Below are 55,888 nucleotides of genomic sequence, written 5' to 3'. Positions count from 1 at the left end.
CCGGCAGTTCACGACGCTGGATTTCGCGGATCTGGAACTGTTCGCGCTGGTCGGGCCGACTGGCAGCGGGAAGTCCAGCCTGCTCGACGCGATGACCTTCGCGTTGTACGGGCAGACGGCGCGGCTGGGCGGAGCCGGACTGGACGCCCTGATCTCGCAGGGCGAGCGGGGCCTGTCGGCCTCCCTGACCTTCGAGGTGAGCGGCGCCACGTACCGCGCGTCGCGCACCAAGGGCCGCAAGCAGGCCGAGAACGAGGTGCGCTTCGAGCACCTGGACGAGCAGGGGCGCTGGACGAACCTCTCGGAGGGCAGCGGAGGCGTCAAGGGCATCTCCGAGCGCATCCGTAGAGCGGTGGGCCTGGATTTCGACACCTTCCGCCGCAGCGTCATGCTTCCGCAGGGCGAGTTCTCGCGCCTGCTGCTGGGCAAACCCGCCGACCGGCAGGCGCTGCTGGGGGAACTGACGGGCCTGGATCACGTGCAGGGCATGCAGAAGGTCGCGTCGGACCGCGCGAAGGAGCTCAAGCATGAGTCCGCCAGCCTGAACTCCGTGCTGGAGAGCGAGTACGCGGGCGTCACGCCGGACGCCCTGGCCACCCTGCGCCGGGAACGCGAGGTGCTGAGCGGAGAGGCTGAACGCCTGACCGACGAACGCGAGCGCCTCCAGACGGCCCTGACGCGCCTGCGTGACCTGGAGAAGGTCTGGCGGCAGCGGGAGGACACGGCCCGCCGCATGACCACGCTGCAAGCGCGGGCGCTCAGCATCCAGGATGGAGCCGAGCGGGCCGTCCGGGCCCGCCGCGTGGCCGGGGTGCTTCCCCTGCTGGACGCCGCCGAACGGGCCAGGATTGCGCAGGAACGCGAGGCCCGCGAGCTGGCCCGCGCGCAGGCCCAGGTCGAGGCGGCCGGCCGGGCCGCGCAGACGGCCACCGACGGCCTGACCCGCGCCCAGGCCCAGGAGGCCCGCATTCCCGAACTGGAAGCGAAGGCCGAAGCCCTGAAGGACGCCGAGGCCGACGCGGCCCGCCTGCGGCGCGGGGGTGGCACACCGCAGACCACGCACCCCCAGCCGCTGCCGTGGGACGAGGACGCCTTCCACACCGCCAGGGAAGCGGCCCTGAAGCTCGAGAAGATCAAGCAGGATCGCGTGAAACTCTCGGCCCGCCGCGTGGGCTTCACCGCCCTGAGGGAAACACAGACCACGGAACTGACCCGGCTGACCGAGCTGGAGCAGGCGCAGACGCGCGTCCAGCAAGAGGGAAAAACGGCGCGGGTTGCTTATCAGCAGGCTGAAGAAGCGCTGAGCGTGGCGCGGTCACATGCAGGCATCGCCGCCTACCGCACGCACCTGCATGCCGGGGAGCCCTGCCCCCTGTGCGAACAGATCGTGCAGGAGGTGCCGCCGGGCGACGACGTGAACATGGACAGTCTGGAACGCACTGTCCTGACTGCAAAGGCGGAACTGGAGGGCCGTCTGCTGCTGTACAAAGAAAATACCCTCCAGATCGACCACCTGAAGAAGGTGACCGCCGAGCGCGCCCTGACTCTGGCCGACACCGAGGGACAGCTCGTCGAGGAGGAGGAGGACAATCGATTGGCCGAGAGCCGCATCCACGGCGATCCCCAGACGGACGCGCTGCGCCTGCTGGCCTCGCTGGCCGAGCGCGTCCGCCGGGCGGGCAGCGATCCGGCCGGGCAGCGTCGGCAGCATCTGGCCGACATCCAGGCCATCCGGCGGGGCAGTCAGGAGGCGCAGGCACAGCTGTCCCGCGCGCAGGGCGACGTGGCCGCCGCGAACGCGACCCTCACCGCTGCCCGCGCGACCGCCGCCGCACGGACGGACGAGGCGCGTCAGGCGCAGACGGGCCTCGACACGGCCCTGTCCGCGCTGGCCCTGGACGCCGCACAGGCCCGTGCCGCCGCCCTGCCGGAAGCGGACATCGCCGCGCTGGAGGTGGCCGCCCGCACGCACGCCGCCCAGGTCGCGCAGCTCCGGGAAGCGCTGGCGGAAGTGGAACGGCACCTGGGCGTGACGCCCTTCGATCCGGCCCAGCTCGACCAGACGGGTCGAGACCTGACCGCCACGGACGCCGCCCTGAACGCCACCCGCGAGCGTTCCGGCGTGCTGGCCGAGCAGGAACGCACCATGCAGGGCCGCCTGGAACGCAAGGCAGACATCGAGGTGCGCGCCGCCACCGCTTCCCGTCACTTCGACACGTGGCAGACGCTGACCACCACCCTGAAAACCAACGAGTTCCAGCAGTTCCTGCTGGCCGAAGTCGAGGCGCAACTCCTGACCCGCGCGGGCATCCTGCTGCACGAGATCAGCGATGGCCGCTACCGCCTGGCCCTCCAGAGTGGCGACTACGTCGTGCAGGATTTGTGGAACGCCGGTGAGGTGCGCGGCGTGAAGACCCTCTCCGGCGGCGAGACCTTCCTGGCCTCGCTGTCGCTGGCCATCGCCCTGAGCGATTACCTCGCGGGGAACAAGGTGCTGGGCGCGCTGTTCCTCGACGAGGGGTTCGGCACGCTCGATCCGCAGGCGCTGGAGGCCGTGGCCGGCGCGCTGGAGAACCTCCGCACCCAGGGCCGCATGGTCGGCATCGTCACCCACGTCGAGAGCCTCTCAGAGAGGTTGCCCAGCCGCCTGCTCGTCACCAAGAGCATCGCCGGCAGTTCGGTTCACCGCATCGACGGGTAAGACCCTCAGCCACAGGAGACGGAACACCTACAGCGAGTGGCGTTGGCAACAGGGGTAAGCGCGCCTTGACCCAGCTTTCTGAGTTACCTGCGAGACGAGAGCAAAAGAACGGGAGCGTCCTACCCTGCCCATCTGAGGAGGAGAGCTGAGGCCTGAGAAGCCCTGCCCAACACCCCTTAGACGACCACTTCCTCCCGATCCAGCTTGGCGAAGATCATGCGCCCCACGCTGGTCTGCACGTTGTTCACGACCTGCACGCGCACGGCCTTGCCGCGGTGTTTGAGGGCATCCTCGACGACGACCATGGTGCCGTCGTCGAGGTAGCCGACGCCCTGTCCGGCCTGCTGGCCGCTCTTGGTGATGGTGATGGTGAGCGGATCGCCGGCCTGCACCTGGGGGCGCAGGGCAACGGCGATCTCATGGATGTTGATGGTCTGGACGTCGTGGAGGCGGGCAATCTTGCCGAGGTTGCTGTCGTTGGTGATGATGCGGGCGCCGGTTTCGCGGGCGAGGCGGATGAGTTTGTCGTCTGCGCCGGGGAGGGCCGGGTCGTCCCAGTCTTCGACGCGCAGGTGGTTGAGGTCGCGCAGGTCCTCGAGGATGCTCAGGCCGCGTTTGCCCCGGGTGCGTTTCTGCGGGTCGGCGCTGTCGGACAGGGCCTGGAGTTCGCGCAGGATGAAGGCCGGCGCGACGAGTTCCCCTTCGAGCAGGCCGGCGCGGGTGAGGTCGAGGATGCGGCCGTCGATGATGACGCTGGAGTCCAGCAGTTTGCTGCCGGGTTTGCGGCGCACCTGCGGAAAGGCGAGGAGGCCGAAGGCATCGGCGTGGCCGGTGGCGTAGGTGACGAAGAACACCGAGAGCAGAACCGTGACGGCGATGCTCCAGACCCAGGTGTAGAAGGGCAGGCCCTGCAGGAGGCTGCCGAGCAGGACGCTGAGGAGCAGGGCGACGACCATGCCGAAGGTGGCGGCGGCGACCTTACGCGGCGAGAGGGCGGCGTACCAGCGGCTCAGTCGGGTGGTGTACTGCAGGCCGACGCGTTCAGCGCGGGGCGCGAACAGCAGGGCGGTGAGCATCCCGGCGAGCATGAGGCTCAGGGTGTTGACGACGCCCAGTTCCTCGGGCTGGATGGCCGCCAGGGCCCGGCCCGCTCCGAGCCCGGCGAGCAGGCCGAGGAGCATGGTCAGGAGGCGGATGGCGAGCACGCCCCTTAGTGTACGCGCGGGCGGTGCAGGGGAACTAGGGACTTTTCGTGATGGTGCGTGTCAGGACGGGTTCAGCCGGGGCGCGGGACGGCGGGAATGGCCGGGTCGCCGAGCGGTCGCAGGCCGGGGTTCAGGAGTTGCAGGGCGGCCACGCCTGCGTACAGCACGCCGGCCGCCACCATGACCGCGCCGGGGGCGTAGTGCGCGGCGAGCAGACCGGCCAGGGCGGCGCTGGCAGGACTGGTGAACTGCGCGATCAGTCGCCGCACGCTGAACACGCGGCCCTGCATGTGGCCGGGAACCTGGGACTGCCAGATGCTCTGCGAGTGGGCATTCATAGCGGGCAGGGTCAGGCCGGAGATGAACAGGGCGGCGCTGGCAGCCAGCACGGTCGTGCTCAGCCCCAGGGCGATGAGGGCCAGGCCGGAGATGACCATGGGAATCAGGACGCCGAGCACCCGCACGCGTTTCAGGCCGCCCCACGCGCTGATGATTACGCCGCCGAGCACCCCGCCGACGCTCTGCACGACGCTGATGGTGGCAAGGGCCGCCTGAAAGGAGCTGCCGCGCGCGTGCCAGTCGCCGCCGAGGCTGAATTTCACGAGCAGGGGTTCGAGCACGCCCAGGCCGCTGCCGCACAGGTTCGCCACGGCGAAGGTGAGCAGCAGCGCCAGCAGGGGGCGACGCACACCGATGAAGCGCCAGCCGAAGGTCATGTCCTGCCGGAAGCTGCGGGCCTCGCCCACCTCGGGCCGGGCCGGTGACGGCACTCGCAGCCGCGAGAGCACCACGGCGGCCAGCAGGAAGCTCAGGGCGTCGATGCCGTACGCGAAGGGCACGCCATCGCGCAGGCTGGCGATCCACCCCGCACCGATCCAAACGGGGCCGCCGTGATCCCGCAGCAGGGCGGGAACGCCGATCAGCAGCGCGGCGGCGGCCGGGCCGACCAGACCCGACAGGCTCCAGATGGTCTGCATCAGGCCGTTGGCGCGGGGCAGGCGTTCCACGGGCACCAGACTCGTGTAGCTGGCATCGAAGGCCGACCCGTGAAAGGTGGAGACCAGGCCCATCAGGCCGGAGAGCAGCACCAGCGTCCACAGCGGCGTGGCCGCGCTGAGGAGCAGCAGCATGAGCGCCAGGGTAAGGGCGGCGCCCAGCACGTCGCAGGTGAGCACGATGCGCCGCCGGTCGTGCCGGTCGGTCCAGGTGCCGGCCAGCGGGGCGGTCAGGTCGCGGCGAGTGTCCACGCGAGAGCGGTGAGCGAGAGCGCGGCGGCCAGCTGCGGTTTCTGGCTGGCCAGCGGAAAGCGGGTCTGCGTGAGGTAGATGGTGAACGCGAAGCCCGCCACGGCCGACCCGATCACGCTGACCGCCTGGGAACTCCACAGCCACAGGAACGTGCGCCAGCCGCGCTCGGGTGGGCCGGATGAGGATGGGAGGACGCTCACAGCCTCCAGCGTAGGAGACGCGGGCCGACCCGAGCGATACGCCGAATGGCCCAGCCGGGTTCGCGTGACCGACCTCGCGTCCGAGGGCCAGCGATCCGGTGTCAGGGACGGGAACTGGGCGCGCTGGCTGACCCGCGACCGACCGTATCCGGTGGGCGTGACGGTTGAACAGGGCTACACTCGTGTGACTACGCCGGCCCACGGAACCGCCGTCAGCGTCGGGCGACGGCCCGGCACGGCAATGGGCCGGTTCGGAGGGTACGGTGGCCTATCTGGAGACGGTGCCGGTGGCACAGGCGCAGGGTGACGTGCGCGAGCAGTACGCGCGGGCGCAGGCAAACGCGGGCTACGTGCCGAATTACACGCAGCTGTTCAGCCTGCGACCGGAGGTGAATGCCGCGTGGGGCACGCTGCTCGGCACGATCCGGGGTACGCTCGACCCGCGCCGCTACGAGCTGGTGACGCTGGCAGCCGCCCGCGCACTCCGATCCTCGTACTGCTCGCTGGCGCACGGGAAGGTGCTGCGCGACGCGCATTACGCGCCGAGTGAGGTGCAGGCCATCGCCACTGCTCCGGACTCGGCCGGACTGGCCCCGGTGGACGTAGCGATCATGGCTTTCGCCGCGCAGGTGGCCCGCGATGCCCCCAGCGTGACCGCGGCAGACGTGCAGGGCCTGCGTGACCACGGCCTGAGTGACACCGAGATCTTCGACGTGGCCGCTGCCGCAAGCGCCCGCTGCTTTTTCAGCACCCTGCTGGACGCGCTGGGAGCCGAGCCGGACGCCGCGTACGGGGCACTGGAGCCCGGCCTGCGCGAGGCCCTGACGGTCGGCCGGCCCATCACTCAGCATCAGGACGTGCGCCTGCCGTGACTACGCGGGCGGTATGACGCCGAACGCGGCCCACGCGGCACGCAGCTCCGGGTGGGGGATGAGCAGGTTTGCCTGCGGGGAGGCCATCCACGTCAGCATCCACCGTGCCCCGGCCATCAGGCCGCCGTCGAGTGCGGCGCTCAGTTCGGCGTGGTACGGGGGAATGCCGCCCTGATCCCACTCCAGCTTGTCGGCCAGGAACACGACCAGATCGAGCGGCGTGGGCTCGGCGTGAAGGGTCGTGTGGACGCGGATGGCCTGGAGGGTCGCCGCGTCCGTCACGCCGTAGCGCCCTCGCGCCAGCGCCACGCTGATCCTCGCGTGTAGCAGCATGGGCACCTGCCGTTCCTCGGGCACCACGGCCACGCCGAGCGATTCGCACAGGGCGACCATGTCGGCCCGGCGCACGATGCCGCCCACATCGTGCAGCCACGCGGCGGTGCGGGCGGCTCCCGGATCGACGCCGAAGCGCCGGGCCAGGGCCACCGCCTCGCGGGCGACCCTGGGCACGTGCTCGCGCGTGATCTCGCAGCGGTGTGCGGCCAGCAGGACGTTCACGTCGGCGGCCAGATCACCGGCGTACGGAGGCATCCGGGTGAGCGGTTCCGGCCAGCCTCCGGCCACCGTGAAGGCCGTCACCTGACCGCGCGGAGTTTCTTGCGTTCCTGCACGGCCAGGACGTCCACCCGCTCGTTCTCGCCGTGCCCGGCGTGGCCCTTGACCCACAGGAAGGTCAGGGCGTGCGTGCGTGCCAGGGCGATCAGTTCCTCCCACAGATCCTGGTTCTTGACCGGGTCGCCCCCCGCCGTTTTCCAGCCGTTGCGCTGCCATTTCAGGATCCAGCCGTCGGTGAAGGCCTTGCGCAGGTACTGGCTGTCTGTCACCACGCGGATCTGACAGGGCCGTTTCAGGGTTTTCAGGCCCTCCAGCAGGCCGCGCAGTTCCATGCGGTTGTTGGTGGTGTTCTCCTCGTGACCGCTCAGTATGAGCTCCTTCTCGCCGTAGCTGAGGATCGTGGCCCAACCGCCGTGCCCCTTGGTGGTGTCGCACGCCCCGTCTGAGTACAGCGTCACAACCTGCCCGGTCACCGGCTGCTCGGGCTGGATCCCGGCCCGGATCGGCAGGCGGTCGCGCTCCGCGTCCTGCGCCTTGCGCGCGGCGCTCTTGCCATAGGAAGTGCCGGGACGGGTCATCCGGGAACTGTAGGCAGCGCCCGCCCGTAGTGTCAAGCATGGAGCCCGCCACCCACCTGCGCCCCCTGACCGCGCTCCCCGACGCCGACCGCACGCCGGGCATCGTCCTGCACCTCTCGCCGCTGGCCGACCTCCTGCTCCCCACGGTGGGCGGCGTGCTGGGGCCGCTGGTCGCGTGGCTGGTCTACCGCGACCGCAGCGCCGCCCTGAACGCCCAGGGCAGGGAGGTGCTGAACTTCCGTCTGAGCATGTGGCTGTACGGCCTGATCATCGGCGTGCTCGCGTTCCTCCTGTTCAGCGTGGGGCTGATCGGCGGCGCGGTCGGCTCGGCCGCCGGCAGCGAGGAACTCGGAGCCTTCGCGTTCCTGGGCACCTTCGCTTCGTTCTTCCTATTCCTGCTGCCGGTCATGGTGGTGCTCGGCATCATCCCGTTCATCTTCATGATCATCGGCGTGGTGCGCGCCAGCAGTGGCCAGCCGTACTCCTACCCGCTCACCATCCGCTTCGTGCGGTGAGGGTCAGCGGCCCAGACGGACGTAGACCACTTCCGGATCCCCCTCGTCGAGGTGCTGGAGCAGGCCGCTGACCTCCCAGCCCGTCCGGCGGAACAGGGCGTGCATGGGCGCGTTCGACAGGTTGGTCGAGGAGAACACCTTCGGGGTCGAGGCCACGCCGCACAGCTGCGCGAGCAGCGCCATCCCCGCGCCCTGCCGTCGCCAGGACGGAGTGACGTAGACCAGCGACACGAAGGCATGGCCGAAGAACGTGTTCTCCAGCACGCCGTATGCGCACGCTTCGGCCCCCACCGCACAGAGCATGACGACCTGCCGGTCGAGCGCCTCCTGAATCCAGCTGCGGCGCTCCGGAGTCACGGCCAGATGATCCAGCGAGACGAGCACCGTCAGATCCTGCGGGCTGGCGCGGCGGAACTGAAAGGGCATGCCGTCACGGTACCCGGACATGGACACGCCGTTCTGTGCGCTGGAGCCGATATGACCTGGCCATCTCCCCTATCCTGCTACGCATGCGAATCATGGCGGTGTTTGCCCATCCGGACGACGAGATCGGTTGTATTGGCACGCTGGCGAAACACGCGGCGCGCGGGGACGAGGTCATGCTGGTGTGGACGACGCTGGGCGAGCTGGCCAGCCAGTTCGGGGACGCCTCGCACGAGGAGGTCACCCGTGTGCGCCGTGAGCATGGGGCTTGGGTGGCCGAGAAGATCGGCGCGCAGTATCACTTCTTCGACATGGGCGATTCCCGCATGACCGGCGGCCGGGCCGAGGCTCTGCAACTCGCGCGGCTGTACGCCACGTTCCGCCCGAACGCGGTGATCACCTGGAGTGACGACCACCCGCACCCGGATCACCGCATGACGGCCAAGATCGCCTTCGATGCGATCACGCTGGCCCGCATTCCGAAGATCGTGAACGAGGCGGGGGGAGCGCCCATGCCGCCTGCGCCGGATCTGGGCAGCGCGGAGGGCGTGGAAAGCGGCGAGGACGTGCAGCGTCTGGAGGCCCTGCGCGACCCGGTGCGCTTCTACCAGTATTTCGCGCCCGCCAGCCCCTACCCGGAGGTGATCGTGGACATCTCGGACACCGTCGAGGCCGGGGCGGAGGTCATGGGCTTCTACCACGACTTCTACAAGTGGGCCTGGACGAAAGACCAGTACCGCGAGGGCCGCGCCGCGATCGGGCGGATGGCGGGGCCGGGCGTGAAGTACGCCGAGCACTTCACGCTGCGGGTGTCGCACCTGCCCGCGCGACCCTACCTGGACTGAGGACGGCCTGTACTGGTGCGCGCTCCGGCCGGGTCAGTTCCGCGCGCTAGATTGAGCGCAGGATGTCCGAGTCGATTCAGTTGAAGCAGAACATCGTGGTGCGCTCCCGCCCGGACGTGCTGTACCGCCTAGCGCTGGAACCCCGGCGCCGCGTGAAGTGGGACAAGAACTTCGTGTCTGCCGAGTACGAGGGTGAGGGCGGTCGCCTGGCGAACAATGCGCTGGTGCGCTTCAAGTTTCCCCGGCGGCTGCTGGGGCTGGCCTTCACCGCGAAGTACGGGCAGCTTCAGGCCCCGCAGCGCGGCGGCTGGGAAAGCGTACGCCATGTGGGGCCGCTGGAGAAACTGACGCAGGCATGGTCGTTCAAGCCCATGCCGGGCGGCACAGAAGTCACGCTGAGCATGAACGCCCGCGTGCGGTACAAGTGGATCAAGGCCCCAATCGAGCGCGTGCTGAACAACATGCTGGTCAGTACCCTGATCGAACTGCAGCGCACGGTGGACGCCCAGGGCGCGCAGCTCATGGAGGACATGGGCAAGGAAATGGCCGAAAAGCAGAAGGCGGACGAGAAGGCCGCCAAGGAAGCGGCGAGGGCCGCCAAGAAGAAACGCTGAGTCAGGACTGCAGCGCCTCCAGCGCCCGGCGCAGCACCTCCGGCAGTACCGTGGGCCGCCGCGTCCCCCGATCCACGTACACATGCACGAAATGCCCCTGCGCGCACGCGGTCTCCTCGCCAGCGCGGAACACGGCCAGCTCGTAGCGCACGGAACTGCTGCCCAGCCGTGCCACGCGCACGCCCACACTGAGCAGCTCCGGGAACTCGGCCGGCGCGAAGTACGCGCAGCCCGTCTCGACGACCAGCCCGATCACCTCGCCCGCGTGGAGATCCAGCGCGCCGTGTGCCACCAGGTACGCGTTCACGGCCGTGTCGAAGTACGCGTAGTACGTCACGTTGTTCACGTGGCCGTACACGTCGTTGTCTGCCCAGCGGGTCGGCGTGGGGTGGTGGTATGGGTAGGCCGTGCGGTGGTGCGGGGTAGGCCGGGTCATGACGGCACTGTAACGGGATGAGGAAATCCTTTCGTCTAAGACGGGAGCTTCAAAGGAAGGTCATTCCAACAGTGTCAGTGACGGTGGGGAAGAATGCACCTCAATCACTCCGAAGTCACCCTGTAGACGGTATATATCTCCGTCCATCTCCAACACGTCTACCGTGCCGAAATCCTCGCCATCTTCGTCCACCGTCACAGCGCCCGGAATATTCTGCTTTGACCACACCACTGACATCACGTCTTGAAACACCAGCTCAGCGCGGCGATAACACCACAACTGACCTTGAGGCAGTGCTTCATACCTTAGGTGCCAAGGCAGCAGCATTGCCAAAATACTGACGCTCATTTGGCGGTAGGGAATTAGCACCCCCAGCACAAACGAGTCGTCAAGGAAAATACCTTGGAGGCTTGCAATTGAGGGAGGTGGCACAGCCATCGCTTCAGGCTATGCGATATTCGTTCTTACTCCCCGTCCACCACCAGCAGGATCACGGTGCCCTCGCGCGTGTCGAAGGGCACCCAGGGTTCACTGGCGGTCACGCGGTGGCCCTCGCCGGGGCGCAGGCGCACGAAGTTGTTCAGGGGCAGGTCGATCACGGCCTCGCCACTGAGGCACACCACCCACCCGTCCAGACCGGCCTGAGGAGCCTTGCCGCTGAGGTTCAGCACCCGGACATTCCCACCGGGCAGCCGCACCCACTCGCCGGGCGTGCCCTGGGCGAGGCGGGTCAGGTGCAGGGCGTGGGGAACGTCGGGGCGCGGCCTGGGCAAGGGCTTATTCTCCGCGCGCCGCCTGGTTCAGTTTCTTGCTGGCCTGGAGTGCCATGCCCTTGGCCTTCTTGATGTCGAGGCCCAGGCCGGGGGCGACGTCCTCGACCTTGCGACCCTGTTCACGGGTGGCGGTCACCAGCTGGCGTTCCTCGCTGCTCAGCACGTTCAGGTGCGGTTTAAGCTGCGCCCAGGTGAGGGGGGTCTTGGCAAGGGCCTTCGCTTTCGCAGGAGCCTTACGAGCGGCGCTGGCCTTGGAGGCCGGAGGGCGGGTCGGGGTCTTGCGGGTGCTGGTCTTCGCGGTGGCCTTCCCCGCTCCGGCCTTCGCGGTCGTCTTCTTCGTGCTAGCGCTGGCGGCCTTGCGCGGGGTCTTGCCGGGCTTGGCCTTGGGTTCCTTGCCACGCTCTTCCAGGATCTCCAGGGCGCGGTCGGCGGTCAACGTGCCCTCGTCCTCGCCCTTGCGAAGGGTGGCGTTGCGCTCGCCGTCGGTGAGGTACGGACCGAAGCGGCCGGACTTCAGGACGATGCTGGCGCGGCCCGGATACTCGAAGCTGCGCAGGGGCGGCGCAGCAGCCGCGCGGCCCTTGCCGAACCGGGGCTGCATGAACAGTGCCTCGGCCTCGTGGATGCCGACCTCGAACAGCTGCTCGTGGGTGGTCAGGCTGCGGCTGTCGCTGCCGCGCTTGAGGTAGGGGCCGTACTTGCCGTTCAGCGCCCAAACCTCCTCGCCCTCGCTGGTGCCGACCAGCCGGGGCAGGCTCAGCAGTTTCAGGGCGCGTTCCAGGGTCAGGGTGGTCAGGTCGTCGGTGGGGAACAGGCTCGCGCTGCGGACGGGCGGGTTGTCTGCGCCGAGCGTCACGTACGGGCCGTAGCGTCCCGCCCGGGCGACGACCGGCTGCCCGGTGGCGTCGTCGGTGCCGATCACCCGGTCGCCGCTGGGGCGGCTCATCAGTTCCTCGGCGTTCTCGGCGGTCAGTTCGTCCGGGGCCATGCCCTCAGGGAGGTTGGCCTTCTCCCCGTCCCGCTCCATGTACGGCCCGTAGCGGCCGACGCGTACCTCGATGCCGCTGCCCTCCAGTTTCGGCACGGCGATCGTGGCGATCCCGCGCGCGTCGATCTCGCCCATCTTCGAGTCGATCAGGGGGCGCAGGGCCATGCCCTCGCCGCCCACGCCCAGGTAGAAACGCTGGAGGTACGGCACCCGCTGGGCACGGCCCCCGGCGATGTCGTCGAGGTCTTCTTCCATCTTCGCGGTGAAGTCGTAGTCCACCAGCGAACTGAAATGCCCCTCCAGCAGCGCGGAGGTCGCGAACGCCGTCCAGGAGGGCACCAGTGCCTGTCCTTTCTTGGTCGCGTACCCACGGTCCTGGATGGTGCCCAGGATGCTCGCATAGGTGCTGGGGCGGCCGATGCCCGCGCCCTCCAGCGACTGCACCAGCGACGCCTCGGTGTAGCGGGCGGGTGGCTGCGTCTCGTGGCCCTCGGGTTTCACGGCGTCGGCGGTGACGCGCTCGCCTTCCTTCAAGGGGGGCAGGGGAGTCTCGCGGTCTTCAAGGGCGGCGCTGGGATCGTCGCTGCCCTCCACGTAGGCGCGCAGGAAGCCGGGGAAATCGATGGTGCGGCCCGAGGCGCTCAGGGCCACGTCGTCTCCGGTCTTCGTTGTTCCGCCCAGGCGCACGCGCAGGCTGCGGCCGCGCGCGTCGGCCATCTGGCAGGCCACGGTGCGTTTCCAGATCAGGTCGTACAGCCGCCACTCGTCGCCCGACAGTTCATTCCGGAGCGAATCCGGCGTGCGGAAGCTGCTCCCGGCGGGGCGGATCGCCTCGTGGGCCTCCTGGGCGTTCTTGGCCTTCTTGGAGTACACGCGCGGCTGCGGCGACAGGTAATTCTGGCCGTACATCTGCGCGACCTGCGTGCGGGCGGCGGTCACGGCCTCGGTGCTCAGGTTGGTGCTGTCGGTGCGCATGTACGTGATGTAGCCCTGTTCGTACAGGCGCTGCGCGGCGCGCATGGTGCGCGTGGCGGCGAAGCCCAGCTTGCGGCTGCCCTCCTGCTGCAAGGTGGAGGTAATGAACGGTGGGTACGGACGCTGCGTGAAGGGTTTCTCCTCGGCACTCGTGACCGCCAACGTCTGCCCAGTCAGGCCGTCGGCCAGCGCGCGGGCCTCGGCTTCCGAGAGCAGGCGGGCGGTGACGCCGTCCTTCAACTTCCCGGTCAGCGGGTCGAAGTCGCGGCCCAGCGCGAGCTTCTGTCCGACCACGTCCGTCAGGCGGGCGGGGAAGGTCTGGGCATCGGCGGTCTTACCGGTGACCAGCAGATCCCACCACGTGGCGCTCACAAAGCGCATGCGCTCGCGTTCACGTTCCACCAGCATGCGGGTCGCCACGCTCTGCACGCGGCCTGCGCTCAGCTTCGGCGCGACCTTCTTCCACAGTACCGGGCTGACCTCGTAGCCGTACAGCCGATCCAGCGCGCGCCGGGCCTCCTGCGCCTCGACGAGGTTCGTATCGATCTGGCGCGGCGCGGCAATGGCGGCCTGGATGGCCTCCTTGGTGATCTCGTGGAAGACCATGCGCTTGACCGGCACCTTTGGCCGGAGTTCCTGGAACAGGTGCCACGCGATGCTCTCGCCCTCGCGGTCATCGTCCGTCGCGAGGATGATCTCGTCGGCCTCGGCCGCCATCTTCCGCAGCTTCGCCACGTGCGCTTTCTTTTCCGGGGCGACCACGTACAGCGGGCTGAAATCGTGTTCCACGTCCAGGCCGAGCCGGGACCAGGCCTGTCCCTTGTATTTCTCGGGGATATCGGCCGCGCTCTTGGGGAGGTCGCGGATGTGCCCGATGGACGACTCCACCGTGTACCCCTTGCCGAGGTACTTTTCGATGGTACGGGCCTTCGCGGGCGATTCGACGATTACAAGGGTGTTGGACATAAGGTTGATGGGCTCCCGGCCACACGCGACGCAAGAAAGGGCAGCGCAGAAATTCAGGGGTGAGCGTAGCACGCACCTCCCGCCGCGTCAGGAAGATGATCGCCACTCGCGCGCCGAATTCGCGGGTGTGAAGAAACCGACAGGGACGACGGGAATCGCCAGACTTGTGGTTTTCTTTATGTTACGCTCCGCTCGTGCGCGCGCGCGGTTCCACCCTGACCCTGTTGCCCCTGGCCGTCGTGGCCCTGCTGGCGGCCGGCTTCCTGGCGCTCCCGAACCTGCGCGTGCCGAACGCCCGCACCCCCCACGCCACGCTGCTGGTGCTGGGCGCGGCGCAGTACGCCGGGCGGCCCAGCCCCGCCTTCCAGCGCCGACTGGATCATGCGCTGGGTCTGTACGAACACGGCGGGGTGCTGAAGATCGTGGTCACCGGGGGGCGCCGCCAGGGGGATCCCTATACCGAGGGCGGGGTGGGGATCACATACCTGAGCAAACACGGTGTTCCACAGACCGCCCTGGTGGCCGAGACGCGCAGCCGCACAACCATCGAGAACCTGCGCAACGCCCGCGTGGGCTTGGCCCCCGGTACGCCCGTCACGCTGGTCACCGACGAGGCACACGCGCCGCGCGCCCTGGCGCTGGCACGCGCGCTGGGCATGGACGCCAACGTGAGCGCCAGTCCGCTCGGCGCGGGCACCAGCCGCACCTACCTGCTGCGCGAGAAGCTGGCCATGCTCGGCTACGCCCTGATCGGCCTGCGCCTGTAAGCGCGTCCGGCCCAGAGCCGGGGAAGGAAATCCGCCGTGAACAGCTGTAAGACGCGTGTAGGCGCACGTTCCATACCATGAACGCATGATGTCCGCTCCGCGCCTCACGCTGCGGCCCGGCGAGCCCGGCGATCTGCCCTTTGTGCTGGCGCTCGCGCCCCGACTGGTGGCCAGCGCGCCGCCGTGGCGGGATCGGCAGGTCATGCTGGCCGAGTACGACACCCTGTTCACCCGGGCACTGACCGATCCGGAACCCGGCAGCGCCGTCCTGATCGCCAGCGCCGACGGCCTGCCGGCAGGCTTCACGCTGCTCTACTGGCATCCCGAGGATCACGGCGTGTTCGTGAAGGATCTGGCCGTGACGGAGGAATCCGAGGGAACCGGCGTGGGCCGCTTTCTGCTGGACGCCGTCAAGCGCTGGGGCCGGCACCAGGGCGCCGCCGAGATCATGCTCAAGACGTCATGGTTCAACGGGCGAGCCCGCGAGTTCTACGCCGCGCAGGGCTTCAGCGAGGATCACGTGACGCTGGTGCTGCGGCTCGACCCGTAGGCGAGCCGTCCGCTCTACCCTGCGGCATGACCTTTCATCCCGCGTACCGGACGGCGGCGCTCGACCCGGATTACGCCTTTGCGCGTGCCCACCTGCTGCCCCTGTTCCTGGAAGCCCTGAGTGCCCACGCCCTCGATCTGCGTCGCAGCGGCACCCCGCACGCGGATGAGGCCGTGACGACCCTGCGCGCGCTGCGTTCCTTCCAGCCGGGCGAGGTCGACCCGGCCATTCCCGACCTGTTCTTCACGCTCGACCGGGAAATCGCGCGCCTGAGTCCGGAGGGCGCGGGGGCGCTGCGCACCGCCCTGTCGCGCAACGACCTGGACATGACCGTGTACCGCCTCGCGGCGCGGGCCGAGCTGATGACCGCCATGCAGACCGTGCTGCGGCTCCGGGGCACGCTCCTGAGCCTCGCGGAGCGAGAACGGGCGACGGTCATGGTCGCCTTCACCCACCACCAGCCCGCCCAGCCGACCACCCTCGGCCACTACCTGGCGGCCGCCGAGAACGTCCTGGCGCGCGACAGCGCCCGGCTCCAGGATGCGCTGGGCCGCCTGAACCGCAGTCCGCTGGGGGCCGTGGCCCTGGCGGGCAGCAGCCACCCGCTGAACCGGGAGTACGCAGCCGCGCTGCTGGGTTTCGACGGCCCGGTCGAGAACACCTTCGACGCGGTCGCCAGCGGCGACTGGCAGGTCGAGATCGCGGGCGCCGTCAGCACCTGCGCGGTGAACCTGTCGCGGGTGGTGTACGACCTGCTGGATTGGGCCGCGCGGGGCCTCATCACCCTGGAAGACGGTCTGGTGCAGGGCTCGAGCGTCATGCCCCAGAAACGCAACCCGGTCACGCTGGAGCACACCCGCACCCGCCTGAGCCGCACGCTGGGGGCGGCACAGACGCTGGTGTATGCGAGCCACAACATTCCCTTCGGAGACGTGAACGACGTGGGCACCGACGTCCAGGAACCGCTGTGGACGCTGTGGCGCACCTTCGGGCAGGCCCTGGAACTGCTGGACGCGTCCATCAGCGGCCTGAACGTGAACCGGGACGCGTGGCGCATCCTGGCCGACCACAGCGAAAGCACCCTGACCGAGCTGGCCGACGTGCTCGCCCGCCGCAGCGGTGACTTCCGCGAGGCCCACCGGCTGGCGAAGGCGCTGCTGGCCAGCGTACACGCGCAGGGCCGCGCGCTCCACCTGGCGACCGACACCGACCTGCGCGCCCTGGCCCCGGAGCTGGACATTCCAGATGGGCTGGTGGCGGACGCGCTGGACACCGCCGCCTTCGTGACCCGCCGCACCACCCTGGGCGGGCCGGCCCCGGAAGCGATGGCCGCGCACCTGACCATGGCGGCCCGACGGCTGGACACCGATCACGCACGCCTGGCCCAGCGGGCACAGCAGTTCGCGGACGCCCGGCTGGCCCTCTGGATCGGAGACCCGGCGCAGTAAATATGGCGGTTGGGTCGCCATGGAGTCCTTGAACGGCGCACCAGCAGCGAGAATCGTCCTCTCTGGACGAGACCGGTCGGAGTCGGCACGATCAGGCCAAAGAAAAACCCCAGCATTGCTGCTGGGAGTCTTCGTGGTGCCGAGGATGGGATTTGAACCCACACACCTCGCGGCGCTAGTCCCTGAAACTAGTGCGTCTACCAATTCCGCCACCTCGGCACGCTTGTTCTGGTGGGGCCGCCCCGTGGGGCGCGTTTCAGGCTCGCTTACTTTAACGGCGAAGTCCTGGGCTGTCAACCAGTGGGCGCGGTCCGCAGCCGGGCGTCGAGGAAGGCCCAGATATCGGCCGCCTCCGCGATCACCAGCGAGGTTGGTTTGCCCGCTCCGTGGCCGCCACGCGTCTCGATGCGGATCAGCACCGGCTCGGTTCCCGCCTGGTCACGCTGTAGCTGCGCGGCGAACTTGTAAGAGTGGGCGGGTACCACACGGTCGTCGTGGTCGCCAGTCGTGACCAGGGTGGCCGGGTAGGCCGTGCCCTCTCTCAGGTTATGCAGGGGCGAGTACGCCAGCAGCGTGCGGAACATCTCCGGGTCGTCGCTGCGGCCGTAGTCGCTGGCCCACGCCCAGCCGATCGTGAAGTGCTGGTAGCGCAGCATGTCCATCACGCCGACCTGCGCGATCACTGCGCCGAACAGCTCCGGGCGCTGCGTCATGGCCGCGCCGACCAGCAGGCCCCCGTTGCTGCCGCCCTGGATGCCCAGGTGTACGCTGGACGTGATGCCGGTGCTGATCAGGTGCTCGGCGCACGCGATGAAGTCGTCGAACACATTCTGCTTGCGCTCGAGGGTGCCCGCCAGATGCCAGTCCTCACCGTACTCGCTGCCGCCGCGCAGGTTCGCCACGACCGCCACGCCGCCGCGTTCCAGCCACGCCAGCCGCCCCACGCTGAACGACGGCGTGAGGCTGACGGTGAAGCCCCCATACCCGTACAGCAGCGTGGCGTTCTGGCCGTTCCGCGCCAGGCCGCGCCGCGCCACAATGAACATGGGGATGCGGGTGCCGTCCTTGCTGGTCGCGAACTCCTGCGTGACCTCGTAGGCCGACGCGTCGAATTCGATGGTGGGCGTCGAAAGGGCCTCCAGGTCACCGTCTGGCCGCAGGCAGTAGGCCGTGCCGGGACTCAGGAAGGACGTGAATCCCAGGAACACCTCCGGGTCGTCCTGCCGCGCGTTCAGTTCGGTGACGCTCCCCAGGCCCGGCAACGCGACCTCGCCGATCACGGCCCCCGAGCGGTCGTGCCGCGTGAGCCGGTGACTGGCATCCCGCAGGGTCAGGGACAGCAGGCCCTCCGGCACAGCGTGAACAGCCTCCAGCGCGTCCTGTCCCTCGGGGATCACCTCGTACCGCTCGCCCGTGGCCACATTCCATGCGAGCACCCGGCCACGCGGGGCGTCCTCGTCGGTGCGGACATACAGCGTGGGGCCGTCGTTCCCGACCACGTCGTATGCCGCGCGGAAGTCCGGCACGAGTTCCGTGAACGGCCCGCCCGAGGCCAAAGGCCGCACCCACAGCAGGTTCTTCGGCTCGGTGCCGCGCGACACGACGACAAGCAGATACTCGCCGTCCTCGGTGACGCCCGCCGAGAACCGCCAGTCCGGTTCGTCTGGTCGGGCGATGATCAGCTGATCCTGCGCCTGCGGCGTGCCGACCGCGTGGAACATCAGCCGGTAATTCCGGTTCGCGCCGGTCAGGGCCGCACCCTCCGGCGGGGCATCGTACGCGCCGTAATAGAAGCCCAGACCGTCGGGCGACCACGTCGCGCCGCTGAACTTGCTCCACTCCACCGCGTGTGGATCGTCCTCACCCGAAACCACGTCACGCACGTGCCACGTGATCCAGTCGCTGCCGCCCTGCTGCACGCCGTACGCGACCCGCGCGCCGTCCCGGCTGACCGACGCGCTGAGCAGGGAGGCCGTCCCATCCTCGCTGAGCGTGTTCGGGTCGAGCAGCGTCCGCCACGGGCCGCGCGGGCTCTCGGCCACCTCCAGCAGCGGCTGGTTCAGCAGGCCAGGGTTGAACGACCGGAAGTACCGCGCGCCGCGCCGCCACGGCACACCCTCACGCGCGTAATTCCACAGCTCCGTGAGCCGCTCGCGGTACCGGGTGCGGGCGGGCAGGGCGTCCAGCACCACGTCCGTCACGGCGTTCTGCGCGGCCACCCACGCCCGCGTCTGGGGCGAATCCGGGTCTTCCAGCCAGCGGTACGGATCGGGAACGCGCACCTGCTGGCCATGCTCGTCGGTGTACACGTCCACGTGGTCTCCACGCGGCGACTCCAGGTACCGGCCATTCAACAAGTCTGGGCTCACGTGCCTACTCTGGCACGCGACCCTGAGGAGCGGCCCGCTGGAGTGGACACACGACGACGGGGGCGGAGCCCGCTGGCCCCGCCCCCGCCCGGCTCGCGTTACTTCACCAGACCGAGCTTGCGAACCTCGTCGCGCTCCTCGGTGAGTTCCTGCGCGGTCGCGCCCATCTTACCCCGGCTGAAATCCGACACCGGCAGATTCTGCACCACGGTGTACTGGCCATCCTTGGTGGTCACGGGGAAGCCGTAGATCAGGCCCTCCGGCACGCCGTAACTGCCGTCACTGGGGATACCCATGCTGACCCACTCGCCCTCCGGCGTGCCCAGCGCCCAGTCGCGCATGTGATCGATGGCCGCGCTCGCCGCACTCGCCGCCGAACTGGAGCCGCGCGCCTCGATGATCGCCGCGCCGCGCTTCGCCACCGTCGAGATGTACGTGTTCTCGTACCAGTCCTGATCCACCAGTTCTAGCGCCGGCTGGCCATCCACGGTCGCCTGACTCAGGTCCGGGTACTGCGTGCTGGAGTGGTTCCCCCAGATGGTGATGTTCCGGATGCTGCTCACAGGCTTCCCGGTCTTCTCGGCCAGCTGCGAGATCGCGCGGTTGTGATCCAGGCGCACCATCGCCGTGAACTGCTTCGGATCGAGATCCGGCGCGTTCTGCTGGGCGATCAGCGCGTTCGTGTTCGCGGGATTCCCCACCACCAGCACCTTCACGTCCCGGCTCGCCACAGCGTTCAGCGCCTCGCCCTGCGGCTTGAAGATCCCGCCGTTCGCGCCCAGCAGGTCTCCGCGCTCCATCCCCGCCTTGCGCGGCATCGCCCCGACCAGCAGGGCGTAATCCACGTCCTTGAAGGCCACCATCGGGTCATCACTCGTGACCACGTCCGCCAGCAGCGGGAACGCGCAGTCACGGAGTTCCATCACCACGCCGTTGAGCGCCTTGAGGGCCGGCGTGATCTCCAGCAGGTGCAGGATCACGGGCTGATCCTTGCCGAGCATGTCGCCGGACGCGATACGGAACAGCAGGCTGTAACCGATCTGGCCGGCAGCGCCGGTCACGGCCACACGGACGGGTGGTTTCATGGTCATGGGACTTCCTCCTGGGGAATACAGCTCAAAGGTTTACGGCCCACAATAACGCGCGCCGCATGAGCAGGGACGGGAGTTCCCCGAGGGGGGACAGGGGCGGTGTAGCGCTGGAGCCATCCGCAATCATTCCCCAAACTCTTCAAGCAGCCCCGCTTGTATCTGCTCAGCCCACCGCCGTTCCTGATCCGAACGCGCCTTTTCTGGTCGCAGATATTCTCGGTCGAAGTCGGCTGGATAGAGGTGAAACTGTGGCATTGACCAGGCTCCATCCGTGGACACTACGACTCCACGTGTCAATTCTGCCAATGCCGAGGCCAGAAAGCCATACAGCGCCTCGACCACCGCAGGTTGACCAGCGGAGCGACGAACGTACCAGTGCGTTCCCAGCGTGACCGTCGGAGATAAGACACGTGCCCTGGTTTCAGATTCGAGTTCCTCCAAGTTGACGGCCAGTTCGGCCGGTTCCCAGCTCACGCAGTAAACGTCTGTGCCTCCCTTGACATCATCTACTTCAAACCAGAGATAGCCGTCATGCCAGACAAATTTGTCGTCAGGATCAACCGGCACGCACTCCCGAGTCAAAAAACTCCAGAAAGTCGCCGACACGGTAGGGCGCGATTCCAGACCCAGACTCGCCAGAAAGACATGCAACTTTTCAACGCACAACCGCTTGACCTGCTGGATCGTTGGAAGCTCATTGATTCCCGGAAAAACATCGAACGTCATAGACATCTTTCACCGTCTCCCGCACAGTCGCAGAGGTGGAGTGTGAATCTTCCCTAGCCTCAGATCGGCGCGTCTTCCTGGAACGTCGGCTCGCGCTTCTCGCGCAGGCTGGCAAGTCCTTCTCTCACGTCAGGGCCGGTGAAGCCCAGGAATTCCAGCGCCAGGGACGCGTCGAAAATCGGCCCGGCCTGCCGCAGCCAGTTGTTCAGGGCATATTTCGTCCAGCGGATAGCGGTGGGGCTGCCCTGGGCGAGCCTGCGGGCGACCGTCCAGGCCCGGTCGAGCAGTTCCCCGTCGGGCACGCACAGGCTGACGAGGCCGATGCGTTCGGCTTCTTCGCCAGAAACCGGTTCGCCGGTCAGCAGGTGGTACTTGGCCCTGTTCAGACCGCACAGCAGAGGCCAGATGATGGCGGCGTGGTCGCCCGCCGCGACACCCAGCCGGACATGCCCGTCAAGCAGGCGGGCGCTGCGGGCGGCGATGCTCACGTCCGCGAGCAGGGCGACGGCCAGGCCCGCGCCGACGCAGGGGCCGTGGATGGCGCTGACGATGGGTTTGCCGCAGTTCACGACGTTGTACACGAGGTCGCGCGCTTCCTTCCACACGCGGGCGAGGGCGCTGAAGTCGCTGGCCATCTCCTCGATCAGCGTGAAGTCCCCGCCGGACGAGAAGCCGCGTCCCTCACCCCGGATCAGGACGCAGCGGATGCCGGGCGTGTCGTCAATGTCACGCCACACTCGGGTCAGGGCACGGTGGGCCTCGGCGTTCACGGAGTTCAGCGTTCGGTCGCTGCGAATGACGATCTCCAGGATGCCCTCGTCGTGCAGCGTGAGCTGAAGGCCGGGGTGCGCGCCGTCGGCGGTGAGGTGTGCGGTCATGGCCCGAGGCTAACACCGGCTCCGGTCAGGGCCGTTTCCAGCCGACAACGCCCACGACGCCGGCCAGGGCCATGCTGCCCACGACGAGGGGCACGACGCCCTTCCAGCCGCCCGCCTCGAAGGCGTGCCCGGCGACCACGCTGGCGACGGCCGCCCCACCGTAGTACGAGAGGTGATACAGGCCCGACGCGAGGCTGCGGGCCTGCGTGACGGCGCGCTGCACGGCGGCCAGCGCAGCGGACTGCGCCAGGAACACGCCGCACGCGCTAGCGGCGACGCCCGCGACGATCAGCGGGAGGGGACTGGTGAGTGTGAGGAGCAGGCCCACGACGCTGGAGCCGACGGCGGTCAGCAGCGCGAAGCGGGGGCCGCGCGTGGCGAGCAGCGGCCCGGCGACGGGTGTGATGACCACGCCGAGCAGGTACACGGCGAAGATACTGCCCGTCTGCGCGGAATTCAGGCTGTACGGCGCGGCGGCGAGCCGCAGGGTGAGGGTGTTGAAGGTGCCGACCAGGGTGAACAGGATCAGGAATCCGACCGCGCAGGTAGCCAGCAGCGCGGGCGTGTGCAGATGGGTCACGAGGCCGCTGAGGACGGCCCGCGGGTCGCGGCTGGGCCGGAAGGCGCGCTCCGGGGGCAGGCCCGTGCGGGCGAGCAGAAAGCCGATCACCGCGCACGCGGCCAGACCCCAGAAGGCCGCATGCCAGCCGAAACGGGCGGCGATCAGGCCAGCCAGGAAGCGGCCCAGGAACCCGCCCAGCACGGTGCCGGTCACGTACATGGTCAGGGCACGCGCACGCACGGCGGCCGGAATCTCCTCGCCGATGTACGAGGTCAGGGCGACCATCACGCCGGGAATCAGCAGGCCCTGAATGAACCGGGCAGCGTTCAACATCGGCAGACTGGGCGACAGGGCCGCCAGGACGGCCGGAATGGTCAGAAGCGCGAAGGCCCACAGCACCGTGCGGCGGCGGCCCAGCGCGTCGGCCAGCACGCCGACCAGGGGCGAGGCCAGGGCCATGGCAAGCATGGTGGCCCCCACCACCACGCCCACCTGGGCCGCGCCTGCATGGAATTCGCGGGCCAGCACGGGCAGCAGGCTCTGCGGAGCGTACACGTTCAGGAAGACCAGGGTGCCCAGTGCCGCCAGCAGCCATCCGGACGGTTCACGGGCTTCAGCCGTCAAGGCAGGCCGACCAGGCCGAGGGGACTGACCAGCGCCGTCGGCACGCCGAGCACGGCGGCCCGTTCGGTATCCGGCCAGCCGGGTGGGCCGGGAATCAGCAGGGTCGGGCGGGCCTCCAGGGCCACACTGCCACTATCGTCCAGGCGGGCCAGCACTGCGTCGAAGACCCAGTCCTGCGCCCACAGCCGCTTCACCGCGTGCAGGGCGGCCGTGCCGGGCGGCGTGACCTGCGCGGATTCGGTGCTCAGGGTGCCGGGGCGGCGAGCGTGCAGCTCTCCCACATCCAGGCCGGCTGTGCCCAGGGCGCGGTAGAACGCCTGCACGGCGTCATCGAGCAGGTATGTGGTGCGGATCAGGGCCTGGGCCCGCGCCGCCAGGGGTTCCAGCGCGTCCTCGTCGATGCGGGCGGGATTGACGGTGGAAAAGAGGCGGCGCAGTTGCTCGGGCAGGTTCCCGCCCCGGTAGTAGGCTTCCTCGAAGTCCGGCGGGATGACCAGGCCAGGCACGCCCTGCGCGGCCAGCCGCTGCGTTTCCTGGCCAGTCTCCGTGGCGGGGTGGGCGGCGGCCTCGGCAATCCTGAACATGCCCGCAGGGTAGAGCACGCCACGCCGGGTGTCCTGCGGAAGAGGGGCCGCGTGAAGTCGTCGGGCGACCGTTCGCGAGACTCTGGCTCAGTGGAGAAGCGTGCTCGGTGCCGAGTCGGCCCAGCGCTGCCTCACCCAGCCCTTCACGCTGCTCGCGGCGGGCGTGTCGCGCACCACCACGGCCAGCATCTCGCCCGGGCGGAAACACGCGACCAGCACGCGGTCACCGAACTCCAGCTGCGAGGCCCGCGCCGTGCCCTGGGCGTCCAGGTGCGCGCCGAGGGTCTGCGCGGTGGTCGCCAGAAACCGCAGGTACACGCCCACCTTGGCGTGCAGGTCTCCCTGCACGCCCAGCAGGGTGCCGTCCTCGCTGAACATGGCGGCGCTGATCACGCCGGGCAGCAGCGTCACCGGCCGCAGCAGGGCCTGGGCGGCCAGACCGGGATCGGGCGCCAGCCCGCGCTGCGCGGCCGAAGCCAGGATGGGCCGTTCCGCTGCATCCACGGTGGTCGGGGAGGGCATGGGCACGGACAGGTCCAGCTCCGGGTGCTGTCCGGCCATCCATTCCTGCAGGGCGGGCAGCAGCGCCTCGGAACGCAGGGGTTTGCGCAGCACATCCAGCGCGCCGAGTTCGCGGGCGCGGCCGCGCAGGCCATCCTCGACCACGCCGGTCATCAACACGACCGGGAGGGCCGGGTGGCCCTGACGCAGGACGCGCGCGAGTTCCAGACCGTCCATGCCGGGCATGCGGATGTCCGCCAGCACCAGGCCCGTCTCGGCCGTGACGGCGCGCAGCGCGGCGGTGGCGCTGTCGGCCACCTGCACAGGCAGGTGCGGGGAGAGCAGTTTCTCCATGGCCGTCAGCACACCGGGGCTGTCGTCCACGATCAGGACGGCGGGTCGCCGGGGCTGGGAGCCAGTCATGCGGGCAGCGTACGGGCGGGCCGCTCACCTGCGCCTTACGCGGAGGCCTTTATTCGTGAGGTTTCCGACCCTGTCTCCCCCACCGGACGGCGGGCCGACGCGACCGGCTGGCATACTGCACCCATGACCGGCTCCGTGCCCAGGTTCCCGATCGGCTCCATCCAGCCGCTTCCCACCCACGACCGCCCGGCGCTGCGGGCGGTGGCGGCCCGCATGACCACCGCCACGGCGGAGTGGCAGGCCCTGCTGGCCCCGCTGGACGCGTCGGCCCTGGCCCGCCGCTCCCGCCCGGGGGCGTGGACCGTGGCGCAGCTGGCCCACCACACGGCCGACGCGCACCTGCACGGCCTGAACCGCCTGCGTTACGCCCTGACCACCCCCCACTACGTGATCCAGCCCTTCGACCAGGACGCCTGGCTCACTCTGCCGGACGCCGGCCTGCCGGTGACCGTCGCCCTGGGACTGCTGGACGCCGTGACTGCCCACTGGATCGCCTTGCTGGAGGGCGTGGAGGTGGCCGCCCTCGACGCGACTGTCACCCATCCGGACGAGGGGCCGCAGGAGCTGTGGCAGCTGATCGCCAAGCACGACTGGCATCTGCGGCACCACCTGGCGCAGGTGCGGCAGGCGCTGGAGTAGCCCGGTGGATCTGCACGCACTGCTTGCGCAGGACGCCCGCCTCCCAGCCGTGTGGGCGTGGGTTCACGCGCACATGCAGGGAGACGCCGCGCACGACGACGCCCACCTGCTGCGCGTGGCCCGCTGGACGCGCCGCTGCGCGCCGGATCTGCCCGCCGGTGTCGCCATTGCCGCCGCATTCACGCACGACGTGGTGAACCTCCCCAAGAACCATCCGCAGCGCGCCAGCGCCAGCGACCTCAGCGCACAGGCGGTGCGGGCCACGCTGCCCGGCCTGGGCTTCACGCCCGCCGAGACCCTGGACGTCGCGCTGGCCGTCCTCGACCATTCGTACTCGCGGGGCGCGGTGCCCGACACGGAACTCGGGGCGGCCCTCCAGGACGCGGATCGGCTCGACGCCTTGGGCGCGCTGGGCGTGTTGCGGGTGGCCGGGGTGGGCGGACAGCTGGGCCGCCCGCTGCTGCACCCGGCCGATCCGTGGGCGCAGGGCCGTGACCCGGACGACCTCGCGTACACGGTGGATCACTTCTTCACCAAGCTCCTGAAACTCGACGGCACCTTCCGCACTCCCGCCGGGCAGGCCGAGGCCCGTCGCCGCACGCTGACCATGCGCGCCTTCCTGGCGGAACTGGCCAGCGAACTGGAGGTCGCCCCCCCGGACTGAGCGCCCTGCTCAGACCAGGGCGACAGGTTGCCCAAGTCGACTGGAGTCGTATGCGGCCAGCACGATCCTCAGCGCCTCCAGGCCAGACCGGCCGTCCGCAAGGATTGGGGGTGTGCCGCCCGTGCAGACCGTCAGGAACTCGCGCAGCATCGCGGCGTTCAAGTCGCTCCCGAACCCCGCCCACTGCCGCCCGTGGGCGTTGGTGACGGTCAGGTGTTCCGCGAAGGCGTCCAGCGAGCGCATCCCTCCTGTCCCCGTCACGTCCAGTTTCAGGTGGCCCCAGCGCGGGTAGGTGCGCGGGCGGCTCCAGGAACCGTCGATGGTGGCCACCGCGCCGGACGCGAGGGTCAAGGTGACCAGGGCGGCCGCGTCCGTCTGGTCATGTCCGGGCACTGTCCACTGCGGCACGGAACGGAGCTGCGCGGCCATGCGCTCGACCCGCTCGCCGAAGTGGTGCAGCAGGTCGGCCAGATGGATGATGTGATCCATGCCCGCGCCGCCCCCGGCCAGTGCGGGATCGCTGAACCACGCGCGCTCGTGATCCGGGCTGACCGAGTGGTTCACGCCGCTGTACGCGAGCACGCCGCCGAGCCGCCCGCCCTGAAGCTCGGCGCAGAGGGTCTGCACGGCGGGCGAGTACCGCACCGGGAACGCCGTGTGGAAGGCCACGCCCGCGCGCCGACAGGCGTCCAGCATGGCCTCTGCGTCTGCCAGGGTGGTGGCGATGGGTTTCTCGCACAGGACATGCGCACCCGCCGACGCCGCGGCCTCCACATAGGAACGGTGATGGACGGTCTCGCTGCACACGATCACGCCGTGTGGGTGCAGGGCCAGCAGGTCTGCGAGCGCCAGGTGCCGGAGGCCCGTGGACGCGGCGAACCCGGCGGCGAGCGCCGAACCGTCCTCGGCAAAGCCGATGACTTCCACGTCCACCTGACGGGCGAGCCACGTCGCATACCCCTCCGCATGCACATGGGCGATGCCCAGCAGGGCCATCCGCACGGGCGTCATGCCTCCACCACCACCGGCTGGCCGGACTCCGAGCTGCGGATCACAGCGAGGGCCAGGGCCAGAGAGGCGCGGGCGTCCTGCGGCTCGATCAGGAACGGGGCGCCGCTGTCCAGCGCGTCGTAGGCGTGCCACAGTTCGGCGGCGTAGGGATCGTCGGCCCCCAGCTCGGGCAGCGCGGCGCCGTCCTGCTCCGGGGTGACAGAGACGGCGCCGTGCGCCTGCCAGGGCGTCGGTGCGTCGGACGTCCACTCGATCACGCCCGCCGTGCCCGCGATGTCCAGATGCGTGCGGAACACGCCAGGCGGCGCGGCCCAGCCGCCCTCCACCAGCGTGATCGCCCCAGACACGTGCGAGAGCGTGGCGTGGACGGTTACGCGCCCCTCCCGGCGGGCCTGCACGGCAGATACACTCCGAACGTTTCCGGCGATCCAGCGGGCGTAGTCGAGGTCGTGGATCAGCAGGTCGAGGGGCACGCCACCGCTCTGGGCCTCGTCCAGCAGCCAGCTGCCGGCGGTGGGAGGCGACGACATCCGGCCCAGGCGCAGCACACGTGGCTCCCCCACCGCGCCCGCCTGCACCTGCTGCCACGCCAGGCGGTACTGCGGGAAGAAGCGCAGGACGTGCGCGACGAACAGCCGCACGCCGCCCTCCCGGCACGCGGCGATGACGCGGTCGGCCTCCTCCAGCGTGCGGGCCAGGGGCTTCTCGCAGATCACGTGCTTGCCAGCACGGGCGGCCTGCACGGCGTACTCCGCGTGCGTGGGGGTGGGCGTACAGAGATCCACCACGTCCACCGCCGACCAGAAGTCGTCCAGAGTAGCGTACGGAGTCAGACCCTGGCGGGCGGCGAACCCGCGGGCGCGGTCGTCCGGGGCGTACACGGCGTCCAGCACGCCGGGCCGCTGCGCCCAGGCCTGCGCGTGAACGGTACCCATCAGGCCCGCGCCGATCAGGCCCACGCGCCTCATATCAGCGCCCCGGTCACTTCAGCGCCCCGCCGGTGATGCCGCTCACGAGTTGCCGGGAGAACAGCACGTACAGGATCACGACCGGCACGATGGCCAGGGTCAGGGCCGCCAGGACAGCGTTGTAGTCGTTCACGAACTGACCCAGGAAGGCGCTCGCGCCCAGCACGATGGTCTTGGTCTTCTCGCCCGGCGCGAGGATCAGCGGAAACCACAGGTCGTTCCAGATGGGAATCATGGAGATGGCCGTGACCGCGCCCAGCGCCGGGCGGATCAGCGGCAGGATCAGGCCGTAGATGCGGTATTCGCCCGCCCCGTCGATACGCGCAGCCTCCTTCAGGTCGCGGGGCACACCGCGCATGAACGAGGTGAGCACGAACACTGCGAGTGGAATGCCCTGCGCGGTGTACACCAGGATCAGCGCCCAGAGGGTGTTCACGAGGTGCAGCCCGACCATCAGGTTCAGGATGCCGACCGTCCCCAGGCGGATGGGCACCATGATCCCGATGCTGAGGTACAGGCCGGTCAGGGTGTTCAGCCGGAAGCGGTACTCGCTCAGGGCGAAGGCCGCCATGGAACTCGTCAGCACGATCAGGAACAGCGAACCCACCGTCACCACCAGGCTGTTTAGGAAGAACAGCGCGAAGTTCGCCGAAGTCGCCACGGTGTGGTAGCCGTCCAGCGTGAAGGTCGACGGGGTGGGGAACGCGAAGGGGTGCGAGAAGATGCTCAGGCGATCCTTGAAGGAATTCATGATGATCAGGAGGGTGGGCAGCGTGGCCAGCAGGCTGAACAGGATCAGGCCCACGTGCGCCAGCACCTGCGTGCTCCTCCCGACCACCGCCTTCTCTGTCGGGGCGGGGCCGGTCACCTGACCCGGCAGGGCGCCTGGCGCGGTCACAGCTCCACCTCGGTCAGGCGGCGCTGCACGGTCACGAGGTACAGCAGCAGTCCGGTCAGGATGATCAGCAGCATCACGCCCGCCACGGCCGCACCCATGTACTGATCCCCGGCCTGGAGCTGGTATCCGAAGAAAGTGCGATAAAAGAGCGTGCCCAGTATGTCCGACGCGAAGTTCGGTCCGGCCAGCGCGCCCTGCACCGAGTAGATCAGGTCGAAGGCATTGAAATTGCCCACGAAGGTCAGGACGCTCACGATACCCACGGTGGGCAGGATCAGCGGAAGCTGGATGCGCCGGAAGATGGTCCAGCCGCCCGCGCCGTCGAGCCGCGCGGCCTCGTACAGCTCGTCGGGAATGCGCACCAGCGCCGCCAGGAACAGCAGCATGGGAATGCCGATGTTCTGCCACACGGAGATCAGCCCCAGGGTGGTCAGGGCCGTGCCGGGCAGCCCCAGCCACGGCTGATCCAGCGCCTGGAGGTGCAGCGGCTCCAGCAGGCTGCGCTGCACGCCCCACGCCGGGTTCAGGATCAGCTTCCACGCGAAGCCGATGATCACCACCGACAGCACCGTGGGCGTGAACAGCAGCGTGCGGTAGACCGCCGAGCCCCGCAACCGGAAACTGAGGAGCACGGCCAGCAGCAGGCCGACCGGATTCTGCGCGAGCATATGGATCACGAAGAACACGAGGTTGTTGCGGATGGCGTTCCACAGCGGCTGGGCGTACAGCTCCGTTCCCAGCAGCCGCTGGTAGTTCGCCAGGCCCACGAAATGCTCGGGGCCGTCGGCCACGTGGTTGCGCAGCGACAGCCACAGCGACGACAGGATCGGGTAGATCATCACGACCGTGTAGATCAGCACGGCCGGGGCCAGGAACACCACGACATGCCACGGAAAAGGCCGGCGGACGCGGCGCGCGGGATAGGTCATTCAGGGCACTCCTCGATAAGACTGAGGCCCGGCCCGGCACCTGCCGGACTGGGCCTGGACGGGCTCTGACTTACTTGCCTTTCTGCGGGGCGTACCAGCTCGCCAGGTTCTTCTGCACCAGATCCCCGGCGGCCTGCGGTGTCAACGCGCCGTTCAGGAGCTGCGAGGACACGTTCCACAGGTCGTTTTCGTTGTTCGGGTTGGCATTGCGCGACAGGATCTGGTACGAACTGCGGAAGCTCTTGCCGCACTGGGCGCGCCAGCCCAGGAACTGCTGCGCGACCGGATCCTGCACGGTGTACTTCACGTTCGCCAGCGGGAAGAAGCCCGGCAGGGCGTTCGCGTACAGCGTGGCGAAGGCGTCCGAGGCCACCCAGTTCAGGAAGGTCTGTGCCGCCGCCTGGTTCTTGCTGGCCGCGTTGATGCCCATGCCGATGTCGGGATGATCGTCGATGACGCACTTCTTGCCGCCGATCGAGTACGGCGGGAAGGCCCCCAGGTCCAGCTTGGGGTTCATCTGCCGGAACGTCCCGATGTCCCAGCTGCCCGCCGGGTAGATCGCGCCACGTCCCTGCGCGAACATGTTCTGGGCGTCCGGGTAGGCAAGCGCCTGGTAGCCGCGCGGCAGGAAGGGCTTCCAGCGTTCCAGCGCCTGGAAGGCCTGGAGGAACCCGCCCTTGTTGTACTGTGCCGCGCCGGAGATCAGCCCCTTGCGCCCGGTTTCACCGTTCCAGACGGTCGGCCCGATGTTCTGGTAGCCCATGGTCGCGGACTCCCACTGATCCTTGGTGCCCATAACCAGCGGTTCGTACTTGCCGCCCTGCTTAACCTTCGTCAGGTCGGCCAGGAACTGATCCTCGGTCTTCGGTTCGGTCAGGCCGAGCTCCTTGAAGGCCGCCTTGTTGTACAGGAAGCCGTGAATCACGGACGCCATGGGCACGCAGAAGGTGGTCTTGCCGTCGTCGGTGGACCAGGCGGCCTTGGCGACCTCGTCGAAGTTCTTCAGTCCACTCAGGCTGTTCAGGCTGGTGAGCTGCTTGGCCTTGTACAGTTCCAGGCTCTTGTCGAAGGGCCGGCAGGTGAGCAGGTCGCCCGCCGTTCCGGCCTTGAGTTTGGCGTCCAGCACGGCATTGTATTCGGCCGGCGCACTGGGCGAGAACACCACGTGGATGTCCGGATTCTGCTTCTCGAACGCGGGAATGATCGAGTCCCGCCAGACCTTCAGGTCGTCGTTGCGCCAGCTTTCGATCGTCAGGGTCGTCTTCTGGGCACCGGCGGCGCCGGCCAGCAGCAGGACAGAGAGCGGAATGAGCATCCGTTTCATGGGCGAACCTCCGAAAGAACGTGGGCTAAAGTGTGGCGGGACCAGCAATTGTGCAGAGTACCGGTCAGGTATACCCCCCGCATAGGGGAGTGTCAACTCCACTACAAAGCCCCCGGCACCCGGCGGTGTCGGAGGCGGGGCGGCAGGAAGACTTAAGGGCTGGACAGCCGCGCCTGGGCGTAGGTGGTGGCGAGTTCGGGGTGCCCGGCGTCGATCAGCGCCTTGTCCCGGATGCGGCACGAGTCGCATACCCCACACGGCTCCGCGCCCCCCTGGTAGCAGCTCCACGTCAGCTCGATGGGCACCCCGAGTTGCAGCGCCGCATTCACGATGTCCGTCTTGCTCATCTCCACCAGCGGCGCCGTCAGGATCGCCCCATGCCCCTCCAGTCCGGCTTTCGTCGCCAGATCGGCCAGGCGCTGGAAGGCATTCAGATACTCCGGGCGGCAGTCGGGGTAGCCGCTGTAGTCCACCGCGTTGATCCCCAGGTAGATGCGCTCCGCGTCGATCGCCTCGGCGAGACTCAGCCCCACGGCGATGAACACGGTGTTGCGGCCCGGGACGTAGGTCGGCGGAATCACTCCATCTGCGGTGCCGTCGGTGGGAACGGTGATGGTCTCATCGGTGAGGGCGCTGCCGCCGAACGACCCGATGTTGATGTCGATGACGCGGTGATCCGCTCCGAAATGCGCCGCGATCTTCGAGGCGCGTTCCAGTTCCACCGTGTGCCGCTGCCCATACCGGAACGACAGCGCCGTGCACGTGTACCCATCCTTGATCGCCATGGCCAGGACAGTGCTGGAATCCAGGCCGCCCGAGAGCAGCACCACCGCGCGTTTCTGAGTGTTCGTCATGGTCAGTACCCCAGTTCCGTGTTCCCGCCGAGCGGGACGAGTCGCTTGTCGCTGTGCACATCGAGGTCATCGGCCCGGTACAGCTTGTGCATCTGGTAGCCGGCGCGGAGGCGTGGATTGGACTTGACGGCCTCGGTGATGGCGTTGAGCACGGTGGTATCTCTGTCTCGTGCCCTGCTCCATTCCGGGTGCAGCCAGATCACCGCGTCGTCCCGCAGGCCCGTCAGGGTGTCCAGACCGGCCTGGAGGTCACTGGGGTCGTGGACGATGATCTTCACCTCGTCCGCACGGGCGACCACCGAGGCCTCCGGCCACTGGCCGAAGGGTTTCGGGGACAGCGTCACCCAGTCGATGTCGCCGCGAAGCTGAGCAATGCCGCTCGTCTCGATGTGGACGCGCCGGTTCATCCCGTGCAGCAGGTCGACCAGGGGCCCGAGATCGAACAGGATCGGCTCCCCGCCCGTAATGACCACGAAGGCCCCATCCGGGCTGTCGTGCGCCACCACGTCCGCGAGTTCCTGGGCGGACATCAGCGTGACGCCTTCGGGCCGGTAGTCCTTATGCCACGTCCCGGCGCTGTCGCACCACGGGCACGCCTGCGGGCAGCCGTACAGCCGGATGAAGTACGCCGCGCGCCCCAGGTGCACGCCCTCACCCTGCCAGGTGTAGAAGCGCTCGTGGACGGGGTACTTCATTCCCAGTACTCGCAGGATGAATCCGGCGTTTCCCAGAGGGTGACCTTGAGTTTCAGGTCTTCCCCATCGTCCCCGTCGGGCAGGTCAGCACGGACGCGTTCCATGGTCTTGCGGTGGATGTAGGCCGCAATGACCTCGGCGGTCGTGTCGTCGCCGAGATCCGGCAGGTCGTTCAGGAACGCGTGATCCAGGCCGCCATGCTCGACGTCCTTCTTGGCCCATTTCAGAGTTCGGAAGTCCGCGACCATGATGTTTCGTTTCACATGGGCACTGGGCCGGAGTGTGTCGCTGCTCAGTTCCATCCGCACGCGGTAGGTGTGGCCGTGCAGACGCCCGCAGGGACCGTCGTAGCCGGTGATCACGTGCGCCGAGTCGAACGTGAACTCTGTGCGGAGTGTCCAGGGCACCTCAGGCTCCCTGGTGGTCGGCGGCCCTGTACCGCACCGTGCAGATGGTGTTCATGCCGCCGCGCATGCCGTAATCGCAGCGGAGTTCCATGCTCAGCGGGTCGAGGAGCTTCACCAGATCGGCCAGTACGCGGCGCGTGGCGTGCTCGTGGAAGATACCCACGAAGCGGTAGCTGGTCAGGTAGTACTTGAGGCTCTTGAGTTCCACGCAGTGGTGCCGGGGCAGGTAGCGGATCTCCAGGCGCCCGAAGTCCGGCAGGCCGCTCCATGGGCAGATGGGGCTGAACTCGTCAGTGACGATCTCGATCTGCATGGGCTCGCCGGGATAGGCCACCGGATCGTCCGCGCGCACGTGGGGAAAGGTGCCGAGCACCTGCACGTCGATGTCGTCCAGGCCGCGCACGTCGTAGCGGCGGTCGAAGCCTGAGTTCTGCGGCACGGCCATGCGGGGTTCGGAGCTGGTCGGCGCAGGGGCGGCCTGGGCGGCCGAGGCCACCCCGTCTTTCACTTCAGTCATATGGGCTCTCCTGGCGCGCCGTCCGGTCTGGACGGGCGGGATGACAGCACAGGTCATCCGGTTGGGAAGAGTGCTCCGGCTGCGCTGGCGGCCGGAACCTGCGGCCATTATCGGGGCCGGTGGGAGCTGGCGCAAAGGGCCGTCTCACCTTACCGATCAGGCCGCCCCACTCAGCAGACCTGCGCCACCGGCATGCCTTTGAGCGCCCCGAGCTTCCGGATGCGATCCGCGACGTGCCCCACGCCGATGGCACAGTGGTGCGCTGGCCCCTGCTCGTTCCACGCCTCGACGAACGCCCGCGCGCCGATGGGAAAGCGGTAGCGGCTGTTGGTATTCCCGATCTCCAGGATCGGGCCGGGCACGCTCTCGCCCTGCGCGACCAGCAGCTTGAGGCCGCCGCCCTCCTCGACCACCGACAGCAGCGTCACGGGGCCGTGCTGGACGCTCATCTCGACGCTCAGGCCACGTCCGACCTTGCCGTGGTAGACCTCCAGCGGCCGGACTTTCGTGCGGCCCTGCGCGATGTTCGTGTGGCCGGGGCCGTCGTGGCCCATCAGCACCACGTCGTCATTGAAATCCAGGGCGTAATACTCGGTGAACGACCCGCCGGCGCCGAGGATGTCCATGATCTTCATGGCCTGCGCGTTCTTCACCTCGTACTCGCCCGCCACGGGAATGCCGCGTGCGGTCAGCAGCGAGCAGCCCAGGATCACGGAGGTCAGCACGTCCTCGTTCTCGCTGCCGGGCGAGCCCTCGGCGTAGTACGCCAGCGAGGTCAGGTCGTGCCGCTCCACAAAGGCGTCGAGGGCCACGCTGGTTCGCGCCGCGCGGGTCAACTCGGCGGGGTCGCAGTCCGGCTGCACGTCGAACTCACGCTGGAAGTCGTCCAGCCGCGCCGACACCTCGGCATCCGTCACCTCCCGCCGGATCGCGCTCAGCTCGTCGGGTTCCACGATCTCGATGTGCGTGCCGAAGGTGATGGCCTGCAGGGTCAGGTCGGAATAGATGTCCAGCATGCCGTTGTAGTAGCGGCCCATCACGCCCAGACGGCCATGCGCCATGCCGTGCGACACGCGGGCCGCGTCGATCCAGCCGTCCACCTCGCGCCACACGTGGTCGTCGCCCTCCAGCACGCCCGTCACCTGATGAAACGCGATCCCCGCGCGTTTCATCACGTTCGCAATCTCGGGCACCGGGCACGCCGCGCAGAACGCCAGCCAGTCGCCGGTCATGGCCGTGCGGTTCCCCAGCGCATTGAAGCGCGCGTAGTCGATGGCCGCCTCGGGTTGCAGGTTCAGGATGACCACAGGAACACCTGCCCGCTGCACCACCGGCAGCACCGTGCTGGACAGCGCATACGTGGTCACATACAGGAACACGATGTCCACGTCGGCCCGGCGCAGCGCGTGCCCCGCCTCCAGGGCCTTCGGCGGCGTGTCGATCAGGCCGAGATTCACGACCTCCACGCCCGGCCGCTCCAGCCGCGCGGCCACCTGCGCCACGTAGCCCTTCAATCTCTCCTCCAGGCCCTCGAACTGCGGCCAGTACGTGTCCAGGCCAATGCCGAACAGGCCGACTCTGAGTGGGTAGGTGTTGGTCATCTTGCTCCTCGATAAACACGGCGCGGCGGGCGATCCCTCAGTCGGCTTCGCTCAGAAGGGAGCCTCGCGTTTCACTCTTAAGGAGTGCCGGAGGAGTCGCCTTGCGCCCAGACGGCAGAGGGCCGTGAGCCTCGTTCTCGCTCACGGTCCACAGTTCAGAGCCTAGAAGTCGAACTTGTCGATGTTGGCCTTGTCGAAGGTGTAGGGCGGCCCGACGATGATCTCGCCGTTCTTGCCGATGGTGTACTCGCCGAGTTTCCCGGCCTTGAACTTCTCGCCTTCCTTGCCGGTGATCTGGCCGCTGACCAGGGCGGCGGCGGCATACGTGGCGAGGTAACCCACGTCGGCCGGGTTCCACAGCTGGAAGGCGGTGACGGTGCCGTCCTTGACGAAGGCGCGCATCTGGTTGGGCGTGCCCAGGCCAGTCAGCATGACCTTGCCTTTCTGCGGGCTGGTCGAGAGGTACCGCGCGCCGGCGCTGATGCCGACCGTGGTGGGCGAGATGACGCCCTTGAGGTTCGGGTACGCCTGGATCAGGCCCTGCATCTCGGTGAAGGACTTCTGGTCATCGTCGTTGCCGTACGCGATCTTGACGAGTTTCATGTCCTTGTACTTGGGCAGCTTGAGTTCTTCCTGCATCCACTTGATCCAGGTGTTCTGGTTGGTGGCGTTGGGCGTGGCCGACAGCACGGCGATGTCGCCCTTGTAGCCGATCAGCTTGCCGACCAGTTGCACCTGCGCGCGGCCGATGCCCTCGGAGTTCGCCTGGTTGATGAACAGCGTGCGGCCGGACACGGCGGTGTCCGAGTCCATGGTGACGATCTTCATGCCGCTCGCCTTGGCCCGCGCGAGGTACGGCAGCAGGGCGTTGGCGTCGTTCGCGGCGAGCACCAGGGCGTCCTGCTTCTGGGCGATCGCGGTGTTGATGTAGCTGACCTGGCTGCTGGCCCCGGCGTCGGACGGGCCGACGATCTTGACGTTCGCCTCGATTTCCTTGCCGGCCTCGGTGCCGCCGCTGGTCTCGATGACGTTGTAGGGGTTGTTGATGTTCTTGGGCAGCAGCGTGATCTTCAGGCCCTTTTTCAGCGCGGGCGTCTGCGCGTAGGCCAGGGTGGCGACGGAACCGAGGGCGAGCGCGGACAGGAGCAGGGAACGTGATTTCATACGACCTCCAGGTCAGGAGTGAGGGGCGAGGGCGGTGAAGCCGGGCCGAGGGCCTGCACGTCAGGGCGACACGGCTTCCCCCCTGGGGCGGCGACGCTGCCGGGCGGCCTGGACGCGGGCCACGAGGTTGGGGACGAGCACCGAGCCGATCAGCAGCAGGCCGGTGACGATGGTGAGGATCTCGTTGCTGACATCCACGATGGTCAGCGCGCCGTTGATCAGGCCGATCAGGAACACGGCGAGCACCGCGCCGATCACGCTGCCGCGCCCGCCGAAGATACTGACACCGCCGAGCAGCACGGCCGCGATCACGCCGAGTTCGAAGCCGGTGGCGTTGTCGCCGCGCGCACTGGCGAAGCGGAAGGTGTACACGACCCCCGCCAGGGCCGACATCAGGCCCGACATCACGAACAGGAGCAGTTTGGTGCGCTCGACCCGCAGGCCGGAGAAGCGCGCGGCGACCTCGTTCGCGCCGATGGCGTACAGGCTGCGGCCGAAGGGAGTGGCGTGCAGGATCACGGCGGTCAGGATGGCCAGCACCGTGCCGAGCGCGATGGGAATGGGGATCAGCGTGCCGGGCACCGTGCCGAAGCCGAAGTTCGTGTACGCCTGCGGGAAATCCGCGATAGCGCGGTCGCCCAGCAGCACGAAGGCGAGCCCCCGGTACAGCGCGAGCGTGCCGATGGTCACCGCCAGCGACGGCAGGCCCAGCCGCGTGACCAGCACGCCGTTGAGCAGCCCCGCCAGCCCGCCGACCACGAAGGCCGCCAGGATCGCCAGCGGCATGGGCACGCCCGCCGCGAACAGCACGCCCAGCACGGCCGAGCACAGGCCCAGGATCGACGCGACCGACAGGTCGATCTCGGCGACGATCACCAGCAGGGTCATGGTCAGGGCCATCAGCAGGGTCTCGCTGAAGTTGGCGGTCAGGAAGGAGAGGTTCTGGCCGGTCAGGAAGTCCCCTGAGAGCAGGCCGCCGCCGAGCAGGGCCACGACCACCAGGACGACCAGCGTGGTCTCCCAGCCGGGCAGGTTCCGCAGGCCACTCATCAGGGCTTTCATTTCGTCCTCCCGGTGTGATCGGGCGCGGCCTGGAGATGCTTCGCCGTGCGTTTCGCCACCAGCATGTCCACGCTGATCGCGCCGAGCAGCAGCGCGCCCTGGATGGCCTGCTGGTAGAAGCCGGGGGCACGCAGGGTGACCAGGGCGCTGCCCATCACGCCCAGCAGCAGCGCGCCGATGCCCGCGCCAAACAGCGTGCCCACGCCGCCGCCGATGCTGACGCCGCCCACGACGGCCGCCGCGATGACCTGAAGTTCCAGCCCCGTGCCAGCGGTGGCGTCCACCGTGCCGAAGCGCGCGAGGTACAGCACGCCGGCAAGCCCGGCGATGGCTCCGCTGAGCACGAAACCGGTCATGGTGCGCCGCGTAACGCTGATGCCCGCCAGCACGGCGGCCTCGGCATTCGAGCCCAGCGCGTAGTACTCGCGCCCGCCGCGCCATGACCCCAGGTAGAACCCGAAGCCGATCATGATCAGGACCACCAGCAGCACGAGGTTGGGAACGCCGAGGGTGCTGCCGGTGCCAAAGGTCAGAAAACCGGCGGGCAGTTTGGACGCGTAGATCTGGCCACCGTGCACCACCGCGTACGTGATGCCCCGGAACACGTACAGCGTGCCCAGCGTGGCGACCAGCGCCGGAACCCTGCCATAGGCGACGAGCAGGCCGTTCACAGAGCCCATCACCGCGCCGAGCAGCAGGCCGAACAGCAGCGCCACCGGAATCGGCATTCCGGGATGCGCGATGAACAGCGACCCGCTCAGGAAGGCGCTGAGGCCCACCACACTGCTGATGCTCAGGTCGACGTGCTTCATCAGCAGCACGATGGTTTCCCCGACGACCAGCAGCGCGATGATCGCCACGTTCAGGAACAGGTCGCGGACGCTGCCCGCCCCCAGGAACAGCGGGTTGATGGCCGCCGTGCCCAGCGTGACCAGCAGCAGCAGCCCGACCAGGCCGGCCTCGCGGGCGCGCAGCAGGCGCGTGAGCAGGCCGGGCGTGGTCGGCGCGACGGGCGCGGGATCGCTGCGCGTCATCACGCCGCGCCGCCCAGGCTGGAGGGCCGCTGCCCGGTGGCGAGGTACATCACGGCCTCCTCGCTGCCCTGCGCGCGGCTGAGTTCTCCGACCAGGGTGCCCTCCCGCATGACCAGAATCCGGTCGGCCATGCCGAGCACCTCCGGCAGATCGCTGGAGATCATCAGGACGGCCAGTCCCCCGGCCGCGAGTTCTGCCAGCGTGCGATGCACCTCGGCCTTCGCGCCCACGTCGATGCCGCGCGTGGGCTCATCCACGATCAGCACGCTGGGATTGGTGGCCAGCCACTTGGCCAGCACGACCTTCTGCTGGTTCCCGCCCGAGAGGCTGCTGGCCGGATCGCTCAGGCGGTGCGCCTTGAGCTGGAGTTTCGATGTCCATTGCTGCGCGTTCCTGGCCTCGGCCCCCCGGTTCATCAGCAGGCCGCCCGTGAGGCGGTTCAGGATGGCGAGGTTCGCGTTGCGCTCGATGCTCATGTCCATCACCAGGCCCTGGGCGCGGCGGTCCTCGGGCACCAGGCCCAGCCCGGCGTCCATCACGGCGCGCGGATTGCCGGCCGGCAGGACGTGGCCGCCCACCTTTACCTCTCCCCCCACGCGGGAATCGACGCCGAAGATCGCGCGGGCGACCTCGCTGCGGCCCGCACCGACCAGCCCGGCCAGGCCGACGATCTCGCCCCGGCGCACCTCGAAGCTGATGTCGTGGAACACGCCCGGCTGGCTCAGGCCGCGCACGCTCAGGGCCACGTCGCCCACGCGCGCCTCGCCACGCGGGTACAGGTCGCCCAGGTCACGGCCCACCATCTGCCGCACCACGACGTCCGTGTCGTAGTCCGTGATGGGGCCACTGCTGACCCAGGTGCCGTCGCGCATGACGGTCACGCGCTGGCACTCCGCGAAGACCTCCTCCAGGCGGTGCGTGATGAACAGCACCGCCGCGCCGCGTGCCCGCAGCGAGCGCACCACCCGAAACAGCCGCTCGGTTTCCTGCAAGGTCAGGGCCGCCGTCGGCTCATCCATGATCAGCACGCGCGCGTCCAGCGACAGGGCCTTGGCGATCTCGACGAGCTGCTGGTCCGCGATGCTCAGGCCGCGCACCGGCCGCGCCGGGTCGAGGGGAACGCCCAGCTCGGCCAGCAGGCCCGACACCCGTACCCGCATGGCCTTCACGTCGATCCGCCCCAGCGCCCCGCGCGGCTGGCGGCCCATCAGGACATTCTCGGCCACGCTCAGGTCGGGGAACAGCGTGGGTTCCTGGTAGATGATCGCGATTCCGGCATCCCGCGCGTCGGCCGGCGAGTGGAAGTGCTGTTCCTCGCCGCCCATGACCAGCGTGCCCGCGTCGCGGCGGTGCACGCCCGCCAGGATCTTCACGAAGGTGCTCTTCCCCGCCCCGTTCTCGCCCAGCAGCGCGTGCGCCTCGCCGGGATACAGGTCGATGCTCACGTCCCTCAGCGCCTGCACCGGCCCGAAGGACTTGCTGGCATTCGTGAGGGTCAGGAGGGGGGAGTTGGACTGTCCGCGCCCCTCCGCTGCAGTTCCAGCCACCACCGGGACAGCGCCGGTGGTGGCTTCCACCTGCCCAGAGGGACTGTCTTCGCTGCTCGCGGGGCGATTACTCAAGGTGAAACACCTCCTCCAGCTGCAGGAAGCCCTGATCCGGCGTGCCTTCCAGTTCCACGAAGAACGGGGCCATCTCCGACTGCCAGCGCGCGTTGACTTCGGTGCGCGCCATGCCGTCGCGGGCCGCCTGGAGGCTGGGCGTCTCGAGGTAGCCGATGAGCAGGCCGTCGGGGCGGAGGAACAGGGAGTAGTTGTGCCAGCCGGTCGCGCTCAGGGCCGCCAGCATGTCAGGCCACACGGCGCGGTGGCGTTCTTTGTACTCCTCCAGGCGCTCTGGGCGCACCTGAAGTTGAAAGCAGACTCGTTGCAGTGGAGCGGACATGATCCTCCGGGACGGCCGAGGTGGCCGTGGGGTGCGTGTTGTAGGTCAGGGAATGACTGCCCGCATTGAACACCATCCCACAGAACATTGCAAGACCTTGTCATATTTTGTTCGAATCGTGTTAGGATTTGGGCATGTCCAACGAAGTCATGGGCCTCCTGCCGGGGAGGCAGCAGGACATCCTGCGCCGCGCACTGACCCATAAGGTCGTGCGGATCAAGGAGCTGGCCGCCGAACTGGGCGTGCATGAAATGACGGTCCGGCGCGACATCGACGCGCTGTGCGAACAGGGCAAGCTGCTGCGGACCCACGGTGGCGCCCAGCTCCTCGACCGCACCAGCGAGGAACTCTCGCAGCAGTTGCGCGCCGGACAGAATGTCGAGGCCAAGGAGCGGATCGCCCGCGCCGCCCTAAATCTCATCCAGGACGGCGACACCGTCGCGCTGGACGCCAGTACCACCAGCCTCGCCCTGGCCCGGTTGCTGCCCACCCGCAAGGTGCAGGCCATCGCGTGTTCGCTCGACGCCGCGAACGTGCTGGCGGCCGGCGGCGTGCCCTTCCTGATGGTCGGCGGCAACTTCCACGCCCCGGCACGCTCGTTCGTGGGGGCCTTCTTTCTGGACACGCTGGCGCGGCTGCACCCGGATCTGGTGTTCTTCAGCGCCAAGGGCTACGCGCCCGGCGCGGGCTTCACCGATCCACACCTGCCGGAGGTGGGCAGCAAGCAGGCCCTGATCCGCTCCGGCAGCAGCGTGGTGGCGCTGGTGGATCACAGCAAGTTCGGCCGCCGCGCCCTGGCGACCATCGCCACGCACGCCGACGTGAACACCCTGATCACCGACGACGACCCCGGCGACGACGTCCGCACCGGCCTCGACACCGACGACATCCAGCTCATCGTGGCCCCGTAACCCGACCGCCTGCAAGGAGACGCATGACGCACCTGACCGATCCCCTGAACGCCGCCCTGAGCCGGCAACGCATCGAGACGCCCAGCTGGGGCTACGGCAACTCCGGCACGCGCTTCAAGACCTTCGCGGCCCCCGGCGCGGCCCGGGATGTGTACGAGAAGATCGACGACGCCGCCGAGGTGCACCGCCTGACCGGCATCGCCCCCAGCGTCGCCCTGCACATCCCCTGGGACGAGGTCGAGGAGTACGCAGAGCTGAAGCGCTCCGCAGAGTCCCGTGGCATAAGCATCGGCGCGATCAACCCCAACGTCTTTCAGGACGACGTGTACAAACTCGGCAGCGTCACCCACCCCGACGAGGCGGTGCGGGAACAGGCCACCCAGCACCTGCTGGACTGCGTGGAGGTCATGAACCAGACGGGCAGCCGCGACCTGAGCCTGTGGTTCGCGGACGGCACCAACTACGCCGGGCAGGACGACCTGCGCCGCCGCAAGCACGCCATGCGCGCCGCATTGAGGCGCGTCCATGACGCCCTGCCGGACGGCGCGAGGATGCTGGTGGAGTACAAGCTGTTCGAGCCCGCCTTCTACGCCACGGACCTGTTCGACTGGGGCGCGGCGTACGCGCACTGCGTCGCCATCGGCGAGAAGGCGCAGGTGCTGGTGGATCTGGGGCACCACGCGCAGGGCGTGAACATCGAGCAGATCGTGGCCTTCCTGCTCGACGAAGGCCGGCTGGGCGGTTTCCACTTCAACGCGCGGCGCTACGCGGACGACGACCTGATCGTGGGCACCAGCAACCCCTTCGAGTTGTTCAGCATCTACGCGGAACTCGTGGCAGCCGAACACGCAGACGATCAGATCACGCAGACCACCGCCGCGCAGGTCGCGTACATGATCGACCAGAGCCACAACATCGAACCCAAGGTCGAGGCCATGCTCCAGTCGGTGCTGAACTGCCAGGAGGCGTACGCCAAGGCCCTGCTGATCGACTGGGAGGCGCTGAAGGCCGCCCAGCAGGCCGGGGATGTCCTGGCCGCGCACCGCACGCTGACCGATGCCTTCAAGACCGACGTCCGCCCGCTGCTGGCCGAGTGGCGCGAGGCGCACAGCCTGCCGGCCGATCCCATCGCCGCACACCGCGCCAGCGGGTATCAGGCAACAGTCGCCCGCGAACGCGGCACCGCGCAGGGCGGCGGCGGGTACCCCGTCAAGGAGAAGACCCTCTCCCTCTGACCCGCCCCGCCCGCTTCTCCCACGTCCACTCCACAGGAGCCCCCACCATGACGACCACACAGCCCAAGACGACCATTGCCAACCGCTGGAACGATGCCGAGGCCCCGCAGGGCGACGGACTGGCGTCGCTCACCTACCGCTCGAACCTGCTGGGGGCCGACCGGACGCTCGTGAACATCTACGGCGGGAACACCAGCACCAAGAGCGTGGAGAAGGACCACTTGGGCCGGGACGTGACGGTGCTGTGGGTCAAGGGCTCCGGCAGTGACATCGCCAGCATCACCGAGAAGGGCTTCGCGGGCCTGAAGCTGGACGAGGTGCTGCCCCTCTTCGACCGGCCGAGCATGACCGACGAGGAGATGACCGCGTATCTCGACCGCACGGCCTTCGAGGTCGGCAGACCCCGGCAGAGCATCGAGACGCTGCTGCACGCCTTCGTGCCCGCCAAACACGTGGATCACACGCACCCGGACGCGATCATCGCAATCGCCTGCACGCCGCGTGGGCCGGAGATCATGCGCGAGATCTACGGCGAGCGGGCCGCGTGGGTGGACTACATCCGCCCCGGCTTCACCCTGAGCCAGCAGATCGGCGCAGCGGTGCGGAACAACCCGGGGCTGGAGGCCGTCGTGATGGGCAAGCACGGCCTGGTGACCTGGGGCGACACGTCCAAGGAGAGCTACGACAAGACGCTCCGGATCATCGGGGAAGCGCAGGCCTACCTGGACGCGCACGCCGAGGCGCAGCCCTTTGGCGGGGCGAAGGTGCAGGGTGTGATGGAGAACGCCGACGCGCTGCTGGCCGCCGTGCTGCCCGTGCTGCGCGGCGCGATGAAGGCCAGCACACCGAACAGCCGTCCGGTGATCCTGAGTGTGGACACGAGCGCGCCCGTGATGGAGTTCGTGAACTCGCGCGCGGCCGCCGACCTGTCGCAGGTGGGCGCGGCGTGCCCGGATCACCTCGTGCATACCAAGCGGGTGCCGCTGTACCTCGACTGGACGCCCGAGCAGGGCCAGGACGCGCTGATCGCGGCGGCGAGGGCGGGCGTGGAACGCTTCAAGACCGAATACGCCGCGTACTTCGACGAGAACAGGACGGACGGTGACGTGATGTTCACGCCCGCGCCGCGTGTGGTGCTCATTCCGGGCCTGGGCATGGTGAACAGTGGCCCGGACGCCATGGGCGCGGAAGTCTCCCGGCAGCTGTACACGCGCGCCATTCAGGTCATGAAGTCCGCCAGCAGCCTCGGCGGCTTCGTGAGCCTCAGCGCCCCGGAAAGTTACGCCATCGAGTACTGGCCGCTGGAACTGTACAAGCTGAGCCTGAAGCCCGCGCCGAAGGCCCTGGAAGGGCACGTGGCGCTGGTCACGGGCGCGGCCAGCGGGATCGGCCGGGCCATCGCGCAGCGGCTGTCGGCCGACGGCGCGCACATCGTGATCGCCGACCTGAACGCGGACGGCGGGCAGACCGTGGCAGATGAACTGACGAAGGCGCGCGGCTTCCGCCGGGCCACCAGCACCGGCATGAACGTCACCGAGGAGGCGCAGGTGCAGGCCGCGTACCGGCACGCCATCCTGAGCTACGGCGGCGTGGACATCGCCGTGAACAACGCCGGGATCGCGTCCAGCGCGCCCATCGAGGAGACCAGCCTGGAGATGTGGAACCGCAACCAGAGCATCCTCTCGACCGGCTATTTCCTGGTGGCGCGCGAGGCGTTCATCCTGATGAAGTCGCAGGGCACCGGCGGGAATCTGGTGTTCATCGGCAGCAAGAACAGCGTGGCGGCCGGGAAGAACGCGGCGGCCTACAGCACCGCGAAGGCGGCGGAACTGCACCTCGCGCGCTGCCTGGCGGAGGAGGGCGGTGCGGCCGGTATCCGCGTGAATTCCGTGCTGCCCGACGGCATCCTGGCCGGGAGCAGCATCTGGGACGGCAAGTGGCGGGCCGAGCGGGCGGCCACGTACGGCATCGCGCCGGACAAGCTCGAGGAGTTCTACCGCGCCCGCACGACCCTGAAGGTGAACGTGCTCCCAGAGGACATCGCGGAGGCCACCTACTGGCTGGCGTCCCCGGCCGCCGCGAAGACCACCGGCGGCGTGATCACCGTGGACGGCGGCGTACCCACCGCGTATGTCCGCTGAACCCACCCGGCATGTCGCCATCGACCTCGGGGCGTCCAGCGGGCGGGTGGCACTGGGGACGGTCGCCGGCGGTCGCCTGACGGTCGAGGTGCTGCACCGCTTCCCGAACGGCGGCGTGCCCGTGGCGGGCGGCCTGTACTGGGACATCCTGGGCCTGTGGCGCGAGGTGCTCCAGGGCCTCAAACTCGCCGGTCAGTGCGGCGAGGTCGCCAGCATCGGCGTGAACTCCTGGGCGGTCGATTATGGCCTGCTGGACGGGCACAGCGAGCTACTGGGGGGCGTGCACCACTACCGCAGCCCGCGCCTGAACGGCGTGATGGAACGCGTCCGCGCGCGGCTGGGCGACAACGTGATCTATGGCGCGACCGGTATCCAGTTCCTGCCGTTCAACACGCTGTACCAGCTGGCCGCCGAACGCCCGGAACGGCTGGCGCAGGCGGACGTGCTGCTGCTGGTGCCGGATCTGCTGCACTTCTGGCTGTGCGGCGCGCGCGTGACCGAGCGCACGAACGCGAGCACCACGCAGTTCTACGATCCACAAACGCAGGATTGGGCGTGGTCGCTGGTGAACGCCGCCGGGATTCCCCGGTCGCTGCTGCCGCGCATCGTGGAGCCTGGCACCGATCTGGGAGGACTGCGGCCCGAGGTGGCCGCCGAGACCGGCCTGAGCGGCACGCGCGTGATCGCCCCGGCCACGCACGACACCGCGTCGGCCGTAGCCGCCGTGCCCGCCACGGGCGAGGGCGGCTGGGCGTACGTGTCCAGCGGCACGTGGAGCCTGGTCGGCGTGGAGTCGCCGCAGCCCGTACTGACAGACGCGGCGCGTGACCTGAACCTCACGAACGAGGCCGGGATCGGCGGCACCACCCGCCTGCTGAAGAACGTGATGGGCCTGTGGATCGTGCAGGAATGCCGCCGCGCGTGGAACGCAGACTTCGCGGCCCTGTACGCGGACGCCGCCGGCCTGCCCGCCGGTGGCCCCCGGATCGACCCGGACGACGCACGTTTTCTGGCGCCGGGCACGGACATGCCACAGCGCGTGCAGTCGTACTGCCGCGAGACCGGACAGCCGGTGCCGCAGTCGCCGCCGGAGATCATCCGCTGCGTGCTGGACAGCCTCGCGTACCGGATCGCCGAGGTGCTGGACGGCCTGGAGGCGGTGACCGGCACGGCCATCCACACCCTGCACGTGGTCGGCGGCGGCTCGCAGGGCGACCTGCTGAACCAGCTCACCGCCGACGCCACGGGCCGCCCCGTGATCGCGGGGCCGGTCGAGGCGACCCTGATCGGGAATCTGCTGGTTCAGGCGCGCGCAGGTGACGCCCTGAACGGCACGTCCATCCGGGAGGTCGTCCGGGCGTCGGGGGAACTCCAGACCTTCACGCCCGCCCCATCCCGGCCCGCCGCGCGGCAGACTGGGCCGGAGGTGACCCGTTGAAAATCGATCTGTTCATCACCTGCCTGAACGACGCGCTGTTCCCGCAGACCGGGCAGGCGACCGTCGCCCTGCTCGAGCGGCTGGGCCATGAGGTGCGCTTCAATGCCGCGCAGACCTGCTGCGGGCAGATGCACCTGAACACCGGCTACCGCACTGACGCCCTGAGCCTCGTGCGCAAGTTCGTGGACGACTTCCGGGACGCCGAGGTGATCGTGCTGCCCAGCGGGTCGTGCGCCGCCATGCTGCGCGAACTCGCCCCGGACGCCGCCCACTGGGAGGGCGACGAGGCCCTGCGCGACGAGGTGCGGGCCCTTTCCGGGCGCATCTTCGAACTGAGCGAATTCCTGGTGAAGAAACTCGGGGTGACCGACGTGGGCGCGGCCTATCCGCACCGCGTCACGTACCATCCCACCTGCCACGCCATGCGCTCGCTGCACGTGGGCGACGCACCCCTGCAACTGCTGAGGAACGTGCGGGGCCTGACCCTGCTGGAACTGCCGCACGCCGACGAGTGCTGCGGCTTCGGCGGCACCTTCAGCGTGAAGAACCCGGACGTGAGCACCGCCATGCTGGCCGACAAGGCCCGCCACATCCTGGAGACGGGCGCGGAAGCCTGCACCGCCGGCGACAATTCCTGCCTGATGCACATCGGCGGCGGGCTGCACCGGCTGCGGAGCGGGGCGAGAACCGTGCATCTGGCCGAGATCCTGGCGAGCACCGAGGCGAAGGTGTGGGCGTGAGCGGCCTCCACCCGTCCAGGCCCTTTCCTGAGGCGGCCCGCGAGGCCGTGGGCAACCCGCAGCTCCGCGCCAACCTGCGGAAGGTGACCAACACTATTCGCGAGAAGCGCCTGCGGGCGGTGGAGGAACTGCCGCACTGGGAGGAGCTGCGGCAACTGGGGGCGGCCACGAAGGACGCCTCGCTGGCCAACCTGAGCGACCGGCTGCTGGAGCTGGAGGCGAGCGTGGTGGCGCGCGGCGGGCGGGTGCACTGGGCGCGCGACGCGGCCGAGGCGCGGGAACTGGTCGCGCAGATCGCGCAGGCCCATCAGGTCACGGAACTCATCAAGGTCAAGAGCATCACGTCCGACGAGATCGAACTGAACGCCGCTCTGGACGCGCACGGCATTCACGCCATCGAAACCGACTTGGCCGAGCTGATCGTGCAGCTCTCGCACGACACGCCCAGCCACATCCTGGTGCCGGCCATCCACCGCAACCGTGCGGAGATCCAGGCGCTGTTCAACCGCGAGCTGGGCGACCCGCAGCACCTCTCGGACGAGCCGGCGGTGCTGGCGGGCGCGGCGCGGCGCTACCTGCGGCAGAAGTTCCTGACGACGAAGATGGCGGTGTCCGGCGCGAACTTCGCCGTCGCGGAGACGGGCACCGTGTGCGTGGTGGAATCCGAGGGGAACGGCCGCATGTGCGTGACGTTGCCGGAGGTGCTGGTCAGCATCATGGGCATCGAGAAGGTGTTGCAGACGTGGGAGGACATCTCCGTGTTCATGGAGGTCTTGCCCCGCTCCAGCACGGCGGAACGCATGAATCCGTACACCTCGTTCTGGAGTGGCGTGACGCCCGGCGACGGCCCGCAGGAATTCCACCTGATCCTGCTGGACAACGGGCGCACGGACGTGCTGGCGGACGAGGTCGGGCGGCAGACGCTGCGCTGCATCCGCTGCTCGGCGTGCCTGAACGTGTGCCCGGTGTACGAGCGGGCGGGCGGCCACGCCTACGGCAGCGTGTATCCCGGCCCGATCGGCGCGATCCTCACGCCGCAACTGCTGAACATGACGGATAAGAACGCGAACACGCTGCCGGGCGCGTCCAGCCTGTGCGGCGCGTGCTACGACGCCTGCCCGGTGCGGATCAACATTCCGCAGGTCTTGATCTACCTGCGCGGCGAGGCGAACGATCAGAAGGGCGTGACGTTGGAATCCCTGGCCATGCAGGGCATGCGCTATGCCATGAGCGAGGGCTGGCGCTTCGAGGGCGCCGTGAAGCTCGCGCGGCTGGGGCAGGGGCCGCTGGTGCGGAACGGGCAGATCACGGCGTTGCCGGGCCTGCTGGGCGGCTGGACGCAGAGCCGCGACCTCAGCGCCTTCCCCCCGCAGAGTTTCCGGGAGTGGTGGAGAACGAGGAACGCCGAACCGGGGGCCGGGAGCGAGGGGGGACAGCCGTGAGCACCGCCGAGGCGAGGCTGGAGGTGCTGACCCGCATTAACCGGGCGAAGGAGGGAGCGCAGACGCCGGAGCGGCCGCCGTATCCGCGCGCCGCTGCGCAGACCCGCGAGGAGGTGCTTCACACCTTTCAGGATCGGATCGAGGATTACCGGGCCGGGTTCGTCCGGGTCGCGCCGCCAGGGCTGCTGGAGGCCGTCCGGACAGCCCTGGGGGGCGCCCGCCGGGTGGTGGTGCCGGGCGGGCTGGACGCGGTCTGGCTGCCGGACGGGCTGGACGTGCGGCGGGACGAGCCATTCCTGACGCACGCGGAACTGGACGGCGCGGACGCCGTGGTCACGGGCTGCGCGGTGGCGGTCGCCACGACGGGCACGATCATCCTCGACCACGGCCCCGGCCAGGGCCGCCGCGTGCTCACCCTGGTGCCGGATCTGCACGTGTGCATCATCCGTGCCGATCAGATCGTGCCGGACGTGCTGGATGGCGTTCAGGCCGTTGCAGCGGCCGTGCGGGCAGGACGGCCCCTCACGTGGATCAGCGGGGGGAGTGCCACCAGCGACATCGAACTCGTGCGCGTGGAGGGCGTGCACGGGCCACGTCGGTTGCAGGTGATCGTGGTGGACGGCCCCGCCTGGCGCGGTCGGGGCTGAACCGTTCCCACGCAGTGTCCCGTTCAGCTCTGGTCTGACGGTCGGCCCGTCCGGGTGGCGCTCAGAGCGCGGTAGAGCTGCGCTGCCTGGACGCGGGCGAGTTCCCCGTCGTCAGGATCGATGGCCAGAGCTCGGTAGAGACTCCGCACTGCACTGGTCACAGTGGCGGAAGGCACCTGGAGGTGCGCGGCCACGCTGTCGTCCGGGTGGCCCGCAGCGTGCAGCGCCCAGATGGTTTGGAAGCGGCCGGTGACGCGGTGGAGCAGGGGAAGCCGATCCGTCAGCCAGGTGCAGGGCACGGCGGGGCCAGCGTGGGAGGGGGACAACGGGTGCATGGTGGAACCTCCATGGCGGGGGACTGACCCCTGGAGTGTGCCCGAGGGGGCGTGAGCAGTCCGTTAGCAGGGCGGCCACGACCCTCTGGCGGCCAGTGCATGACTCCACCAGGCGCCGCTGCCCGGCCAAGACTTTAACTCTATATAGTTTAGGCTTATACTATCTGCATGAGCGATGCACCCACCCCCATCCGACCCCCGGCCGTTCGCCTGTGGGTCGATCTCGACCGCGTGTACACCGTGCTGAACCGTCGCGTGACCGCCCGCATGGCCGACTTCGACCTCACCACCCCGCAGTTCCGGGTGCTGCGGCAGCTCTCCGGCCAGCCGCGCAGCCCCGGCGAGATCGCCGACCGGATCGGCGTCACGCCCGGCAACCTGACCGGCATCATCGACCGGCTCGAACAGGACGGCCTGCTCACCCGCGAACGCGGCGAAGACCGCCGCTCCCTGACGCTGCACCTGACCCCGGCCGGCGAGGAACGCCTGCACCGCGTGGTGCCGCAGATGCACACGCACCTGCAAGCCCTGTTCAGCGACCTGACCCCCGACGAGATCACCCAGACCCTCGGTGTGCTGAACAAACTCGAACGGCACCTCAGCGTCAAGGACGTGGTGAACGCATGAGCACCCTGCACGAGAAATTCAGCTACAAGTGGCTGGCCCTGAGCGTGACCAGCCTGGGCGCGCTGATGGCGTCCATGAACTCCGGCACGCTGATCATCGCGCTGCCCACGCTGCTGCGCGACCTGCACACCACCCTGCTGAGCCTGATCTGGATTCTGCTGGCGTACAACGTCACGCAGACCGTGTTCGTGCTGAACGTCGGCCGGCTGTCGGACATGCTGGGCCGCAAACGGCTGTACGTGCTGGGCTTCGGCGTGTTCACACTGGCCTCGCTGCTCGCGGGCTTCACCAGCCATGTGCCGCTCCTGATCGCGCTGCGCGCCCTCCAGGGCGTTGGCGGGGCGTTCATGCTCGCCAACTCCAGCGCCATCGTCACCGACGCCTTCCCGAAGAAGGAACTGGGGTTTGCCATCGGCACGAACCAGATGATGGTCGCGGTCGGCGCGATCCTGGGGCCGATCATCGGCGGAGCGCTGACCGCACTCGGCTGGCAGTGGGTCTTCTGGTTCAACGTGCCGCTGGGGATCATCGGCACGCTGTGGGCGGCCTTCACCCTGCGTGACCTGGCCAGCAAACGGGATCTCGGAGACCGGTTCGACTGGTGGGGCAACGTAACCTACGCCGCCGGCTTCGCGCTGCTGATGATCGGGCTGTCGCAGGGCGGCATCGAATCGTGGAACGGCGTGATCGGCTACCTGGTGGTGGGTGTGGCCGCACTGGCGCTGTTCACGGCCATCGAGGGCCGCGTTAAGGCCCCCATGCTTGACCTGCGGCTGTTCCGCGACCGGGCTTTCACGCTGAACAACGCCACCGTGTTCCTGAATGCCGTGTCGCGCATGGCCCTGACCTTCCTGTTCGTCTTCTACTTCCAGGGCGGCAAGGGCATCGACGCCGTGGTCGCCGGGATCATGCTCGCGCCGGTCGCCGTGGGCCTGCTGATCGCGTCGCCCATCGCGGGCCGCCTGTCCGACCGCATGGATCCCCGGACGCTGATCCAGTGGGGGCTGGTGCTCGGCACACTCGCGCTGGCCGGGATCGCCATGAGCCTCAGCCTGAGCACGCCGTACTGGCTGATCGCCGCCCTGATGTTTGTGGCGGGCGTCGGCAACGGCCTGTTCAACTCCCCGAACTCCAGCCTGATCATGGGCAGCGTCGCGCCGGATCGGCGGGGCGTGGCCGCCGGCATCCGCAGCCTGCTCATGAGCGTGGGCGGCGTGATCGCCATCATCTTCACGCTGAGTATCGTGGTGAGTGCCGTGCCGCGTGATGTGATGCTGCAGGTGTTCAGCGGCCTGAGCAGCAACCTGCCCGCCGCCACCCTCACTCCGTTTATCGACGGCCTGAAGACTGCGTTCTGGATGCTGACGGGCCTGAGTGCCGTGAGCGCCGCGCTCGCCTCCGCGATCCCCGCGCCGCGCCCGGTGAGCACCGTGCCGCAGGCCGCCGACTGAGCGGATACGACTCACCACCAACGGGGAAGGGCAGGCGTTTCAGCGACGCCTGCCCTTCCCCGTTGTCTGGCTCGGAACGGTCAGCCGGGCACGGGTTCTGTGTCCAGCCGGGCCAGCCAGCGTCGGTGGTAGCCCAACGGGTTCCCGGCGTCGACGGGTTTACCGCGCGTGGCCGCACTCAAGGCAGTCACGTCGGCCTTGGGATCGCGGGCCAGGCTGGTCAGGCCGTTGATCTCCTGGTACGTGTCGGTCAGCTGCGTGTAGCAGAAGCCCGCGAGCAGGGTGCAGTCGTGGATGGCGGCCATCAGCGCCTCGTAGCGGGCCTGGAAGCCCGCCTCGTCGGTCGCCTCGCTGTAGCCCCAGCCCTGGGTGCCGTCCACGTTGAAGGCAATGCCGCCGAACTCACTGAGGATCACGGGTTTGCCGGCCGGGTCGTACCCGGGCAGGGTCAGGCGGCGGCCGGCCGAACGGTAGTCCTCGAGCGTGGTGCCCAGCACGTCCCGCCGACCGTAGCGGCTCAGGATCACCTGGGGATCGGCGGCGTAATCGTGGATGGTCAGCAGGTCACCGACCACGTGCTCCCAGCCGTCGTTGCCGATGGCGGGGCGCGTGGTGTCCAGGCTACGGGTCAGGGAATACAGGCCCTGCACGAGCTGCTGCTGCTCGGGCTTCAGGGGCAGGTCCGGCACGCCCCAGCTCTCGTTGAACGGAACCCACGCCACGATGCACGGGTGTGAGTAATCGCGTTCGATGGCCTCCAGCCAGGTGTTCGTGAGCTGAGACACGCTCCTAGGCGTGAAGGCGTACGCGCTGGGCAGTTCCTCCCACACCAGCAGACCCACGCGGTCACACCATTCCAGCCATGTGGGGCTCTCGATCTTCTGGTGCTTGCGCACGCCGTTGAAACCGAGTTTGCGCGCAATTTCCACGTCGGCGCGCAGTTCCTCGCTGGTGGCCGTCATGCCGCCCTCGGGCCAGTAGCCCTGGTCGAGCGCCAGCCGGAGGTAATACGGGCGGCCGTTCAGCAGGAAATGCCCACCGTCCTGACCGACACTGCGCAGCGCCGTATAGCTTTCCACCGTGTCCTGCACGGTGCCCGACGCGTCCGTGATGGTCAGCGTCGCGTCGATCAGCTGGGGGTGCTCGGGGGTCCACAGCAGCAGGTCGCGCGCGTCGTCGATACCGGGATCGGGCAGGCTGACCGTGCGTGTGAGGGTCGTGCCGGTCAGGGTATACGCCTCATCCGCAAGGATGTCGCCGTTCATCGACAGCTTGAGGGCGAGGCGGCCGCCGACCGCTTCCGGCGAGACCGTTGCGGTCAGCGTAAGGGAGAGGCTCGCCACGTCCGGTGTCCAGCGCACACCCAGCAGCCGGACGGCGGGCACGCGCTCCAGCCACACGGACTGCCAGATGCCGCTGGTGCGCGGGTACCAGATGCCGTGCCCGGTGCCCTCCGGCAGCCAGTCCTGCTTGCCACGCGGCTGGCCCATGTCGGCGTGGTCGTCGGCCGCCCGCACCTCCACGCGCAGTTCCGGCCCGTCCAGCGCGTCGGTGATGTCGAGCGCAAAGGGCGTGTACCCGCCCTGGTGGCCGCCGACCCAGTGGCCGTTCACCCACACCTGGGCGTCCCAGTCCACCGCGCCGAAATGCAGCAGCAACCGCTCGCCCTCCGCGGGCGTCTCGTCGGCGTTCAGGGTCAGGTCGTGGCGGTACCACGTGACCGGATGCGGCGTGGGGTCGTTCAGGCCGCTGCGGGGCGATTCGGGCGCATACGGCACGGTGATCTGCTGGTCGAAAGTCACGCGGGCCGGGGTGCGGGCGTCGGTGAAGGCGCAGGCCCAGGGGCCGCTCAGGTCACGCCACGCGGCGCGTTTCAGCTGGGGTCGGGGGTAGGTCATCGGAGCTCCTTGCAGGGAATCAGCGGGCCGTTTCGCGCAGCCAGACCCGCATGGGCGTCGGCTCGCGGTTGTCCCACACGGCGTAGGGAATGGCCTTCAGGTGGGCCGGGCGGGTCTCCGGAGGCGAGGAGGTGTACAGGTCGTACCCGCCGATGGCGTCTGCCACTGCCTCGCCCTCGATCACGGTCACGCCGCCCAGCAGGTCCGGGTCGAAGCGGGCGCTCAGGGCCGAGTCGCGCGCGAGACTCAGGGCGTGCAGGTCGGCGTCCTGATCGACACCCTCCACGCAGTACACCAACGGGCCGTACTCCAGCGCGACCAGACCGGCGTCCTGCCGCACGGCGGGGTGGGCATACGTGCGCCGGGGCAGCAGCGGCAGCGTGAGGTCGATGCGGTCGCCGCTGCGCCACCCGCGCGTGAGGACGGCGTAGCCCTGGTCCGGAGTCACGGTCTGCGGCTCCCCGTTCACGCTCAGGGTCGCGCCCTGCGCCCACGCGGGAATCCGCAGGCGCACCGTGAAAGTTGCGGGCGCGTCGAGTTCCACGCTGAGGTGGATGTCGCCGCGCCACGGGTACGCGCTCTCCTGCGTCAGGGTGAGGTGCTGGCCGCCCACGTCGGCGCGCAGAGTGCTGCCCGCGTACAGGTTCACCGTGACTTCCTGTGTGCTCACGGCGTACACGTATTCGCCGAGCGACGCGAGCAGCCGCGCGAGGTTCGGCGGGCAGCACGGGCAGGGGTGCCACGCCCAGCGGCGGTGCGTGCCGTCGGACTCCAGCGGGTTCTCGTACAGGAAGCGGTCGCCCGAGAGGGACACGCCGCTCAGGACGTTGTTGTACAGCGCCCGCTCCATCACGTCCGCGTACTTCGCGTCGCCGGTCAGGGCGGCCATGCGCCGCGCCCAGAAGGCCAGACCCACGGCGGCGCAGGTCTCAGCGTACGCGGTGTCGTTCGGGAGGTCGTACGGGCGCGTCATGCCCTCGTTGCTGGCCGAGGGCCCCAGGCCGCCCGTGAGGTACAGGCTGTGCCGGGTCAGGTCGTCCCACAGCCGCTCGCACGCGGCGCGGAGGTCAGCGTCTCCGTCGGCGGCGGCCAGGTCCGCCATCGCGGCGTACTGGTACATGGCGCGCACGGCGTGCCCCACCACCTGCGACTGCTCGCGCACGGGCTGGTGCGCCTGCATGTACTCGTAAGTGCCCGCCCAGAAGTCCTGGGGGTTGTCGCCGCGCGCCAGGGCCTCCGTCTCGAAATACGGGGGCTGCTGGCCACGCTGATCGAGGAAGTACCGCGCGAAGTCCAGGTGCTCCCGCCGTCCGGTCGCGTGGTACAGGCGCAGCAGCGCGAGTTCGATCTCCTGGTGGCCGGGGTAGCCGGGCCGCTGCCCCGGATTCGGGCCGTACACGCCCGCCAGGTAGCGCGAGTAGCGTTCCATGATGTCCAGCAGCGAGGTCTTCCCCGTCGCCTGGAAGTGCGTGACGGCCGCCTCGATCAGGTGTCCGGCGTTGTACAGCTCGTGCCAGTCGCGCTCGTTGGTCAGTTTCTTGTCGGGTTCGATGGCGGTGAAGTAGGTGTTCAGGTAGCCGTCCGGCTGCTGGGCGCCCGCGATCCGGGCGATGGCGTCGTCGATCTGTGCGTCGAGCGCGGCGTCCGGGTGAGTGACGAGGGACGCGCTGGCGGCCTCGATCCACTTGGCGACGTCGCTGTCCCACCACATCTGCGGCGTGACCTGGTGGTTCTTGGGAATGGTGATGCCCCGCTTGGCGTACTCGGGAAGGTCGAAGGCGTCGAGGGCACCGACCTCCACCAGCTTGTCGTGCAGGGCCGGCAGGGTGCAGGCGCGGTTCGCTTCCAGGCGCGGCGACCAGAAGGCGTCGTGCAGGCTGACCTGCGTGAGGGCGGGCGGCAGGGACAGATCAACGGTTGTCATGGTTCGAGCACCACCTTGATGGCATGATCCTGATAGTCGGCGAGCATTTCGAAGGCCGGCCGCACCTGGGAGAGCGGCAGCGTGTGGGTCACGATGGCCGTCACGTCAATGCGCCCGGAGCGGACGAATTCGATGGCGCGCGGGTAGATGTCGCCCATGCGCCGCGAGAGTTTGATGGTCAGGCCCTTGCGGCGCACCTGCGAGCCGGTCAGCGTGAACTCGTCCCCGTCGGGAATGCCGACCAGGATGACCTTCCCACCGATCCGCACCGCCTCGGTGGCATGGCGTGGTCCGAGGGGACTGGTGGTGGCCTCCACGACCACATCCGCTCCGCGCGTGGGCGTGTGCTGCACCGCCGCGAGGTAGCTGGGGACGTCCGGGTAGACGGCGGTCGCGCCGAGTTCCAGGGCCTTCTCACGGCGGTACGCCAGCGGATCGATCACGCTCAGCGTGAGTGCCCCGCTGATCCGCGCGAGCATCAGCACGTACAGGCCGATGGTGCCCGCCCCCAGGATGGCGAGGTTCGTGCCGGGGCGCAGCTTCGCCAGGTCCAGCGCGTGCATGGCCACGCCCAGCGGCTCCAGCAGCGCCGCCTGGGCGGCCGTGAAGCCCTCCGGCACCGGATAGACGGTGCTGGCGGGCACGGCGATGTACTGCGCCATGGCGCCCGCGTAGGGGGGCGCCCCCACGAAGATCATGTTCGGGCACAGGTGGTGGTTGCCTTCATGGCACCAGAAGCAGTGCCCGCACGGCTGCGCCGGATCGACGGCGACCAGCGTGCCGTCCGGCAGGCCGTGGGCCTCGCCGCTGCCCTCCACGACCGTGCCCGCGAACTCGTGGCCGGGCGTGAAGGCCCCACTCACGACGGCCGAACCGATCTTGCCCTCATGCCAGTAGTGCAGGTCGGAGCCG

Annotated in this window: 55 protein-coding genes and 1 tRNA gene (2 of these 56 cut by a window edge); 19 read left to right on the top strand and 37 right to left on the bottom strand. The window is 68.9% G+C overall.

Features of this window, described 5'->3' with window-relative positions; all coding sequences use genetic code 11:
- On the top strand, positions 1–2,701 hold the 3' portion of the coding sequence (locus E7T09_RS12800) for an AAA family ATPase (protein WP_136389595.1). It extends 41 nt beyond the left edge of the window; 2,701 of the gene's 2,742 nt are visible here — the last part of the coding sequence; its start codon lies beyond the left edge, outside the window; its stop codon occupies positions 2,699–2,701.
- Positions 2,702–2,877: 176 nt separating this feature from the next.
- Here the strand turns inward: E7T09_RS12800 and E7T09_RS12795 are convergent, their stop codons facing one another.
- The 3 genes from E7T09_RS12795 to E7T09_RS22250 form a co-directional block, all read right to left on the bottom strand.
- A complete protein-coding gene (locus E7T09_RS12795; RefSeq protein WP_136389594.1) occupies positions 2,878–3,906 on the bottom strand; it encodes a PIN/TRAM domain-containing protein in 1,029 nt (342 codons plus the stop codon).
- Between the two features lie 71 nt (positions 3,907–3,977).
- Positions 3,978–5,153, bottom strand: a complete 1,176-nt coding sequence (locus E7T09_RS12790) for an MFS transporter (protein ID WP_240741773.1) — start codon at positions 5,151–5,153, stop codon at positions 3,978–3,980.
- On the bottom strand, positions 5,132–5,353 hold the full coding sequence (locus E7T09_RS22250; RefSeq protein WP_240741772.1) for a hypothetical protein: 222 nt from the start codon (positions 5,351–5,353) through the stop codon (positions 5,132–5,134). Before E7T09_RS22250 ends, E7T09_RS12790 begins: the two co-directional genes overlap by 22 nt.
- A 263-nt stretch (positions 5,354–5,616) precedes the next feature.
- Between E7T09_RS22250 and E7T09_RS12785 the strand changes: the two genes are divergently transcribed.
- The gene (locus E7T09_RS12785) at positions 5,617–6,225 is read left to right on the top strand and encodes a carboxymuconolactone decarboxylase family protein (protein ID WP_136389593.1); all 609 of its coding nucleotides are present in this window, start codon (positions 5,617–5,619) and stop codon (positions 6,223–6,225) included.
- On the opposite strand, the gene yqeK is transcribed toward E7T09_RS12785, so the two are convergent.
- Both yqeK and rnhA read right to left on the bottom strand, forming a co-directional pair.
- Positions 6,226–6,816, bottom strand: coding sequence for a bis(5'-nucleosyl)-tetraphosphatase (symmetrical) YqeK (gene yqeK / locus E7T09_RS12780; RefSeq protein ID WP_136389592.1), 591 nt, complete (start codon positions 6,814–6,816; stop codon positions 6,226–6,228). It lies immediately after the preceding gene.
- Between the two features lie 44 nt (positions 6,817–6,860).
- Complete coding sequence (gene rnhA, locus E7T09_RS12775) at positions 6,861–7,418, bottom strand: ribonuclease HI (protein WP_136389591.1); 558 nt, start codon at positions 7,416–7,418, stop codon at positions 6,861–6,863.
- A 38-nt stretch (positions 7,419–7,456) separates the two neighbouring features.
- Here rnhA and E7T09_RS12770 point away from each other — a divergent pair, with 38 nt between their 5' ends.
- Positions 7,457–7,933, top strand: a complete 477-nt coding sequence (locus tag E7T09_RS12770; protein WP_136389590.1) for a DUF4870 domain-containing protein — start codon at positions 7,457–7,459, stop codon at positions 7,931–7,933.
- A gap of 3 nt (positions 7,934–7,936) precedes the next feature.
- Here the strand turns inward: E7T09_RS12770 and E7T09_RS12765 are convergent, their stop codons facing one another.
- Positions 7,937–8,359, bottom strand: a complete 423-nt coding sequence (locus E7T09_RS12765; RefSeq protein ID WP_168734832.1) for a GNAT family N-acetyltransferase — start codon at positions 8,357–8,359, stop codon at positions 7,937–7,939.
- 83 nt (positions 8,360–8,442) lie between these two features.
- Between E7T09_RS12765 and E7T09_RS12760 the strand changes: the two genes are divergently transcribed.
- The gene (locus tag E7T09_RS12760; protein WP_136389588.1) at positions 8,443–9,201 is read left to right on the top strand and encodes a PIG-L deacetylase family protein; all 759 of its coding nucleotides are present in this window, start codon (positions 8,443–8,445) and stop codon (positions 9,199–9,201) included.
- A 62-nt stretch (positions 9,202–9,263) separates the two neighbouring features.
- Positions 9,264–9,815 carry an SRPBCC family protein gene (locus tag E7T09_RS12755; RefSeq protein ID WP_136389587.1) on the top strand — a complete coding sequence of 184 codons (552 nt, stop codon included), beginning with the start codon at positions 9,264–9,266 and terminating at the stop codon, positions 9,813–9,815.
- Between the two features lies 1 nt (position 9,816).
- On the opposite strand, the gene E7T09_RS12750 is transcribed toward E7T09_RS12755, so the two are convergent.
- From E7T09_RS12750 to topA, 4 genes are read right to left on the bottom strand one after another with little or no spacing between them, the layout of a single operon-like run.
- Positions 9,817–10,251 carry a thioesterase family protein gene (locus tag E7T09_RS12750; protein WP_136389586.1) on the bottom strand — a complete coding sequence of 145 codons (435 nt, stop codon included), beginning with the start codon at positions 10,249–10,251 and terminating at the stop codon, positions 9,817–9,819.
- Positions 10,252–10,311: 60 nt separating this feature from the next.
- On the bottom strand, positions 10,312–10,689 hold the full coding sequence (locus tag E7T09_RS12745; RefSeq protein ID WP_136389585.1) for a hypothetical protein: 378 nt from the start codon (positions 10,687–10,689) through the stop codon (positions 10,312–10,314).
- 26 nt (positions 10,690–10,715) lie between these two features.
- On the bottom strand, positions 10,716–11,024 hold the full coding sequence (locus E7T09_RS12740) for a hypothetical protein (protein WP_136389584.1): 309 nt from the start codon (positions 11,022–11,024) through the stop codon (positions 10,716–10,718).
- Between the two features lie 4 nt (positions 11,025–11,028).
- Positions 11,029–13,953 carry a type I DNA topoisomerase gene (topA, locus tag E7T09_RS12735; RefSeq protein ID WP_136389583.1) on the bottom strand — a complete coding sequence of 975 codons (2,925 nt, stop codon included), beginning with the start codon at positions 13,951–13,953 and terminating at the stop codon, positions 11,029–11,031.
- A gap of 194 nt (positions 13,954–14,147) precedes the next feature.
- Between topA and E7T09_RS12730 the strand changes: the two genes are divergently transcribed.
- The 3 genes from E7T09_RS12730 to E7T09_RS12720 all read left to right on the top strand — a co-directional run bounded on the left by E7T09_RS12730 (position 14,148) and on the right by E7T09_RS12720 (position 16,718).
- A complete protein-coding gene (locus E7T09_RS12730; RefSeq protein ID WP_136389582.1) occupies positions 14,148–14,720 on the top strand; it encodes a YdcF family protein in 573 nt (190 codons plus the stop codon).
- Positions 14,721–14,805: 85 nt separating this feature from the next.
- Positions 14,806–15,270: an N-acetyltransferase gene (locus tag E7T09_RS12725; protein ID WP_136389581.1), complete on the top strand. Its 465-nt coding sequence runs from the start codon at positions 14,806–14,808 to the stop codon at positions 15,268–15,270.
- A gap of 26 nt (positions 15,271–15,296) precedes the next feature.
- Entirely contained in the window at positions 15,297–16,718 is a 1,422-nt protein-coding gene (locus E7T09_RS12720; RefSeq protein WP_136389580.1) for an argininosuccinate lyase, read from the top strand.
- Between the two features lie 134 nt (positions 16,719–16,852).
- Here E7T09_RS12720 and E7T09_RS12715 read toward each other — a convergent pair.
- From E7T09_RS12715 to E7T09_RS12680, 8 genes are all read right to left on the bottom strand, one after another.
- A tRNA-Leu gene (locus E7T09_RS12715) sits at positions 16,853–16,937 on the bottom strand.
- A gap of 74 nt (positions 16,938–17,011) precedes the next feature.
- The gene (locus E7T09_RS12710) at positions 17,012–19,087 is read right to left on the bottom strand and encodes a prolyl oligopeptidase family protein (RefSeq protein ID WP_240741771.1); all 2,076 of its coding nucleotides are present in this window, start codon (positions 19,085–19,087) and stop codon (positions 17,012–17,014) included.
- A gap of 98 nt (positions 19,088–19,185) precedes the next feature.
- Complete coding sequence (locus E7T09_RS12705) at positions 19,186–20,178, bottom strand: malate dehydrogenase (RefSeq protein ID WP_136389579.1); 993 nt, start codon at positions 20,176–20,178, stop codon at positions 19,186–19,188.
- A 123-nt stretch (positions 20,179–20,301) separates the two neighbouring features.
- Positions 20,302–20,904 (bottom strand): hypothetical protein, encoded by a 603-nt coding sequence (locus tag E7T09_RS12700; RefSeq protein WP_136389578.1) that lies wholly within the window; start codon positions 20,902–20,904, stop codon positions 20,302–20,304.
- 59 nt (positions 20,905–20,963) lie between these two features.
- Positions 20,964–21,782 carry an enoyl-CoA hydratase/isomerase family protein gene (locus E7T09_RS12695; RefSeq protein ID WP_136389577.1) on the bottom strand — a complete coding sequence of 273 codons (819 nt, stop codon included), beginning with the start codon at positions 21,780–21,782 and terminating at the stop codon, positions 20,964–20,966.
- 25 nt (positions 21,783–21,807) lie between these two features.
- Positions 21,808–22,968, bottom strand: coding sequence for an MFS transporter (locus E7T09_RS12690; protein WP_240741770.1), 1,161 nt, complete (start codon positions 22,966–22,968; stop codon positions 21,808–21,810).
- On the bottom strand, positions 22,965–23,552 hold the full coding sequence (locus E7T09_RS12685) for a hypothetical protein (protein ID WP_136389576.1): 588 nt from the start codon (positions 23,550–23,552) through the stop codon (positions 22,965–22,967). The genes E7T09_RS12690 and E7T09_RS12685 overlap by 4 nt, the downstream gene beginning before the upstream one ends.
- A gap of 87 nt (positions 23,553–23,639) precedes the next feature.
- Positions 23,640–24,476 (bottom strand): response regulator, encoded by an 837-nt coding sequence (locus tag E7T09_RS12680; protein WP_136389575.1) that lies wholly within the window; start codon positions 24,474–24,476, stop codon positions 23,640–23,642.
- 123 nt (positions 24,477–24,599) lie between these two features.
- On the opposite strand from E7T09_RS12680, the gene E7T09_RS12675 reads away from it, so the two are divergent.
- On the top strand, positions 24,600–25,115 hold the full coding sequence (locus tag E7T09_RS12675) for a DinB family protein (protein ID WP_136389574.1): 516 nt from the start codon (positions 24,600–24,602) through the stop codon (positions 25,113–25,115).
- Positions 25,116–25,119: 4 nt separating this feature from the next.
- Entirely contained in the window at positions 25,120–25,779 is a 660-nt protein-coding gene (locus E7T09_RS12670) for an HD domain-containing protein (protein WP_240741769.1), read from the top strand.
- Positions 25,780–25,788: 9 nt separating this feature from the next.
- Here E7T09_RS12670 and E7T09_RS12665 read toward each other — a convergent pair whose 3' ends face one another.
- From E7T09_RS12665 to E7T09_RS12595, 15 genes are all read right to left on the bottom strand, one after another.
- On the bottom strand, positions 25,789–26,790 hold the full coding sequence (locus tag E7T09_RS12665) for a Gfo/Idh/MocA family protein (protein ID WP_136389573.1): 1,002 nt from the start codon (positions 26,788–26,790) through the stop codon (positions 25,789–25,791).
- Positions 26,787–27,758, bottom strand: a complete 972-nt coding sequence (locus E7T09_RS12660) for a Gfo/Idh/MocA family protein (protein ID WP_136389572.1) — start codon at positions 27,756–27,758, stop codon at positions 26,787–26,789. Before E7T09_RS12660 ends, E7T09_RS12665 begins: the two co-directional genes overlap by 4 nt.
- A 13-nt stretch (positions 27,759–27,771) precedes the next feature.
- Positions 27,772–28,656, bottom strand: a complete 885-nt coding sequence (locus E7T09_RS12655) for a carbohydrate ABC transporter permease (RefSeq protein WP_240741768.1) — start codon at positions 28,654–28,656, stop codon at positions 27,772–27,774.
- Positions 28,653–29,585: a carbohydrate ABC transporter permease gene (locus E7T09_RS12650; RefSeq protein ID WP_136389571.1), complete on the bottom strand. Its 933-nt coding sequence runs from the start codon at positions 29,583–29,585 to the stop codon at positions 28,653–28,655. Before E7T09_RS12650 ends, E7T09_RS12655 begins: the two co-directional genes overlap by 4 nt.
- A 70-nt stretch (positions 29,586–29,655) precedes the next feature.
- A complete protein-coding gene (locus tag E7T09_RS12645) occupies positions 29,656–30,909 on the bottom strand; it encodes an ABC transporter substrate-binding protein (protein ID WP_136389570.1) in 1,254 nt (417 codons plus the stop codon).
- A 152-nt stretch (positions 30,910–31,061) separates the two neighbouring features.
- Positions 31,062–31,763 (bottom strand): 7-cyano-7-deazaguanine synthase QueC, encoded by a 702-nt coding sequence (gene queC, locus E7T09_RS12640; RefSeq protein ID WP_136389569.1) that lies wholly within the window; start codon positions 31,761–31,763, stop codon positions 31,062–31,064.
- A gap of 2 nt (positions 31,764–31,765) precedes the next feature.
- Positions 31,766–32,458 carry a 7-carboxy-7-deazaguanine synthase QueE gene (locus tag E7T09_RS12635; RefSeq protein WP_136389568.1) on the bottom strand — a complete coding sequence of 231 codons (693 nt, stop codon included), beginning with the start codon at positions 32,456–32,458 and terminating at the stop codon, positions 31,766–31,768.
- Positions 32,455–32,865, bottom strand: coding sequence for a 6-carboxytetrahydropterin synthase (locus tag E7T09_RS12630; protein ID WP_136389567.1), 411 nt, complete (start codon positions 32,863–32,865; stop codon positions 32,455–32,457). Before E7T09_RS12630 ends, E7T09_RS12635 begins: the two co-directional genes overlap by 4 nt.
- Before the next feature lies 1 nt (position 32,866).
- Positions 32,867–33,310: a preQ(1) synthase gene (gene queF / locus E7T09_RS12625; RefSeq protein ID WP_136389807.1), complete on the bottom strand. Its 444-nt coding sequence runs from the start codon at positions 33,308–33,310 to the stop codon at positions 32,867–32,869.
- A gap of 242 nt (positions 33,311–33,552) precedes the next feature.
- On the bottom strand, positions 33,553–34,983 hold the full coding sequence (locus E7T09_RS12620; RefSeq protein ID WP_136389566.1) for an arabinose isomerase: 1,431 nt from the start codon (positions 34,981–34,983) through the stop codon (positions 33,553–33,555).
- A 162-nt stretch (positions 34,984–35,145) separates the two neighbouring features.
- The gene (gene rhaS, locus E7T09_RS12615; protein WP_136389565.1) at positions 35,146–36,147 is read right to left on the bottom strand and encodes a rhamnose ABC transporter substrate-binding protein; all 1,002 of its coding nucleotides are present in this window, start codon (positions 36,145–36,147) and stop codon (positions 35,146–35,148) included.
- A 60-nt stretch (positions 36,148–36,207) separates the two neighbouring features.
- A complete protein-coding gene (locus E7T09_RS12610; RefSeq protein ID WP_136389564.1) occupies positions 36,208–37,209 on the bottom strand; it encodes an ABC transporter permease in 1,002 nt (333 codons plus the stop codon).
- Positions 37,206–38,243, bottom strand: a complete 1,038-nt coding sequence (locus E7T09_RS12605) for an ABC transporter permease (protein WP_136389563.1) — start codon at positions 38,241–38,243, stop codon at positions 37,206–37,208. Before E7T09_RS12605 ends, E7T09_RS12610 begins: the two co-directional genes overlap by 4 nt.
- Positions 38,243–39,865, bottom strand: coding sequence for a sugar ABC transporter ATP-binding protein (locus E7T09_RS12600; protein WP_240741767.1), 1,623 nt, complete (start codon positions 39,863–39,865; stop codon positions 38,243–38,245). The genes E7T09_RS12605 and E7T09_RS12600 overlap by 1 nt, the downstream gene beginning before the upstream one ends.
- Positions 39,858–40,187, bottom strand: a complete 330-nt coding sequence (locus E7T09_RS12595) for an L-rhamnose mutarotase (RefSeq protein ID WP_240741766.1) — start codon at positions 40,185–40,187, stop codon at positions 39,858–39,860. Before E7T09_RS12595 ends, E7T09_RS12600 begins: the two co-directional genes overlap by 8 nt.
- A gap of 134 nt (positions 40,188–40,321) precedes the next feature.
- On the opposite strand from E7T09_RS12595, the gene E7T09_RS12590 reads away from it, so the two are divergent.
- From E7T09_RS12590 to E7T09_RS12560, 7 genes are read left to right on the top strand one after another with little or no spacing between them, the layout of a single operon-like run.
- The gene (locus E7T09_RS12590; RefSeq protein WP_136389562.1) at positions 40,322–41,098 is read left to right on the top strand and encodes a DeoR/GlpR family DNA-binding transcription regulator; all 777 of its coding nucleotides are present in this window, start codon (positions 40,322–40,324) and stop codon (positions 41,096–41,098) included.
- 23 nt (positions 41,099–41,121) lie between these two features.
- Positions 41,122–42,333, top strand: a complete 1,212-nt coding sequence (gene rhaI, locus E7T09_RS12585; RefSeq protein WP_136389561.1) for an L-rhamnose isomerase — start codon at positions 41,122–41,124, stop codon at positions 42,331–42,333.
- A gap of 47 nt (positions 42,334–42,380) precedes the next feature.
- Positions 42,381–44,474 (top strand): bifunctional aldolase/short-chain dehydrogenase, encoded by a 2,094-nt coding sequence (locus E7T09_RS12580; protein ID WP_136389560.1) that lies wholly within the window; start codon positions 42,381–42,383, stop codon positions 44,472–44,474.
- On the top strand, positions 44,464–45,912 hold the full coding sequence (locus E7T09_RS12575; RefSeq protein WP_136389559.1) for a rhamnulokinase family protein: 1,449 nt from the start codon (positions 44,464–44,466) through the stop codon (positions 45,910–45,912). The genes E7T09_RS12580 and E7T09_RS12575 overlap by 11 nt, the downstream gene beginning before the upstream one ends.
- Positions 45,909–46,652, top strand: coding sequence for a (Fe-S)-binding protein (locus E7T09_RS12570; RefSeq protein ID WP_136389558.1), 744 nt, complete (start codon positions 45,909–45,911; stop codon positions 46,650–46,652). The genes E7T09_RS12575 and E7T09_RS12570 overlap by 4 nt, the downstream gene beginning before the upstream one ends.
- Positions 46,649–48,094, top strand: coding sequence for a lactate utilization protein B (locus E7T09_RS12565; protein WP_240741765.1), 1,446 nt, complete (start codon positions 46,649–46,651; stop codon positions 48,092–48,094). Before E7T09_RS12570 ends, E7T09_RS12565 begins: the two co-directional genes overlap by 4 nt.
- Positions 48,091–48,741, top strand: coding sequence for a lactate utilization protein C (locus tag E7T09_RS12560; protein WP_136389556.1), 651 nt, complete (start codon positions 48,091–48,093; stop codon positions 48,739–48,741). Before E7T09_RS12565 ends, E7T09_RS12560 begins: the two co-directional genes overlap by 4 nt.
- Before the next feature lie 23 nt (positions 48,742–48,764).
- On the opposite strand, the gene E7T09_RS12555 is transcribed toward E7T09_RS12560, so the two are convergent.
- On the bottom strand, positions 48,765–49,076 hold the full coding sequence (locus tag E7T09_RS12555; protein WP_136389555.1) for a hypothetical protein: 312 nt from the start codon (positions 49,074–49,076) through the stop codon (positions 48,765–48,767).
- 168 nt (positions 49,077–49,244) lie between these two features.
- Here E7T09_RS12555 and E7T09_RS12550 point away from each other — a divergent pair, with 168 nt between their 5' ends.
- Positions 49,245–49,703 (top strand): MarR family winged helix-turn-helix transcriptional regulator, encoded by a 459-nt coding sequence (locus E7T09_RS12550; protein WP_136389554.1) that lies wholly within the window; start codon positions 49,245–49,247, stop codon positions 49,701–49,703.
- Positions 49,700–51,154: an MFS transporter gene (locus E7T09_RS12545; protein ID WP_136389553.1), complete on the top strand. Its 1,455-nt coding sequence runs from the start codon at positions 49,700–49,702 to the stop codon at positions 51,152–51,154. The genes E7T09_RS12550 and E7T09_RS12545 overlap by 4 nt, the downstream gene beginning before the upstream one ends.
- Positions 51,155–51,234: 80 nt before the next feature.
- Here the strand turns inward: E7T09_RS12545 and E7T09_RS12540 are convergent, their stop codons facing one another.
- The 3 genes in view from E7T09_RS12540 to E7T09_RS12530 are tightly spaced (at most 19 nt apart) and all read right to left on the bottom strand, a layout consistent with a single transcriptional unit that may run on beyond the window.
- Positions 51,235–53,052, bottom strand: a complete 1,818-nt coding sequence (locus tag E7T09_RS12540) for a glycoside hydrolase family 2 protein (protein WP_136389552.1) — start codon at positions 53,050–53,052, stop codon at positions 51,235–51,237.
- Positions 53,053–53,071: 19 nt separating this feature from the next.
- Positions 53,072–54,976, bottom strand: a complete 1,905-nt coding sequence (locus E7T09_RS12535) for a glycoside hydrolase family 127 protein (protein ID WP_136389551.1) — start codon at positions 54,974–54,976, stop codon at positions 53,072–53,074.
- Positions 54,973–55,888: the 3' portion of a zinc-binding dehydrogenase gene (locus E7T09_RS12530; RefSeq protein WP_136389550.1), read on the bottom strand. Its footprint extends 119 nt past the window's final position; 916 of the gene's 1,035 nt are visible here — the last part of the coding sequence; the start codon falls outside the window, past its right edge; it ends in the stop codon at positions 54,973–54,975. The genes E7T09_RS12535 and E7T09_RS12530 overlap by 4 nt, the downstream gene beginning before the upstream one ends.

The organism is Deinococcus sp. KSM4-11 (assembly GCF_004801415.1).
Taxonomy (GTDB): Bacteria; Deinococcota; Deinococci; order Deinococcales; family Deinococcaceae; genus Deinococcus.
This window is presented reverse-complemented; position numbering and strand designations above follow the sequence as displayed.

What these genes read in the sequence shown, in the direction of transcription:
- yqeK (WP_136389592.1), bottom strand. Translation starts at nt 6,816, where the DNA reads ATGCCTCCGTACGCCGGTGATCTGGCCGCCGACGTGAACGTCCTGCTG.
- rnhA (WP_136389591.1), bottom strand. Translation starts at nt 7,418, where the DNA reads ATGACCCGTCCCGGCACTTCCTATGGCAAGAGCGCCGCGCGCAAGGCG.
- E7T09_RS12770 (WP_136389590.1), top strand. Translation starts at nt 7,457, where the DNA reads ATGGAGCCCGCCACCCACCTGCGCCCCCTGACCGCGCTCCCCGACGCC.
- E7T09_RS12765 (WP_168734832.1), bottom strand. Translation starts at nt 8,359, where the DNA reads ATGCCCTTTCAGTTCCGCCGCGCCAGCCCGCAGGATCTGACGGTGCTC.
- E7T09_RS12760 (WP_136389588.1), top strand. Translation starts at nt 8,443, where the DNA reads ATGCGAATCATGGCGGTGTTTGCCCATCCGGACGACGAGATCGGTTGT.
- E7T09_RS12755 (WP_136389587.1), top strand. Translation starts at nt 9,264, where the DNA reads ATGTCCGAGTCGATTCAGTTGAAGCAGAACATCGTGGTGCGCTCCCGC.
- E7T09_RS12750 (WP_136389586.1), bottom strand. Translation starts at nt 10,251, where the DNA reads ATGACCCGGCCTACCCCGCACCACCGCACGGCCTACCCATACCACCAC.
- E7T09_RS12745 (WP_136389585.1), bottom strand. Translation starts at nt 10,689, where the DNA reads ATGGCTGTGCCACCTCCCTCAATTGCAAGCCTCCAAGGTATTTTCCTT.
- topA (WP_136389583.1), bottom strand. Translation starts at nt 13,953, where the DNA reads ATGTCCAACACCCTTGTAATCGTCGAATCGCCCGCGAAGGCCCGTACC.
- E7T09_RS12725 (WP_136389581.1), top strand. Translation starts at nt 14,806, where the DNA reads ATGATGTCCGCTCCGCGCCTCACGCTGCGGCCCGGCGAGCCCGGCGAT.
- E7T09_RS12720 (WP_136389580.1), top strand. Translation starts at nt 15,297, where the DNA reads ATGACCTTTCATCCCGCGTACCGGACGGCGGCGCTCGACCCGGATTAC.
- E7T09_RS12705 (WP_136389579.1), bottom strand. Translation starts at nt 20,178, where the DNA reads ATGACCATGAAACCACCCGTCCGTGTGGCCGTGACCGGCGCTGCCGGC.
- E7T09_RS12700 (WP_136389578.1), bottom strand. Translation starts at nt 20,904, where the DNA reads ATGACGTTCGATGTTTTTCCGGGAATCAATGAGCTTCCAACGATCCAG.
- E7T09_RS12695 (WP_136389577.1), bottom strand. Translation starts at nt 21,782, where the DNA reads ATGACCGCACACCTCACCGCCGACGGCGCGCACCCCGGCCTTCAGCTC.
- E7T09_RS12685 (WP_136389576.1), bottom strand. Translation starts at nt 23,552, where the DNA reads ATGTTCAGGATTGCCGAGGCCGCCGCCCACCCCGCCACGGAGACTGGC.
- E7T09_RS12680 (WP_136389575.1), bottom strand. Translation starts at nt 24,476, where the DNA reads ATGACTGGCTCCCAGCCCCGGCGACCCGCCGTCCTGATCGTGGACGAC.
- E7T09_RS12675 (WP_136389574.1), top strand. Translation starts at nt 24,600, where the DNA reads ATGACCGGCTCCGTGCCCAGGTTCCCGATCGGCTCCATCCAGCCGCTT.
- E7T09_RS12665 (WP_136389573.1), bottom strand. Translation starts at nt 26,790, where the DNA reads ATGACGCCCGTGCGGATGGCCCTGCTGGGCATCGCCCATGTGCATGCG.
- E7T09_RS12660 (WP_136389572.1), bottom strand. Translation starts at nt 27,758, where the DNA reads ATGAGGCGCGTGGGCCTGATCGGCGCGGGCCTGATGGGTACCGTTCAC.
- E7T09_RS12650 (WP_136389571.1), bottom strand. Translation starts at nt 29,585, where the DNA reads ATGACCTATCCCGCGCGCCGCGTCCGCCGGCCTTTTCCGTGGCATGTC.
- E7T09_RS12645 (WP_136389570.1), bottom strand. Translation starts at nt 30,909, where the DNA reads ATGAAACGGATGCTCATTCCGCTCTCTGTCCTGCTGCTGGCCGGCGCC.
- queC (WP_136389569.1), bottom strand. Translation starts at nt 31,763, where the DNA reads ATGACGAACACTCAGAAACGCGCGGTGGTGCTGCTCTCGGGCGGCCTG.
- E7T09_RS12635 (WP_136389568.1), bottom strand. Translation starts at nt 32,458, where the DNA reads ATGAAGTACCCCGTCCACGAGCGCTTCTACACCTGGCAGGGTGAGGGC.
- queF (WP_136389807.1), bottom strand. Translation starts at nt 33,310, where the DNA reads ATGGCCGTGCCGCAGAACTCAGGCTTCGACCGCCGCTACGACGTGCGC.
- E7T09_RS12620 (WP_136389566.1), bottom strand. Translation starts at nt 34,983, where the DNA reads ATGACCAACACCTACCCACTCAGAGTCGGCCTGTTCGGCATTGGCCTG.
- rhaS (WP_136389565.1), bottom strand. Translation starts at nt 36,147, where the DNA reads ATGAAATCACGTTCCCTGCTCCTGTCCGCGCTCGCCCTCGGTTCCGTC.
- E7T09_RS12610 (WP_136389564.1), bottom strand. Translation starts at nt 37,209, where the DNA reads ATGAAAGCCCTGATGAGTGGCCTGCGGAACCTGCCCGGCTGGGAGACC.
- E7T09_RS12605 (WP_136389563.1), bottom strand. Translation starts at nt 38,243, where the DNA reads ATGACGCGCAGCGATCCCGCGCCCGTCGCGCCGACCACGCCCGGCCTG.
- E7T09_RS12595 (WP_240741766.1), bottom strand. Translation starts at nt 40,187, where the DNA reads ATGTCCGCTCCACTGCAACGAGTCTGCTTTCAACTTCAGGTGCGCCCA.
- E7T09_RS12590 (WP_136389562.1), top strand. Translation starts at nt 40,322, where the DNA reads ATGTCCAACGAAGTCATGGGCCTCCTGCCGGGGAGGCAGCAGGACATC.
- rhaI (WP_136389561.1), top strand. Translation starts at nt 41,122, where the DNA reads ATGACGCACCTGACCGATCCCCTGAACGCCGCCCTGAGCCGGCAACGC.
- E7T09_RS12580 (WP_136389560.1), top strand. Translation starts at nt 42,381, where the DNA reads ATGACGACCACACAGCCCAAGACGACCATTGCCAACCGCTGGAACGAT.
- E7T09_RS12575 (WP_136389559.1), top strand. Translation starts at nt 44,464, where the DNA reads ATGTCCGCTGAACCCACCCGGCATGTCGCCATCGACCTCGGGGCGTCC.
- E7T09_RS12555 (WP_136389555.1), bottom strand. Translation starts at nt 49,076, where the DNA reads ATGCACCCGTTGTCCCCCTCCCACGCTGGCCCCGCCGTGCCCTGCACC.
- E7T09_RS12550 (WP_136389554.1), top strand. Translation starts at nt 49,245, where the DNA reads ATGAGCGATGCACCCACCCCCATCCGACCCCCGGCCGTTCGCCTGTGG.
- E7T09_RS12545 (WP_136389553.1), top strand. Translation starts at nt 49,700, where the DNA reads ATGAGCACCCTGCACGAGAAATTCAGCTACAAGTGGCTGGCCCTGAGC.
- E7T09_RS12540 (WP_136389552.1), bottom strand. Translation starts at nt 53,052, where the DNA reads ATGACCTACCCCCGACCCCAGCTGAAACGCGCCGCGTGGCGTGACCTG.
- E7T09_RS12535 (WP_136389551.1), bottom strand. Translation starts at nt 54,976, where the DNA reads ATGACAACCGTTGATCTGTCCCTGCCGCCCGCCCTCACGCAGGTCAGC.